Below are 47,007 nucleotides of genomic sequence, written 5' to 3'. Positions count from 1 at the left end.
ACTGTATATACAGTTCATTATCTTGTTTTGCTTGTGTGCAATTACGTCATAACCCATTATCAGGTGGTTATTGCGGTGAGGTCCCACCTCTTCCCATTCCGAACAGAGAAGTTAAGCTCACTTGCGCCGATGGTACTGCAATGCAATGCGGGAGAGTAGGTAGCCGCCTTCTTTTATCAAGAGCCTCAGATTTCGAAAGATTTCTGAGGCTTTTTTGTATTTTTGCAGCATGAATTGGACAGATAGGATACGACAGGTGAAGATTTACTGGGTGATAGCAGCGGTTTTGATTGCTGTCGCCTCTTTGCTCGTGTCTCATTTCCTGGTGCGGGATCTGGCACTGGAGGAACGGAATAGGATGGAGGTGTGGGCGGAAGCTATGCGCACTCTCAATAAGGCTGATGAAAATACGGATCTGAGTCTGGTGCTCAAGGTGATTAATGAAAATCATAGTATCCCTGTCATCGTGCTCGATGACCAGAATCGGGCGCAAACCTTCAGAAATGTGGAGATCGAGGGAAAGGATGAACAGGATTCCTTGCGTCAGGCTTCTCTTATCGGACAGCGACTGCTGGCTCAGGGCAAAAATATCAAGATAGAACTCGATGACTCTGCCCATGACTATCTGCAGGTTTGCTATGATGAATCGGTGATGATACGCAGGCTTTCTGTTTATCCCTATATACAATTAGGGGTAGTGCTGCTCTTTGTGGTCATCGCCATCTTTGCTTTGCTTATTTCCAAAAAGGCGGAACAGAATAAGGTATGGGTGGGACTGTCGAAGGAAACTGCTCACCAGTTGGGTACCCCTATCTCCAGTCTGATGGCATGGATTGAAATCCTCCGTATGAATTATCCCGATGATGAACTGATTCCCGAGATGAACCAGGATGTCAAGCGGCTCCAGTTGATAGCCGACCGATTCTCCAAGATTGGTTCGCTGCCGGAGCCGGTACCAGCCAGTCTGAACGAGGTGCTGGATCATGTCATAGCGTATATGGACCGTCGAACCTCCCGGAAGGTGCAGCTGGTGAAGGAAATGCCTTCACATGAAGTCATCGTCAGGATGAATGCTTCCCTCTTTGAATGGGTGATCGAAAACCTCTGCAAGAATGCCGTTGATGCGATGGGAGCAGAAGGCGGACGGATTACCCTCCGTTTGATGGAAGCTTCTCATCGTGCCATCATTGAAGTAGAAGATACAGGTAAGGGAATCAGGAAGAAGGATATGAAGCACGTATTCCGTCCCGGTTTTACCACAAAGCAGCGTGGCTGGGGATTGGGACTGTCGCTGGCGAAGCGAATCGTAGAAGAATACCATCATGGCAAGATATGGATAAAAAGCAGTGAACCAGGCAAGGGTACAACCTTCAGAATCGAACTCAAGATGGAATCCTGAGCCTGAAAAAACCAGAAAACGGCAAATTATCCGAGAATAATCAGTTAATAATGAGAGATTTTAGTGATTTTTACATAAAAAATTATTTTATCTCAAAAATTATTTGTAACTTTGCAGCCCGAAACCAATATGGTATATATTGAATTATGTGTAATATAGAGTCTTTTAAGATTGATTTGAAAGCTTTGCCTCAAGGGGTAACAAACTTGGAGTTTAAGCTAGATGATGAATACTTTCAGGCAATAGACGCTCCTGATATTCAGAGAGGCGAGTTGCAGAGTAGTCTGTCCATTAACAGGACGGACGACTTCTTCGAGCTCAATTTTCACACAGAGGGAGTGGTACACATACCATGTGACATCTGTCTGGATGATATGGACCAGTCCATTGAGACCGATGACAGACTCATGGTCAAGTTCGGAGACGACTACTCAGAAGAAGATGACCTCGTGATTGTGGCCGAGAACGAAGGAATGCTCGATATCTCGTGGTTCATCTATGAATTTATAGATCTTAACATTCCCATCAAGCATGTGCATGCACCTGGAAAATGCAATCCTGCTATGATTGAAATGCTCCAACAGCATTCTGCCGCCCGAAGCGGTGAGGAAGACGAAGAATCTGTAGATCCACGATGGGCAGCTCTTTTAAAATTAAAAAAGTAAAATTCAAAAATTAAAACATTTAAAAAATTATGGCACATCCTAAAAGAAGACAGTCAAAGACACGTACACTTAAGAGAAGAACTCATGATAAGGCAGTAGCTCCTACATTGGCAGTTTGCCCTAACTGTGGTGCATATTATGTTTACCACACTGTTTGCCCAACTTGCGGATACTATAGAGGCAAGGTAGCTATCGTTAAGGAAGCAGCTGAATAATGGGTAAAATCAATGCTGTAATTACAGGTGTGGGTGGATACGTGCCTGACTACATCCTCAACAACGAGGAGTTGTCTCGCATGGTTGATACTACTGACGAGTGGATTACCACCCGTGTGGGTATCAAAGAGCGCCACATCCTTACAGAGGAAGGTCTCGGAACCAGCTACTTGGCACGTAAAGCTGCTAAGCAGTTGATTCAGAAGACTGGCGTGGATCCAGACACAATCGATGCCTTGATTGTGACAACCACAACACCTGACTACAAGTTCCCTTCTACAGCATCTATCGTCCTCGGTAAGCTCGGATTGAAGAACGCTTTCGCATTCGACTTCTCTGCAGCTTGCTGTGGATTCCTCTACACTCTCGATGTTGCGGCAAGCATGATCCAGAGTGGAAGATACAAGAAGATCATCGTCATCGGTGCAGACAAGATGTCTTCACTGGTTGACTATACCGACCGTGCTACCTGTGTGCTCTTCGGCGACGGTGCCGGCGCAGTTCTTGTAGAGGCTACAGAAGAAGAGAATGTAGGTGTTCAGAACTCATACCTTCGTACCGATGGACAAGGCTTGCCTTTCCTCCACATGAAGGCTGGTGGTTCTGTTTGCCCTCCTTCACACTTCACCGTAGATCATCGTCTGCATTATCTTTATCAGGAAGGTCGTACCGTATTCCGTTACGCAGTAACCGATATGAGCAACGACGTGATGAAGATCCTGGAGATGAACAATCTGAAGGCTGATGATGTGAACTGGGTGATTCCTCACGAGGCGAACCTCCGAATCATCGAGGCAGTGACCAAGCGTGCAGGAATTCCACTTGACAAGGTGGTAGTAAACATCGAACGTTACGGAAATACCAGTGCTGCTACAATTCCATTGGCACTCTGGGATGCTGAAAGCCAGTTGAAGAAGGGTGACAACATCATCTTCACAGCCTTCGGTGCAGGTTTCGTACACGGTGCCTCTTTCTATAAGTGGGCATACGATGGTGCTGCTTGCGGCAAGTAAGACATATCAAAAATAGGATAGAATAATTATCTATATAAGGAAACGCATCTTTCTTACTTCATCTATAATATAATGAATAAGCAAGGATGCGTTTCTTTAGCTTAAAATCAATTTTTATCGTATGCATAAAGCAGGTTTTGTAAATATCGTGGGTAACCCTAATGTGGGTAAGAGTACGCTGATGAATCAACTGGTGGGCGAGCGTATCAGCATCGCTACCTTCAAGGCGCAGACCACTCGTCATCGTATCATGGGTATCGTGAATACCGATGATATGCAAATCGTGTTTTCGGATACCCCTGGCGTCTTGAAGCCAAACTACAAGATGCAGGAGATGATGCTTGCCTTCTCGGAGAGTGCATTGGCTGATGCCGATGTGCTGCTTTATGTTACTGATGTGATAGAGAATCCTGAGAAGAACATCGAATTCCTGGAGAAGGTGAAGAAGATGAAGATTCCGGTGCTCCTGCTCATCAACAAGATTGACCAGAGCGACCCGAAGAAGTTGGGAGATATCGTGGAAAAATGGCACTCTCTGTTGCCGAATGCCGAGATTCTTCCTATTTCTGCGAAAAACAAGTTTGGCGTGGATATGCTCCTGAAGCGTATCAAGGAGCTGTTGCCTGAGTCGCCTGCGTTCTTTGACAAGGACCAGTTGACCGACAAGCCAGCCCGTTTCTTCGTATCGGAGATTATCCGTGAGAAGATTCTCCTCTACTACGACAAGGAGATTCCTTACGCTGTAGAGGTGAGAGTGGAGCGGTTCAAGGAGGATGATACCCGCATCCACATCAATGCCGTGATCTACGTAGAGCGTGACTCTCAGAAGGGAATCATCATCGGACATCAGGGCGTGGCTCTGAAGAAGGTGAACACCGAGAGTAGAAAGGCTTTGGAAAAGTTCTTCGGCAAGAAGATATTCCTGGAAACCTTCGTAAAGGTTGATAAGGATTGGCGCAGTTCTCAGCGAGAACTCGATGCCTTCGGATATAATCCGGAATAACAACTTTCTCCTCCCTGAATGTAATCGAGGGAGTGACTCTCGCCAGAGGAGCGAGGGCCGGAGCAAGGTCAGCTTCGGCAAATTATTAACTTGGATGCAGAGACCACATCCATGATACCTCCTGAAAGGAAGGAGGCGAATGACTATTTATGGCAAATTTAGTAGCAATCGTAGGTCGCCCTAACGTGGGTAAATCTACTTTATTCAATCGTTTGACTCAATCTCGTCGCGCTATCGTTAGTGATACGGCTGGTACTACCCGCGACCGTCAGTATGGTAAATGCAGCTGGAACGGCAGAGAATTCTCTGTGGTGGATACCGGTGGTTGGGTCGTTAAATCAGATGACATTTTCGAGGATGCTATCCGCAAGCAGGTGTTGGTAGCTACAGAAGAGGCCGACCTGGTGCTCTTCCTGGTAGATGTAAACACCGGTTTGACCGACTGGGATGAGGATGTTGCTCTCATCTTGCGTCGTGCCAAACTGCCTGTAATCCTTGTTGCCAACAAGGTGGATAACAGTGCTGAGTATTATGAGGCTGCCGAGTTCTACAAGCTGGGCTTGGGTGATCCTCAGTGTATCAGTGCTGCAACAGGTGGTGGTACGGGTGACTTGCTCGACATCATATTGGACAAGCTTCAGGATAATCCTGAGGAAGATATCGAGGAGGATATTCCTCGTTTCGCTGTGGTAGGTCGTCCTAACGCAGGTAAGAGCAGTATCATCAATGCCTTCATCGGTGAGGATAGAAACATCGTTACCGAGATTGCCGGTACTACCCGTGACAGTATCTATACCCGTTACGATAAGTTCGGCTTCGACTTCTACCTGGTAGATACTGCCGGTATCCGCAGAAAGAACAAGGTGAGCGAGGACCTGGAATTCTATTCCGTGATGCGCTCCATCCGTGCCATCGAGAACAGTGATGTCTGCATCCTGATGCTGGATGCCACCCGTGGTATCGAGACCCAGGATATGAATATCTTCCAGCTGATCCAGAAGAACAACAAGAGTCTGGTGGTGGTAGTAAACAAGTGGGATCTGGTAGAGGAGAAGAACCAGAAGGTGATCGATACCTTCGAGAATGCCATCCGCAACCGAATGGCTCCATTCGTGGATTTCCCTATCATCTTTGCTTCTGCATTGACCAAGCAGCGTATCTTCCGTGTGCTGGAGACTGCCAAGGAGGTTTACCAGAACCGCAAGGCTCATATCGGTACTTCCAAGCTCAATGAGGTGATGCTGCCTATCATCGAGGCTTATCCACCACAGAGCGTGAAGGGTAAGTATATCAAGATCAAGTACTGTACACAGTTGCCTAACACTACGATTCCATCGTTTGTGTTCTATGCCAACCTGCCACAGTATGTAAAGGAGAACTATCGCCGCTTCCTGGAGAACAAGATCCGTGAGAACTGGTCATTGCATGGTTGTCCAATCAATGTCTTCATCCGTCAGAAGTAATTGAAGCGTAATGGATAGGACGCCCTGAAAGGGCAAAAGCATCTATAAAATGAAGAAACTTTTGTTTTTTATGATATTCAGCATAGGGTTGGGACTTTCTTCCTGCAAGGAGGAGAGTCCTGACCCTGGCTATTTGGCAGGTATCGCAGCCAAGGGATATTACGACCTGCTCCTGGAAGGAAAGTATAAGGAGTATGTGGCTGGTTTCAACCAACCTTACCGTATTCCGAAAGGATATCACGAGCAGCTGGTGCTCAATGCGGAAATGTATGTGGAGCAGCAGCAAAAAGAACATGCAGGCATGAAGAAGATTGATGTGCTGAATGCCAAGGCAGATACCGCCCGCCATGTGGCTGATGTCTTCCTGCAGGTGGCTTATGGTGACAGTACCAAGGAACAGATCGTGGTTCCGATGGTAGAGGTGAAAGGTGAATGGAAAATGAGATAAGTAGAGGGGTGTCATAAGTTTAGATGATGGCAGCCGAAGTCGGGCTGAAAGCCCAAAAGCTCCTAGCCCAGGGCATCGCCCTGGGTAATGTTGGCAAAAAGTAAAGTCGCCCTGAAAGGGCAAAAGCTTTGAAATTGAAAGCTTTTGCCCTTTCAGGGCGACTTTTTTGTATTTGTTCTAAAACCCAGGGTGATGCCCTGGGCTAGGAGCTTCTGCCCTTTCAGGGCGTATTGGCTGTGACTAATGACACCCCCTCTTTATTTCTTCCCTTTCATTTCCACTTCCTTCACCTTTCTGAAGAGGTCGGAAGCGAAGACGAGGTCGTTGAGCTGCTCGTTGGTAGAAGACATTACCTGGTCCTTGTTGCCCTGCCATTCCTTGTGACCCTTGCAGATGAAGCAGATGTTCTCACCGATACCCATCACAGAGTTCATATCGTGGGTATTGATGATGGTTGTCATATTGTAATCCTTGGTGATGCCCGAGAGGAGTTCGTCGATGACGAGCGAAGTCTTTGGGTCGAGACCAGAGTTCGGTTCATCGCAGAAGAGGTATTTCGGATTCATCACGATGGCACGGGCGATGGCAACACGTTTCTGCATACCACCCGAGATTTCGCCAGGGTATTTCTGTTGGGCGTCAATCAGGTTGACACGGTCGAGACATTCCTGTGCTCTCTTCACACGTTCCTTGTAATTCATATTCGAGAACATATCGAGGGGGAACATCACGTTCTCCAGCACATTGAGCGAGTCGAAGAGGGCTGCGCTCTGGAAAATCATACCCATCTCGCGTCGCATCATCACCTTCTCCTTCTTGCTCATCTGTACGAAGTCGCGGCCGTCGTAGAGTACCTTTCCGCTGGTAGGTTCGAGGAGTCCGACAAGGTTCTTCATCAACACCGTCTTTCCCGAACCACTCTGTCCGATGATGAGGTTGGTCTTTCCCGTTTCAAATTTCACACTGATATTATCGAGTACGGTCTTGTCGCCGAATGCTTTTGTAAGATTTTGAACTTCTATCATAGCCAGAGTCTTTAAGAGAGTAATTGAGTAAGGAACACATCCGAGAAGAGGATGAGAACGCTGGAGCAAACCACGGCATCGGTGGAAGCTTTACCTACCTCTACCGAACCACCTTCCACGGTGTATCCAAAGTAGGAGGAAACACTGGAGATGATGAATGCGAAGAAGAGACTCTTGATGATACTCATCCACACAAACCACTGGTTGAAGGAATGCTGGAGTCCCAGGGTAAGGTCGTCCGGCGGGAGAATATGTCCGATGAATGCCGTACCGTATGCACCGATGATACCCATCAGAGATGAGAAGATGACGAGGAAAGGCATGATGGTGACCAGACCGAGAATCTTTGGCAGCACCAGATAGCATGCAGAGTTGACACCCATGATGTCGAGTGCATCGATCTGCTGGGTTACTCGCATGGTACCCAGCTCGGAAGCGATGTTGGAACCCACCTTTCCGGCGAGGATGAGACACATGATACTGGAAGAGAACTCCAGCAGCATGATTTCTCGGGTGGTATAACCCGAAACCCATCGAGGCATCCATGGACTCTGGATGTTCAGTTTCATCTGGATACAGATAACTGCACCGATGAAGAATGAGATGAGGAGTACGATGCCGATGGAATCGACTCCCAGCTGAGACATTTCCTTGATATATTGCTTGAGGAACATGCGCATACGTTCTGGTCGCGAGAACGAGCGGCCCATCAATATCAAATATTTACCGAAGGTGGTAAGCCATTTTTCTATTATCATGTCAATATTCTATGAATTTTGCTGCAAAATTAAGCAAAATCCTCTAAAAAACTGCAATATTATGAAGAGTTTTAGTTTTTTAAGGTGATATTTCCCCGTTTTTTATTATTTTTGCAGTCAAATTAGCTAATTATGGACGAAATAATGAATTCAGAGCAGCAGTCTTCTGACGGCAGATTAGTACTGCGAACAGAAGGACTGGTAAAGCGCTATGGCAAGCGAACCGTTGCCAATGGCGTAACCATCAATGTAAAGCAAGGTGAGATTGTGGGCTTGCTCGGACCGAATGGTGCGGGTAAGACTACTTCATTCTATATGACCACTGGACTGGTGGTACCTAATGAGGGACATGTATATCTGGGTGATCAGGAAATAACCAAGTTTCCTGTGTATAAGCGTGCCCGTGCCGGAATCGGCTATCTGCCACAGGAGGCGAGCGTATTCCGCAAGATGAGTGTGGAAGACAATATCATGTCGGTGCTTGAGATGACCGGCAAGCCAAGAGCCTATCAGCTTGAGAAACTGGAGAGCCTGATCAAGGACTTCGACCTGCAGAAGGTGCGCAAGAACCTGGGCGACCAGCTTTCCGGAGGTGAGCGCCGAAGAGTGGAAATCGCACGTTGTCTTGCCAACGATCCTAAGTTCATCATGCTCGATGAGCCATTTGCCGGAGTCGATCCTATCCAGGTAGAGGAAATCCAGCATATCGTATGGAAACTGAAGTACCGCAACATCGGAATCCTCATCACCGACCACAATGTGGATGAGACACTTACCATCACCGACAGAGCCTATCTGCTCTTCGAAGGCCGTATCCTTTTCCAGGGAACTCCGGAGGAGCTGGCAGAAAACAAGACAGTGAAGGAGAAGTACCTTACAACCAGCTTTGTGCTTAGAAAGAAGGACTTCCAGCTGCTGGATGAGCAGAAAAAAGCAAGAGATAAGGAGTAATTAGGTTAAAAAAACAAATTTTTCTCTTATATATTAGGTATATCGGCTAAAAATGCGTAATTTTGCAAGCCGATTGTGTAAAAGGCTTATCCTGGAACGTCAGGGAGAGCCTGAACCGATTGAACAAGATAATAAATTAATTAATAAAAATAAAAAATCAAGATGAAAGTTTCATTTGAAAATCCTGACAAGATTAATGGTCTTATGACTCTCGTTGTAGAGGAGGCAGACTATAAGAACGAAGTCGAGAAGACATTGAAAGATTACCGTAAGAAGGCTAATGTTCCAGGTTTCCGTCCTGGTCAGGCTCCTATGGGTATGATTAAGCGCCAGTTCGGTGCATCTGTAAAGATGGAGGCCATCAACAAGCTCGTTGGCCAGGAGATTTACAAGTATGTACAGGACAACAATATCCAGATGCTCGGCGAGCCTCTCCCATCAGAGAAGCAGGAGCCAGCTGACCTGGAGAAGGACACAACCTTCACATTCATGTTCGACATCGCTGTTGCACCTGAGTTCAAGGTTACTCTCAACGGTCGCGACAAGGTTGATTACTATAACATCAAGGTTGACGACAAGATCCTCGACCAGCAGGTAGAGATGTACGCTCAGCGTGCAGGTAGCTACGAGAAGGGTGAGAAGTATGAGGAGAACGACCTTTTGAAGGGTGATATCCGTGAGCTCGACGAGAACGGTAACACCAAGGAAGGTGGTATCACTGTTGAGGGTGCTATCCTGATGCCTAGCTACATCAAGGTAGAGGAGCAGAAGAATCTCTTCAATGACGCTAAGGTGGGTGATGTAATCACTTTCAACCCTAAGAAGGCTTACCCAGAGAACGATACAGAGGTTTCTTCTCTCTTGAAGATCGAGCGTGAGGCTGTTGCTGACCTGGAGTCTGAGTTCAGCTTCCAGATCACAGAGATCCAGCGCTTCAAGAAGCACGAGATTAACGAGGAGCTCTTCAAGCAGGTATTCGGTGAGGATACTGACGTGAAGGACGAGGCTGCTTTCCGTGCTAAGATCGCTGAGGGCTTGCAGGAGCAGTTGGTTAACGACTCTGACTACAAGTTCATCCTCGATGTACGCGAGCACTGCGAGAAGAAGGTTGGTGAGTTGACATTCCCAGATGCACTCTTGAAGCGCATCATGTTGGCTAACAACAAGGATAAGGGTGAGGAGTTCGTAGAGAAGAACTACGAGCAGAGCATCAAGGAGTTGACATGGCACCTCATCAAGGAGCAGCTCATCAAGGCTCAGGATATCAAGGTGAACGACGAGGATATCAAGGAGACCGCTAAGGAGGCAGCTCGTGCACAGTTCGCTCAGTATGGTATGACAAACATCCCAGAGGAGTATATCGAGAACTATGCTAACGAGATTCTCAAGAAGGGTGACTCTGTTGACGCATTGGTAGATCGCTCTATCGACCGCAAGTTGGCTGCAGCCCTCAAGGGTGCTGTTAAGCTCAACGAAAAGGAGATTTCTGTAGAGGATTTCAACAAGATGATGCAGGAATAACACTTTTTTGAAAAAAAACTTCAAATAATTACGAGGTTATCGACTTTTTTTATTATCTTTGTTCCACCGAATGAGATAATGAGGTCGATAACCTCGTTTTTTGTTCCTTATTTTGAAGAAAAAAGTAATATAGATATGAACGATTTTAGAAAATATGCTACCAAGCATCTTGGTATGAATGGGATGGTGCTTGACGACGTGATGAAGTCGCAGGCTAAGTATTTGAACCCTTATATCTTGGAGGAGCGTCAGTTGAACGTTACCCAGATGGACGTGTTCTCTCGCTTGATGATGGACCGCATCATCTTCCTGGGTACAGAAATTGATGATTATACTGCCAACACCTTGCAGGCACAGCTGCTCTATCTCGACTCTGTAGATAGCGGCAAGGATATTTCCATCTATCTGAACAGTCCTGGCGGTAGCGTTACTGCCGGTCTGGGTATCTATGATACTATGCAGTTTATTACCAGTGATGTAGCTACCATCTGTACAGGTATGGCTGCTTCCATGGCTGCCGTATTGCTCGTTTCAGGTCAGGAAGGCAAGCGTTCTGCCTTGCCACATAGCCGTGTGATGATTCACCAGCCATTGGGTGGTGTTCAGGGTCAGGCTTCTGATATCGAGATTGAGGCTCGTGAGATCCTGAAGATGAAGAAGGAACTCTATACCATCATCTCTGAGCATTCTCATACTCCATACGACAAGGTTTATGCTGATAGCGACCGTAACTACTGGATGACTGCCGAGGAAGCAAAGGAGTATGGTATGATTGATAATATCCTGGTACGTAAGTAACGGGACGGTATATCAAGATTGCTATATATAATATAAGGTATATATATAATAAGGTATAAAGAAGAAAAAGGAAAAGACATTATGCCAAAGAAAGCATGTAGCTTCTGTGGAAGAAGCGAGAATGAAGTGAAGTTGTTGATCACGGGTATCAATGGCTTTATCTGTGAGGAGTGCGCCAAGCAGGCATTTGAGATAGTGCAGCAGACTGGCGTATTGAATCCAAAGGGCGATGACGCGAAGTTTGCCTTGAAGCAGGTGCCAAAGCCTATGGAGATCAAGGAATATCTCGATGAATATATCATCGGACAGGAACAAGCCAAGCGTCATCTTGCCGTTGCTGTCTATAATCACTATAAGCGTCTGCAACAGCCTGAGGATAAGGAAGGCGTGGAAATCGAAAAGAGCAACATCATCATGGTGGGTAGTACCGGTACCGGTAAGACATTGCTGGCACGTACCATTGCCAAGTTGCTCGATGTACCTTTCACCATCGTGGATGCTACGGTATTTACCGAGGCTGGTTATGTAGGTGAGGATGTGGAGAGTATCCTCTCCCGTCTGCTCCAGGTAGCCGACTATAATGTGGAGGCTGCCCAGCGTGGTATCGTCTTTATCGACGAGATTGACAAGATTGCCCGCAAGAGCGACAACCCATCTATCACCCGCGACGTAAGTGGAGAGGGTGTACAGCAGGGACTTTTGAAACTCCTGGAGGGAACTATGGTGAACGTACCGCCAAAGGGTGGACGCAAACATCCTGATCAGGATTACATCCATGTGGATACCAAGAATATCCTCTTTATCTGCGGTGGTGCCTTCGACGGTATCGAGCGCAAGATTGCTCAGCGCCTGAACACCCACGTGGTAGGCTACAACTCAGTACAGAATGTTGCCAAGGTAGATAAGAAGGATCTGATGAAGTACATCCTGCCACAGGATTTGAAGTCATTCGGTCTGATCCCTGAAATCATCGGTCGTCTGCCTGTGCTCACCTATCTCAATCCTTTGGATAGAGATGCGCTGCGCAAGATCCTGGTAGAGCCAAAGAACTCTATCGTGAAGCAGTATATGAAGCTCTTCGAGATGGATGGCATCAAGCTCAGCTTTACAGAGGAAGCACTCGACTTCATGGTAGATAAGGCCGTGGAGTATAAGTTGGGCGCCCGTGGACTTCGTTCTATCGTAGAGGCAGTGATGACCGATGCGATGTTTGAGGTACCATCCAAGAAGATCAAGACGTTTGAAGTGACATTGGATTATGCCAAGGGACAGCTCGACAAGGCTCATCTTGGACAGCTGGAGTCTGCGTAAGGAGGATTCCGGCAAGCATCTTCTTTGTAAATATCATCAAATCAGTTGGGAGAGAATCCCGGCTGATTTCTATATACCATATAAAGACATATAAAATTAAAGTTGGATATGACGGAACAGGTAAATCTTACAGAACAGTTGAAACATTATTTCGGTTTCGATTCGTTTAAAGGCGAGCAGGAATCTATCATCAGGAACCTGATGGAAGGCAACGATACGTTTGTGTTGATGCCTACTGGTGGTGGCAAGAGCTTGTGTTATCAGCTTCCATCCTTGATTATGGATGGAACAGCTATTGTTATCTCACCACTGATTGCCCTGATGAAGAATCAGGTGGATGTGATCAATGGACTGAGCGAAGACGATGGCGTGGCTCACTATCTGAATTCATCTCTGAACAAATCGGCCATTGAGAAAGTGAAGGGCGACATATTGAGTGGCAAGACCAAGCTCCTCTATGTGGCACCGGAATCTCTGACCAAGGAAGATAATGTAGAGTTCTTGAAGACCATCAAAATCTCTTTCTATGCCGTGGATGAGGCACACTGTATCTCTGAGTGGGGACATGATTTCCGCCCAGAGTACCGACGCATACGCCCTATCATCAACGAAATAGGCAAGGCACCGGTCATTGCCCTTACGGCAACGGCTACCGACAAGGTGCGTACAGACATCAAGAAAAACCTCGGCATCGTGGATGCCAGGGAATTCAAGAGTTCCTTCAACCGTGCGAATCTCTTCTACGAGGTGCGCCAGAAAACCAACGACATCGATCGCCAGATTATCATGTTTATCCGTCAGCATCCAGGTAAGAGTGGCATCATCTATTGTCTGTCCAGAAAGAAAGTGGAAGAACTGGCTGAAGTACTCAAGGCAAACGATATCAAGGCTGCTCCTTATCATGCAGGTCTGGATTCTGCAACCCGTTCGCAGACTCAGGACGACTTCCTGATGGAGCGTATCGATGTCATCGTGGCGACTATCGCCTTCGGTATGGGTATTGACAAGCCGGATGTAAGATTTGTCATCCACTATGATATTCCAAAGAGTCTGGAAGGTTACTATCAGGAGACCGGTCGTGCCGGACGCGATGGAGGAGAAGGTATCTGCATCGCTTTCTATGCACGCAAGGATTTGAGAAAACTGGAGAAATTCATGGAGAACAAGCCTGTGGCTGAACAGGATATCGGCCGACAGCTCCTGCAGGAGACTGCCGCATACGCTGAATCATCTGTCTGCCGCCGCAAGATGCTGCTCCATTATTTCGGAGAAGAATATGATGTGGAAAACTGCCACAATTGCGACAACTGTCTGCATCCTTCCGTGAAGTTTGAGGCTAAGGATGCCCTGGTAGTGGTTTTGGAGGCTGTGGCTGCCGTGAAGGAAAACTTCCGTCAGGAGTATATCATCGATTTCGTGAAAGGCCGTGCCACCGACGACATCGTTTCCCACAAGCACGACAACCTGGAAGAGTTTGGTGCCGGTGAGGATATGGATGCTAAGGTATGGAATCCGGTAATCCGCCAGGCATTGATAGCCGGTTATCTCAAGAAGGATGTAGAGAACTACGGACTCTTGAAGTTGACTGCTGCCGGCAAGCGTTATCTGAAAAACCCGACATCTTTCATGATCGTTGCCGACAAGGAGTTTAAGGACGATTATGTAGAGAGTGCTCACGAAGGCAGTAACAACGGAGAAGCACTGGATCCAACTCTCTTTGCCATGTTGAAAGACCTGCGCAAGAGTGTGGCGAAAAAGCGCAAGTTGCCACCATACGTCATCTTCCAGGATGTATCTCTGGAGCAGATGGCTACCATGTATCCGCACGACTTGCAGGAGTTGCAGAACATCCAGGGCGTGGGAGCCGGTAAGGCAAAGCGTTATGGCAAGGAATTCTGTAAGCTGATCCAGAACTATTGTGTAGAAAATGAAATCGAGCGACCAGAGGAGTTGCGCGTGAAGACCGTTGCCAAGAAGTCATTGCTCAAGGTGAATATCATCCAGAGCATCGACCGACAGATCGACCTCGAAGATCTTGCCAGCGCCAAAGGTTTGGAGTTCGCTGATCTCTTGGACGAAATTGAGGCAATCGTGTATAGCGGAACCAAGTTGAATATCGATTATTTCATCGAAGACAGGATGGATGACGACAAGATTGACGACATCTATGACTACTTCATGGAGAGCGAAACAGACGACTTGGATGCGGCACTCGATGAGTTGGATGAAGACTACACAGAAGAGGACATTCGACTGATTAGAATCAAGTTTTTGTCCGAACAAGCCAACTAATCACGTTAAATAGCATTAATAAGGTAAGATTTTCGTAAAAAGCGAACTCTATCTGAGAAATTATTGCTAAATTTGCACGCAATAAATTTTTAAAGGTTACAATATGTCATCATTTGTTGCAGATAAAATTGTAATGGACGGTCTCACTTACGACGACGTCCTTCTGATCCCTGCTTATTCAGAGGTACTACCAAAACAGGTAGAGTTGAAAACCAAGTTCTCTCGTAACATCGAGTTGAACGTTCCATTCGTTACAGCAGCGATGGACACCGTTACCGAGGCTTCAATGGCGATTGCTATCGCCCGTGAAGGTGGTATTGGTGTCATCCACAAGAACATGACCATCGAGGAGCAAGCTCGTCAGGTGGCTATCGTGAAGCGTGCTGAGAATGGTATGATTTATGACCCTGTCACCATCCGTCGTGGCAGTACAGTGAAGGATGCGCTGGATATGATGCACGACTATCATATCGGTGGTATTCCAGTGGTGGATGACGAGAATCATCTCGTTGGTATCGTGACCAACCGTGACCTTCGTTTCGAGCGTCACATGGACAAGAAGATTGATGAGGTAATGACCAGCGAGAACCTGGTTACCACTCACATCCAGACCGACTTGGTTGCCGCAGCTGCCATCTTACAGGAGAACAAGATTGAGAAGCTCCCTGTAGTTGACAATGAGAATCACTTGGTAGGTTTGATTACTTACAAGGACATCACCAAGGCAAAGGACAAGCCAATGGCTTGCAAGGATGCCAAGGGTCGCCTTCGCGTGGCTGCCGGTGTAGGTGTTACTGTTGATACCTTGGACCGTGCCAAGGCTTTGGTTGAGGCTGGTGCTGATGCCATCGTTATTGATACTGCTCATGGTCACTCTAAGGGTGTTGTCGAGAAGCTCAAGCAGGTTAAGGCTGCCTTCCCACAGGTAGATGTAGTAGTAGGTAATGTTGCTACTGGCGAGGCTGCCAAGTATTTGGTAGAGAATGGCGCTGATGGCGTAAAGGTAGGTATCGGTCCTGGTTCTATCTGTACTACCCGTGTCGTTGCCGGTGTAGGTGTGCCTCAGTTGAGTGCTGTTTATGATGTATATTCTGCCTTGAAGGGTACAGGCGTTCCTTTGATTGCCGATGGCGGTTTGCGCTATTCTGGTGACGTAGTGAAGGCTCTGGCTGCTGGTGGTAGCTGCGTAATGATCGGTTCATTGGTAGCTGGTACTGAGGAGAGCCCTGGCGATACTATCATCTTCAACGGCCGTAAGTTCAAGAGCTACCGCGGTATGGGTTCTCTCGAGGCTATGGAGCAGAAGAATGGTTCTAAGGACCGTTACTTCCAGGGTGATACCAAGGATGCCAAGAAGCTTGTACCAGAGGGTATCGCAGGTCGTGTTCCTTACAAGGGAACTGTACAGGAGGTTATCTACCAGTTGATTGGTGGTTTGCGTTCTGGTATGGGTTACTGTGGTGCTGCTACTATCGAGAACTTGCACAACGCTAAGTTTGCCCGCATTACAAATGCCGGTGTATTGGAGAGCCACCCACATGATATCACTATCACCAGTGAGGCTCCTAATTACAGCCGCCCAGAATAATTATTTGAAAAGTAATATGAGATTTTATGCGCTTTTTGCAGCTATGCTCCTTTCGGGGAGCATAGCTTTTGCTCAAAACGACGACCCTACTATCATGACTATCAATGGTCAGCCTGTCAGTCGTTCGGAATTTGAATATTCTTATAACAAAAACAATTCCGAGGGCGTGATTGACAAGAAGACAGTCAATGAGTATGTTGACCTATTTGTTAATTACAAACTTAAGGTTTTGGCGGCATTGGATGCCCATATCGATACTACGGCTTCTTTCAAACAGGAGTTCCTGCAGTATCGTGACCAACAGGTACGTCCGGCGATGATCAGTTCGGGAGATGTGGAGGCGGAAGCGCAGAAAATTTACGAAGAAGCGAAACAACGTGTCTGTAGGTCGGGCGGAATGGTTCATCCTGCCCACATATTGATCCGTTTGGGACAGAAGGCCTCTGCTGCTGACCAGGAAACGGCGCGACAGAAGGCTCAATCTATCTATCAGGCTCTATGCAAAGGGGGCGATTTCGCCGGATATGCCAGAAAGTATTCTGATGACCAGGGTTCTGCCGTCAAGGGTGGAGACATCTCCTGGATATCAAGAGGGCAGACGGTGAAGACTTTTGAGGATGCTGCGTTCTCACTCAAGGTGGGAGAAATCAGCAAGCCAATCCTCTCGGAGTTTGGCTATCACATCATCAAGCTGATGGGAAAGCAGGACTTCTATCCTTATGATTCGGTGAAGAACGATATCCTTCGTTTCATCGATGCCAAGGGAATCAGAGAAAGAATCATCAACGAAAAGTTGGATTCCATTGCCAGGACGTTGCCTGCGGGAAGTGACCGTGAAACCGTCTTGGATCAGAAAGCTTCAGAATTGTCGGCTCACGACAAGAATCTGAAATATCTCATGCAGGAGTATCACGACGGATTGCTGCTCTATGAAATCAGCAACCGGATGGTATGGGAGAAAGCGGCGAATGATGAACAGGCACAAGCTGCTTATTTTGCCAAGAACAAGAAGAAATACAGATGGGAGCATCCCCGTTTCAAGGGTATTGCTTACCATACAAAGGATGCTGCCGATGTGGCAGCGGTCAAGAAATGCGTAAAGGGTAAGCCTTTCAGCCAATGGGCAGAGTTGCTTCGAAGGAAGTTTAATGCCGATTCGGTGGTGCGTGTCCAGGTGGAGGAAGGTATCTTCAAGAAGGGAGATCATCCTGTAGTGGATTCACTGGTGTTCAAGACAAGCGCCAAGGTAGAGAGGGTTAAAGGATATCCTTACGATGCTACATTCGGAAAAATTCTCAAGAAGGGACCTAAGGAATACACGGATGTGAAAGCCTGGGTGATAGCCGACTATCAGGACCAGCTGGAGAAGGAATGGGTGGCAACATTAAGAAAGAAATATCAGTTTGTGGTGTACCCTGAGGTATTAGCCACGGTAAACAAACATTAAACATAAAATTCAAGCAGAATACAGATCTATGAAGACTGGATATAAAATGAGTCTGGCGTTTATCGCATTGCTCCTTATCATGGGCATGAGCGCAAGCGCCTCACGTATGGGCATGAGTCGCCATGCTTCGGTTGCCGACAGTGATTCGGCAAAGTTGGAAGCGGTGAACGACTCGCAGTCAATCGACCCGGGAAGTATTGTTGACGAGGTGATCTGGGTAGTTGGAGATGAGGCTATCCTCAAGTCTGACGTCGAGGTTACCCGCTTGCAGTCGGAGGCTGATGGCATCAAGTTCGTCGGCGATCCAGACTGTTCTATTCCTGAGCAGATTGCCGTGCAGAAACTTTTCCTGCACCAGGCTGCCATCGACAGTATCGAGGTGTCTGAGTCGGAAGTCATGCAGGGCATCGACGACCAGATCAACTACTGGGTTTCCATGATTGGATCCCGTGAGAAGCTGGAGGAATACCGTAAGCAGAGCATCACCCAGATGCGCCAGCAGATGCATGATGATTTCAAGAACCGCCAGCTCATCCAGAAGATGAAGCAGGAACTGGTGAAGGATATCAAGGTATCACCTGCACAGGTGCGTAAGTATTTCAATGACTTGCCTACAGACAGTATTCCATTCGTTCCTACAGAGGTGGAGGTAGAGATTCTTACCATGCAGCCTCGTATTCCTATGGAAGAAATCAGCCGTGTGAAGAACCAGTTGCGTGACTTCACCGACCGTGTGAATAAGGGTGAGACTACTTTCGCTACTTTGGCTCGTTTGTACAGTGAAGACCCGGGTTCAGCCCGAATGGGTGGTGAGATGGATTATATCGGACGTGGTATGTTGGATCCTGCATTTGCCAATGTGGCATTCAACCTGACTGACCCAAAGAAGATTTCCAAGATTGTGGAGTCTGAGTTCGGTTATCACATCATCCAGTTGATTGATAAGCGAGGTGACAAAATCAAGTGCCGTCATATCCTGCTCAAGCCAAAGGTTTCACAGGAGGCTATCGACAAGTCTATCGGTCGTCTGGATTCCATCGGTAATGATATCCGTGCCAAGAAGTTTACCTTCGAGGCAGCCGTAGAGGCATTGTCTGATGATAAGGATACCCGCAACAACAAGGGATTGATGGCAAATACAGCCCAGGCAGACAACCGTACCTCTAAGTTCCAGATGAAGGATCTTCCTACAGAGGTGGCACGTGTGGTAGATACCATGAAGGTAGGACAGATTTCTGCACCTTTTACCATGGTCAACAGCAAGGGCAAGACTACTTGCGCCCTGATCAAGTTGGTGAGTAGGGTAGAGGGCCATAGAGCTACCATTACTGAAGATTTCCAGGTAATGAAGGATGTCGTCCTTGCCAAGGAAAGAGAAAAAACGTTGCATGACTGGGTGGTTGACAAGATTAAGAAGACCTACGTTCGTATGAACGATCGCTACAAGAATTGCAATTTTGAATATCAAGGTTGGGTTAAATGATCAATAACAAGCAACATAATATTAACAAGAACGGGCATAGAATCTTTTTCATATTGATTCTATGCCTATTTGGGTTTTGTCTGGTGCAGGCTATGCAGGCACCTAGGAAGAAACACAAGAAGCGCCCGGTGGGTGAGAGAGTCTATCTTCTTCATGCCGATGAGCTGCGCTACGATATGTTTGGCAGAAACCCTGATGCCCAGATTGTAAAGGGCAAGGTTTCGTTCATGCACCAGGGAGGTCATCTCACCTGCGACAGTGCCTATTTCTATCAGGGTACCAACTCTGTGAAGGCTTTCGGTCATGTGCATTACCGTCAGGGTGATACCTTGTCGCTTACCTGCGAGAGGGCTGAATATGATGGTATGATGCAGATGATGCATGCCCGCAGAAATGTGGTGCTGCACCATCGCAGACAGACCCTGAAGACGGACAGTCTGGATTTTGACCGTCTGTATAACATGGCGAACTTCTTTGACGGAGGTACGCTCATCGACGGTAAGGACCGACTGGTTTCCGACTGGGGAGAATATCATACCGAGACCCGAGAGGCAAAGTTCGTCTTCAATGTGAAGTTGCGCAGTGGTAAGGATGTGGTTACCACCGATACCTTGTATTATGACGTTCCAACCTCTACCGCCCACATGGTGGGACCTTCCAAGATTGTTTCCGGTTCCAGCGTGGTGCATACGGCAGATGGTTATTATGATACCAAGACCGATAAGGCTAAGCTCTTCGGCCGTTCTACCTTGGTGGATAAGGATAAGTCGATTACCGGTGACAGTCTCTACTATGTGAAGAATGGCGAGAGTACGGGTTATGGCAATGTAGTGTATGTGGATAAGAAGAACAAGAATACTCTTACCTGCAACTATCTCCGTTATAATGAGAAGACGGGAATGGGATTCGCTACCAAGCGACCTGTAGCCATCGACTATTCTCAAAAAGATACGTTGTGGATGCATTCAGATACCATGCGCATCTATACTTTCAATATCAATACTGATTCGGTATATCGCAAGGTGCATGCCTATCCGCATGTCCGTGCTTTCCGCAACGACATGCAGGCTATCTGCGATTCCCTGGTTTTCAATTCCAAGGATTCATGTATGACAATGTATAAGGATCCTGTTATCTGGAATGCCAACCGGCAGATGCTCGGTGAGGAAATCAGAGCTTATATGGCAGACTCCACCATCCGCTTTGCCCATGTCATCGGTCAGGCTCTCTCTATCGAGCAGATGCCAGACAGCGTACATTATAATCAGATTACTTCTTCTGAAATGAAATCCTATTTCGAAAAAGGAGAAATGAAGATGACGGAAGCAATCGGCAATGTGCAGACGGTCTATTATATGACCAACGACAAGGACAGTTCCCTGGTAGGACTCAACTATCTGGAGACCGATACCATGCGTATGTATCTGGGAGCAGCCAGAAAGTTGGATAAAATCTGGACCAATAAGTTTACCAGTACCATGTATCCGATTACCCAGGTTCCGCCTGCCAAGTATAAGTTACCTAACTTTGCGTGGTTTGAGGACCTCCGACCAATGGATAAGAATGATATTTTTGTATGGCGTGGCAAGTCGAGTGGCACGGAGTTGAAATCCTTCAAGCGCCATGAGGCACCTTTGCAATCCCTGAAGAAGGAACCTCTCAAGGAGGACGAGGAGAAGGCTGAAGCTGAGACAGCCTCAGGGAAAACTGACAAGGAGGCATCCAAGAGTGCATCCAAGACAGCTCCTAAGAAAGCAGTTCGTGCAGCTTCCAGAAAAACCTCAAAGGTAGCGCCAAAAGTTACCAAGAAAAACAAACGTAAATAAAAAAAGAAACGACGATGAGTGATGTCATCCAACTTTTACCAGATTCTGTTGCCAATCAGATAGCAGCAGGAGAAGTGATACAGCGACCAGCTTCTGTCATCAAGGAGCTGGTGGAGAATGCTGTTGATGCCGGCGCCAGGAATATTCAGGTGGTCGTGGTGGATGCGGGTCGCACCAACATCCAGGTCATTGATGATGGCAAGGGAATGTCGGAGACGGATGCCCGCCTTGCCTTTGAGCGCCATTCCACCTCTAAGATCCGTAAGGCAGACGATCTCTTTGCCCTCCGTACGATGGGATTCCGAGGAGAGGCTTTGGCTTCTATCGCTGCCGTGGCACAGGTGGAACTCAAGACCCGTCAGGAGTCTGACGAGATAGGTACCCTCGTAGCCATATCGGGTTCCCGGTATGAGCGTCAGGAACCTTGTGCCTGTCCTGTGGGAACCAACTTTTCTGTGAGCAATATCTTCTACAATGTTCCTGCCCGCCGTAAATTCCTGAAATCGAATTCTACCGAGCTCAATAACATCCTTACCGCTTTTGAGCGCATTGCCTTGGTGAATCCGCAGATTTCGTTTACTCTGCACAGCAATGGCACAGAAGTGTTCAATCTTCGTGCTGCCAATCTGCGCCAGCGTATCCTGGATGTGTTTGGCAAGAAGTTCAATCATGATCTCTTGCCCGTCAATGTAGAGACAACCATGTGCAAGGTTTCCGGATTTGCCGGCAAACCGGAGGCTGCCCGTAAGAAAGGAGTGCATCAGTTCTTCTTTGTGAACGGCAGATACATGAAGCATCCTTATTTCAACAAGGCGGTGATGGCGGCTTACGACCGTTTAATTCCGGTAGGAGAGCAGGTGCCTTACTTCCTCTATTTCGAGGTGGATCCTAAGGACATCGACGTGAACATTCATCCTACCAAGACCGAAATCAAGTTTGAGAATGAGCAGGCTATCTGGCAGATTCTCTCGGCTGCCGTGAAGGAGAGCATCGGTATGTTTAATGATGTACCTACCATCGACTTCGATACCGAGGATAAGCCGGAAATCCCGATGTTCAATCCGGAAGAGATTCCTTCGGCATCGGCTCCGAAGATCAGCGTCAATCCGGGATATAATCCTTTCAAGACTCGTTCTACTACTATGGCGAAGCCTGTAGGAGCCGGTTTTCCTGGTCCTTCCAGTACCAAACCGGAGATAGACCAGAACTGGGAACAGCTTTACGAGGGGTTGAAAGACCAGGATGAACAGCAGCATACGATGGAACTCTTTGATGAGCCCGAACAGGCTACTACTGCAGGTACTACGGCTAACAGTATTATAGCCGAGAAGTCGCCATCCCATTATCAGTATAAAGGCAAGTATATCATGACCGCCGTGAAATCGGGATTGATGATCATCGACCAGCATCGTGCCCATGTGCGTATCCTGTTCGAACAGTATCTCAAGCAGCTTGCCGAGCGCACCTTCCATTCCCAGAAGGTTCTCTTCCCGGAAGTAGTGCAGTTCCCGATGTCGGAGAAGGTAATCTTCGAAAAGATCTTGCCGGAAATGAACGGGATGGGATTTGAATTGGAAGATCTGGGAGGTGGCAGCTATGCCGTCAACTCCGTACCTGCCGGTCTGGAAGGTATGAATCCGGTAAGACTGGTACAGGATATGGTATCCAGTGCTGTGGAGAAAGGAGTCTCTGCCATGGATGAAATCAACCAAGCCCTGGCTCTTTCGCTTGCCCGTCAAGCAGCGATACCGCACGGACAGGTGTTGAGCAATGAGGAGATGGAAGGATTGGTCAATGGACTTTTCGCCTGCGAGAATGTGAACTATACTCCTGATGGCAAGTCGGTGCTCTGCATCCTCCAGCAGCAGGAGATAGAGCATCTTCTAGGGTAGAGGCTTCCATCATCAAAGAATGCTATATATAATAAGGTGTAGTTAAACTGAAAGTTAAAAATAGATAGGTATGAAAAAGATATTAGCTTTGCTGGCTTTGGCTAGTGTTTCTATGGGTAGTTTTGCTCAGGATGTGGTTCCTGAAGAAAAATATAGTATTGCCACCAATTCTTTTTTCAGTAATTGGTTCGTGCAGGCTGGTTTGGACTGGAATGCATGGTATTCTGCCGAAGAGAGAGGACACGATCTGTCGAAAAGTCCTTTCAAAAAGTTCCGCAGCAATCCGGGCATCTCCCTGGCTTTCGGTAAATGGTTTACGCCAGGTATCGGTCTTCGTACCAAGATTCAGGGATTTTGGGGAAAGAAGGTGGATGCCGACTGGAACGAGGATACCAACGAGGGCAATGGCAATAAGTATTGGGTAGCCAATGAGCAGGTGATGTTCAACCTTACCAACCTTTTCAAGGGTTATAAGGAAGAGCGCGTCTGGAACATGATGGCATTTGCCGGTGCCGGTGTGGGCCGCTCGATGACTCACGGCAACTATGCCATGAATTACAGTCTGGGTCTTCATTCGGCATGGAAGGTGGCAGAAAAGGTTCAGCTTTTTGCTGAGGCTGGTCTGAATACCTTCGATCATAACATTGATAATTGTGCAGGAAGTGCCTCCCAGTCTTGGACCCGCCGATGCAAGAATTACTATTTCGAACTAGGTGTTACCTACAATCTGGGCTCTTCCCGTTGGAGAAAGGCTCCAGATATGGATATTGTTGATACGCTTCACCAGTCGGAACTGGATGCCCTGAATGCTGCTTTGGAAGATGCCAATGCAGAAAACGAGCGTTTGAGAGGACTTTTGGAGAAAAAGCAGGCTGGAGAGAAGGAGACAGAGCATGCTACCGACGTAGCTCCTGCAGATTCTGGAGATGCTCCAGCAGATTCAGTAGAATAGTAAGTTTTGGCTAAAATGGCCAAAAGAGTCTATATAAAAGGCATTTTCCCCCGTGGAAAATGCCTTTTTTCATGTTTTTTCAACGAAAATGAAAAAAAAGTCGGAAAAAGTTTGGTGGAATCAAATATTTGTAGTACCTTTGCAACCGCTTACGAAAAGTAAGGGCGCTTAGCTCAGCTGGTTTAGAGCATCTGCCTTACAAGCAGAGGGTCGGCGGTTCGAGTCCGTCAGCGCCCACAGGGGTGTTCCCTGTGATTCACATTTGTGGTTGCAGGGATTTTTTAGGGCGCTTAGCTCAGCTGGTTTAGAGCATCTGCCTTACAAGCAGAGGGTCGGCGGTTCGAATCCGTCAGCGCCCACGGAACTCAATTCCGTGGAAAAAAGACATCATGATTTATATTATACTTGGGCGCTTAGCTCAGCTGGTTTAGAGCATCTGCCTTACAAGCAGAGGGTCGGCGGTTCGAATCCGTCAGCGCCCACCAAGTTAAAAGGTCTTTCAACAATCGTTGAAAGACCTTTTTTGTTTTAATTAAAGCTAAATAATCCTCAGTTTTTCTGTTTTTTCGTAGGAATTCATTAACTTTGCACCCTATATTAATAATACGTATTGTTATGAATTTAGATTTATTGACTGCCATATCACCTATAGATGGTCGTTACAGGGGAAAAACAGAGCAACTCGCTAACTATTTTTCAGAGTATGCTCTCATTCGTTATCGTGTTCGAGTAGAGATAGAGTATTTCATTACTTTATGTGAGTTACCATTGCCGCAGCTGGCTTCTTTCGATCAGTCGCTGTTTGAGCGTTTGCGTGACATCTATCGTAATTTCAACGAAAACGATGCTCAGCGTGTGAAAGACATTGAGAAGGTTACCAACCACGATGTGAAAGCTGTTGAGTATTTTATCAAGGAAGAGTTTGACAAGATTGGTGGCTTGGATGCCTACAAGGAGTTTATCCACTTCGGTTTGACATCTCAGGACATCAACAACACAAGTGTGCCTCTTTCAGTGAAGGAAGCTCTGGAGGAGTGCTTCTACCCTCAGGTTGAAGAGCTGATTGCCCAGCTTCAGACTTATGCTGATGAGTGGAAGGATGTACCTATGCTGGCTAAGACTCATGGTCAGCCTGCTTCTCCTACCCGTTTGGGCAAGGAAATCATGGTTTATGTATATCGTCTTACCGAGCAGCTCGATTCATTGAAGGCTTGCAAGTTTACAGCTAAGTTTGGTGGTGCTACCGGTAATTACAATGCTCATCATGTAGCTTATCCTGAATATGACTGGAAGGCTTTCGGCAACAAGTTCGTCAGCGAGAAGCTGGGCTTGGAGCGTGAGCAATATACTACTCAGATCAGCAACTATGATCATCTGGGTTCCATCTTTGATGCCATCCGCAGAATCAACACCATCATCATTGACTTGGACCGTGACTTCTGGATGTACATCTCTATGGATTACTTCAAGCAGAAAATCAAGGCTGGTGAGGTAGGTTCCAGTGCTATGCCACACAAGGTGAACCCTATCGATTACGAGAACAGTGAGGGTAACCTCGGTATTGCCAATGCTATCCTCCAGTTCCTGGCACAGAAGCTCCCGGTTAGCCGCTTGCAGCGTGACCTTACCGATAGTACCGTACTCCGTAACATCGGTGTGCCTCTCGGTCATAGCGTCATCGCCATCCAGAGCACATTGAAGGGCTTGCGTAAGCTCATCCTCCATGAGGAGAAGTTGCAGGAAGATTTGAATAATACCTGGGCTGTAGTAGCTGAGGCTATCCAGACCATCCTTCGCCGTGAGGCTTATCCACATCCATACGAGGCTTTGAAGGCGCTCACCCGCACCAATACCCATATGACCGAGGAGACCATTCATGAGTTTATCAAGGGATTGAATGTAAGCGATAGCGTGAAGGCCGAATTGATGGCTATCACTCCTAGCAATTACACCGGTATTTAATCAAAAAGCAGTTTCCCTAACGGGCACCAAGGATATATTAAGACATATCATATATAACATAATTAATAATAATAGATTTATTAACCCGGCCGTGAGGCTTTTATATTGAATAAATTATGGATTCAGAGTTCGAGAACAAACCACAGAGTCAATCGTCTGAGAGCGAGAACACCCGAGAGGGCTTCAACGCAGGCGGTTATCAGAAGAGTTATCGTAGTGTAGGTCGCACACAGCGTCCACGTATTAACAGTCATCGCCCATCATTCAACAGCGATAGAAGTAGCAGCAGTAGCGAGGGTGGCTTCCGTCCGGAAGGCTTCGGTGCTGGCTTGCAGAGCAGTTCTACCAGCTCTAGCAGCGAGCGTCCACAGCGCAGCTATGGTAGCAGCCGTGGCAGCTATGGCAGCCGTCCACAGCAGGGTGGCTACAACAGCCGTGGTGGCTATAACAGCAACCGTGGTGGTTACAATGGCCGTCCTCAGCAGGGTGGCTATGGCAGCCGTCCGCAGCAGGGTGGCTACAACAGCCGTCCTCGTTTCAATAATAACGCAGAAGGTGACGATCAGCATCCATCAACTGGTGGCTATCAGCCACGTCAGCAGGGTGGTTACAATGGTCGTCCTCAGCAGGGTGGCTACGGCAGCCGTCCTCAGCATGGCGGTTACAACAGCCGTCCTCAGCATGGTGGCTACAACAGCAACCGTGGTGGTGGTTATGGCCGTCCTCAGCAGGGTGGTTACAATAGCAACCGTGGCGGCTATGGTCGTCCACAGGGTGGTGGCTATGGTAACAACCGTGGTGGTGGCTTCCGTCAGCACACTCCAGGATACGATCCAAATGCTAAGTATAGCATGAAGAAGCGTATCGAATACAAGGAGGAGAATATCGACCCAACAGAGCCATTGCGCTTGAATAAGTTCCTTGCCAATGCTGGTGTCTGCTCTCGCCGTGAGGCTGATGAGTTCATCCAGGCTGGTCTGGTAACTGTCAATGGTCAGGTAGTTACCGAGTTGGGTACCAAGATTCTTCGCACCGACGAGGTGAAGTTCCATGATGCAGTAGTATCTTTGGAGAAGAAGGTATATGTATTGCTCAACAAGCCAAAGGATTACGTGACAACCAGCGACGATCCTCAGCAGCGCAAGACTGTGATGGACCTCGTAAAGGATGTATGCCCTGAGCGTATCTATCCTGTAGGTCGTCTCGACCGTAACACAACAGGTGTACTCCTGCTGACCAACGATGGTGACCTGGCTTCTAAGCTGACTCACCCTAAGTTCTTGAAGAAGAAGGTATATCACGTACACCTCGACAAGAACCTCACTGCTCACGATATGCAGCAGATCAGCGAGGGTATCACTTTGGAAGATGGCGAGATCAAGGCAGATGCAGTAGCTTATGCTGACGATCATGACAAGTCACAGGTAGGTATCGAGATCCACAGCGGTAAGAACCGTATCGTTCGCCGTATCTTCGAGAGCCTCGGCTATCGTGTAACCAAGCTCGACCGTGTACAGTTTGCAGGTTTGACCAAGAAGAATCTCCGTCGCGGTGACTGGCGCTTCCTTACTGAGAAGGAAGTAGATATGCTCCGCATGGGTGCTTTTGAATAAGGATAATAAGATATAATAAGAAAGGAGACTATCTGTTTAGTCTCCTTTTTAACCTATTAATTAACAATGGAAAAAGTAAAAAGAACTAAAGTCGTAGATTTACTCAAGAGTACTGCCTACGACTCAATCGTGAATGTTAAGGGATGGGTTCGTACCCATCGTAGTAGCAAAGCAGTCGATTTTATCGCTCTTAACGATGGTTCTACTATTAATAATATTCAGATAGTAGTCGACCCATCAAAGGTCGATGAGAATCAGCTCCGCCAGATTACCACTGGTGCCTGCATCAGCGTAGTAGGTACCTTGGTAGAGAGCCAGGGTGCCGGTCAGAGCGTTGAGATTCAGTGCGAAAGCATCGAAATCTACGGTCTTTGCGGCAACGACTATCCAATGCAGAAGAAGGGACAGAGCTTCGAGTACATGCGTCAGTATGCTCACCTCCGTCTCCGTACCAATACCTTTGGTGCTGTGATGCGTATCCGCCACAACATGGCGATGGCTATCCACACTTACTTCCACGAGCATGGATATTTCTACTTCAACACTCCTCTCATCACTGCCAGCGACTGTGAGGGTGCAGGTCAGATGTTCCAGGTAACAACCAAGAACCTCTACAACCTGAAGAAGACAGAGGATGGCAAGATCGATTATTCTGATGATTTCTTCGGTAAGCAGACTTCATTGACTGTTTCTGGTCAGTTGGAGGGTGAGCTGGGTGCTACAGCACTCGGTGCCATCTATACCTTCGGTCCTACCTTCCGTGCAGAGAACAGTAACACACCTCGCCACCTGGCTGAGTTCTGGATGGTTGAGCCAGAGGTTGCTTTCCTGGATATGGACGGTTTGATGGAGTTGGAGGAAGACTTCATCAAGTATTGTATCCGTTGGGCACTGGAGCACTGCAAGGACGACCTTGCTTTCTTGAACAAGATGATCGACAAGGGCTTGATTGCTCGTTTGGAGGGCGTTTTGAATTCAGACTTCGTTCATCTTCCATATACAGAGGGTATCCGCATCCTGCAGGAGGCTATCGCCAACGGCAAGAAGTTTGAGTTCCCATGTGAGTGGGGTGATGACCTGGCTTCAGAGCACGAGCGCTTCCTCGTAGAGGAGCACTTCAAGCGCCCAGTCATCATGACCAACTATCCAAAGGCTATCAAGGCATTCTATATGAAGATAGACGAGGAGGAGAGCGGCTTCGGCGGCAAGAGCGGTCAGACCGTTCAGGGTACCGACGTACTGTTCCCACAGATTGGTGAGATTATCGGTGGTTCTGTCCGTGAGGAGAGCTACGATAAGCTGATGGGTGAGATTGAGGCCCGCAACATCCCTATGAAGGATATGAGCTGGTATCTCGATACCCGTAAGTATGGTTCATGCCCACACGCAGGTTTCGGTCTCGGTTTCGAGCGTCTGATCCTCTTCGTAACCGGTATGCAGAACATCCGCGACGTGATTCCATTCCCACGTACACCAAAGAATGCAGAGTTCTAATTTTCGTTGATATCAACGAAAACAGAATATAGGATAAGCGAGGCTTCTTTTTCGGAGGTCTCGCTTTTATTTTGCCAACTAAGCTCTGGGTTTTGCTTATTTTTACATCTTTTCTTCCTCATTCTCATTATTTTATTGTACCTTTGCACCTAAAAATATAAAATCGTAAGAAAAATGGGAAAGATTATATTGACGGGCGACCGTCCAACAGGTAAACTTCACCTGGGTCACTACATCGGTTCCTTGCAGCGCCGAGTACAGCTTCAGAATGCTGGTGACTTTGACAGAATGTTCGTATTTATGGCAGACGTTCAGGCTTTGACAGATAACGCTGACAATCCTGAGAAGATTCGCCAGAACATTACAGAGGTAGCACTCGATTATCTTTCTGCGGGTCTCGATCCACAGAAGTGTACACTCTATATCCAGAGTATGATTCCAGAGTTGGCTGAGTTGACTACCTATTTGATGAACCTCATCTCTGTATCTCGTGTTCAGCGTAACCCAACTGTGAAGACTGAGATCAAGATGCGTAACTTCGAGGCAAACATTCCTCTCGGTTTCTTCTGCTATCCTGTGAGCCAGGCTGCCGACATCACCGCTTTCAAGGCTACAACCGTGCCTGCCGGTGAGGACCAGGAGCCTATGCTGGAGGTAACCCGTGAGTTGGTTCGCCGCTTCAACCAGACTTATGCGCCTGTATTGGTAGAGCCAGAGATCCTGCTTCCAGAGATTGCCTGCTGCCGTCGCCTTCCTGGAACAGATGGTAAGGAGAAGATGAGCAAGAGTCTCGGCAACTGCATCTATATGAGCGATGACGAGAAGACTGTCTGGAAGAAGGTGAAGAAGATGTCTAACGGTGAGCCACGCATGAGCATGGAAGAGCCAGGACATCTGGAGGGCAATGCCGTGTTCACTTATCTGGAAGCATTCTCTACTCCTGAGGATTTCGCTGAGTTCTGGCCAGAGTTCAAGACTTTGGATGAGTTGAAGGAGCAGTATGTGAAGGGTGGTATCGGTGATGGCACCTGCAAGAAGTTCCTGAACAGCGTCATCAACAAGATGCTCGACCCAATCCGTGCCCGCCGTCATGAGTTTGAGCAGGATATTCCTGAGGTATTCAATATCCTGAAGAAGGGTAGCGAGGATGCCCGCGAGTTTGCAGCCCAGACCATGGACGAGGTTCGCAAGGCTATGCGCATCGACTACTTCAGCGATGCTGCCTATATTGAGGAGCAGGCTGCGAAGTATAGAATTTAATACTTGTCACTTAAACACTGGAATAAGTGAATAAACGAATATTGCAATTAGCGGTACCGTCGATAATATCCAATATCACGGTACCGCTTTTGGGTTTGGTAGATGTCGCCATCGTCGGACATATCGGCGATGCAGCGTATATCGGAGCCATTGCCGTGGGCTCGATGCTCTTCAATGTCATCTACTGGCTGTTCGGCTTTCTGCGGATGGGAACCAGCGGAATGACTTCGCAGGCATTGGGCAGGAGAGACTTTGCCGAGGTGGTGAGACTCCTGATTCGCTCCCTGGGCATTGGCGTGGGGATAGGACTGCTGTTCTTTATCCTTCAGAGATGGCTCATCGGATGTGGATTGTGGGCTATGTCGCCGGAAGCGGATGTCGTGGAACTGGCTCGCAGATACTGCTATGTCTGCATCTGGGGAGCTCCCGCCGTGCTCGGACTCTATGGATTCACGGGCTGGTATATCGGTATGCAGAACACGCGTATTCCGATGGTGGTATCGCTCTCTCAGAATGTGGTGAACATCGTAGCCTCTCTGGTGCTCGTCTTCGTCTGCAGGATGACGGTAGAAGGTGTGGCGCTCGGAACGGTCATCGCCCAATGGTGGGGATTTCTGATGGCCTGCGTGCTCTATCGGCTCTACTATCGCCGGTTGGGCAAATATGATTATCGCCAGCATCTCTTTGCCTCAGAACCGCTGAAGCGATTCTTCTCTCTGAACAGAGACATTTTTCTCCGGACTGTATGTCTGGTGGCTGTAAACCTCTTCTTTACAGCAGCCGGTTCCAGAGAGAGTACGCTGGTGCTGGCAGTGAATACCCTGCTGATGACGCTCTTTACCATCTTCTCTTATTTCATGGATGGTTTTGCGTATGCGGCAGAGGCTTTGAGCGGCAAGTATTATGGAGCCGGGAATAGGGAGGCGTTCCGGGAAGTGGTGAAGCGGACGATGGGCTTCGGGGTCGTGGTGGCGATTCTTTTCACCTTATTATATATAGTGGGTGGAGAAAACTTTCTCTCTTTGTTGACCAGCGACAGGCAGGTGGTGGCGGCAGCGGGATCGTATCTGGGATGGGCGGTGCTTATTCCGCTGGCAGGTATGTCGGCATTTGTCTTCGATGGCATTTTTGTGGGCATCACCCAGTCGAAGTCGATGCTTTGTTCTACCGCTGTAGCTTCTGCTTCATTCTTCGGAATGTATTTTGCCCTTCATCCTTTGTTGGGCAATCACGCCCTGTGGCTTGCCTTTATTCTCTACCTCGTTTTGAGGGGTATCGTATTATTCGTCATTTACCGTAGAAAATTGCGGTAAATGGCGAATTGTGTTTTAATAGAATATAATAATAGAAATAACGCACATTCTTCTTGAAAAATTGCACACTTGAAATATAGTGTGCGCATTTTATGGAAAAACTACATTAATTTAGTTTAAAACTTACGCTTTTATTCTTTTTCTTAGCATAATTTTCGTACTTTCGCAGAATAAAACTTTAAAATATATAGAGTAAAATGACAGCAGAAGAGTATTATCAGGAAGGAAATGCCTGGCGAAAGCAAGGCGACTTCAAGCGTGCCCTCGACAGCTATATGGAGGCGATAGCTCTCGATCCGGAGAGTCCTGCCGTGGCAGCCAAGGAGATGCTGGATGATATCATGAGCTTTTATTGCAAAGACTACTACAATCCATAGCAATCTGTTGTGGACAGCAGCAGTTTTGGTTACTCCAGTGAAGAATGATAATATAAGAAAAAGAAAATATATAGAATATGAGCAAAATTAAAGGGGCCATTGTGGTCGATACGGAGCGTTGCAAAGGATGCGCACTCTGTGTAGAAGCTTGTCCTCAAGATGTCATCGCATTGGCTCTGAAGAAGGTCAATGTGCATGGCTATCGCTATGTTGAGGCTGTCAATGCCGATGCGTGTGTGGGGTGTACCTCGTGCGCCATCGTCTGCCCTGACGGCTGCATCACTGTTTATCGTAAGAAGGAGGACTAAACAATGGCAAATCAAGAAGTAACATTAATGAAAGGCAATGAGGCGATAGCCCATGCCTGTATCAGATGTGGTGCGGATGGCTTCTTCGGCTATCCTATCACACCTCAGAGTGAGATTATAGAGACGCTGGCTCTGCTCAAGCCTTGGGAGACATCGGGTATGGTGGTTCTCCAGGCAGAGAGTGAGGTGGCGGCTATCAATATGGTATATGGTGGTGCCGGCGCCGGTAAGCGTGTCATCACTACCTCATCCAGTCCGGGTGTGGCTTTGATGCAGGAGGGTATCTCCTATATGGCAGGTGCTGAGATTCCTGGAGTCATCGTCAACGTGCAGCGTGGCGGTCCGGGACTGGGTACCATCCAGCCATCTCAGAGTGACTATTTCCAGGCTACCCGTGGTGGTGGTAACGGCGACTACAACGTCATCGTGCTGGCTCCTGCTTCTGTTCAGGAGATGGCAGACTTTGTGGATCTTGCCTTCACCCTCGCCTTCAAGTATCGCAATCCGGCGATGATTCTGAGCGATGGCGTAATCGGACAGATGATGGAGAAGGTGGTGCTGCCACCGGTAAAGCCTCGCCGTACCGAGGAAGAGATTGCCAAGGAGTGTCCTTGGGCTACCATCGGTCGTCCAAAGAGTCGCCCGGTCAACATCATGACCTCTCTGGAACTCAAACCGGAGGTGATGGAGGCACGCAACATCGCCCTTCAGGAGAAATATCAGAAGATTCGTGATACCGAAGTAAGATATGAGATGGAGCAGATGGAGGATGCCGACTATGTAATCGTAGCCTTCGGTAGTGCGGCACGTATCGCCGAGAAGAGCATCGAGAATGCCCGAGAGCAGGGCATCAAGGTGGGTCTCTTCCGTCCTATCACCCTCTGGCCTTTCCCTGAGAAGGAACTCCATGAGCTGGCAAAGACCAAGAAGGGCATTCTGGTTGCCGAGATCAATGCCGGTCAGATGGTTCAGGATGTACGCCTGGCTGTGAATGGACAGGCTCCAGTAGAGCACTTCGGGCGTCTGGGCGGTATCGTACCAGAGCCAGAGGAAATCGTTGAAGCATTAAAGAAGTTAATAAAATGAATGATATAATTTCACCAGAGAATCTGGTATATAAGAAGCCTACGCTGATGAACGATACCCCGATGCACTACTGCCCGGGCTGTTCGCATGGCGTAGTTCATAAGCTCGTTGCCGAGGTCATCGAGGAGATGGGTATGGAGGATAAGACAGTGGGCGTTTGTCCGGTGGGCTGTGCCGTCTTCGCTTACCGCTATTTGGATATCGACTGGCAGGAAGCCGCGCATGGTCGTGCACCTGCTGTGGCTACGGGCATCAAGCGTCTGTGGCCAGACCGTCTCGTCTTCACCTATCAGGGCGATGGCGACCTGGCGTGTATCGGTACCTGCGAGACCATCCACGCCCTGAACCGTGGCGAGCACATCGCCATCATCTTCATCAACAATGCCATCTATGGTATGACCGGTGGACAGATGGCTCCAACCACCCTGTTGGGTCAGAAGACCGCTACCTGTCCTTACGGACGAGAGGCTGATCTTCATGGTTATCCACTGAACATCACCGAACTTGCCAGCCATCTGCAGGGCACCTGCTACGTAACCCGCCAGAGCGTGGAGACCGTGGCAAGCATCAAGAAGGCAAAGAAGGCAATCCGCAAGGCTTTCGAGGCAAGTATGCAGGGCAAGGGTTCCAGCCTGGTAGAAATTGTTTCTACCTGCAACAGCGGCTGGAAGCTCTCACCTGTTGAGGCAAACAAGTGGATGGAAGAGAATATGTTTAAGCAGTATCCTAAGGGTGACCTGAAGGATACAACAAATTTGTAAGAACAATGAAGACAGAAATCATTATATCCGGTTTTGGTGGTCAGGGCGTCCTTTCGATGGGAAAGATCCTGGCTTACTCAGGACTGATGGAGGACAAGGAGGTGACCTGGATGCCTGCTTATGGTCCGGAACAGCGTGGTGGTACAGCCAATGTAACGGTCATCGTGAGCGACAGCCGCATCTCTTCGCCTATCCTGAGCCATTACGATGTTGCCATCGTGCTCAATCAGCCATCGCTCGATAAGTTTGAGCCGAAGATCAAGCCAGGCGGCATCCTGATTTATGATGGTTATGGCATCATGAATCCACCTCAGCGCAAGGATATCACCGTTTATCGCATCGATGCGATGGACAAGGCTGCCGAGATGAAAAACTCTAAGGTGTTTAACATGATTGTTTTGGGCGGACTGCTGAAGGTTTGCCCAGTGGTGAGCACCGATGGTTTGAACAAGGCACTCTTCAAGTCGTTGCCTGAGCGCCATCATAACCTGATTCCACTGAATATGAAGGCTGTGGAAGAGGGTATGAAAATCATCGAGAAAGTAGAACGATAAGTTTTAAAATAGTACGCTAAGTTAGAGACAATAGGTCGATAGCTTAGCGGACTGATATTAATCTTTTATAGATAAGCCGTATGACTAAAAAATCCAACTATCTATTATCCCTTTTCGGGGCATTATTGCTTTCATCTCCGATTCAGGCTCAGAATCTGTTGCCAAAACCGCAGCAGGTTACGATGGGCAAGGGCGTGTTTAAAACCAGCGACGGTGTGAAAGTAGAAAATCAAGTAGGCGCTGATGCCGAGAACATCTATACCAAGGCATGGAATGCCAAGGTGAATGATGCTGCCAAGCGGGTGGTGAAGTTCACCAAGCTTGCCAACGCCTCTTCGCCGGAAGCATACAAGCTTCATGTGGCACCTGATGCCATTGAAATCAGTGCCGCCAGCAGCGAGGGTTTCCTACGTGCCTGGCAGACCATGGAGCAGCTTACCACCAAGAAGGGCATCGCATGCTGCGACATCGTGGATGCACCTGCCTACAAGTGGCGTGGTTTGATGCTCGATGTATCCCGTCATTATTTCCCTATCTCCTTCCTCAAGAAGCAGATTGATGTGATGTCGGAGTATAAGTTCAACCGTCTCCATATCCATCTGACCGATGCTGCCGGATGGCGCATTGAAATCAAGCGCTATCCTCGACTCAACAACTTTGCAGCCTGGCGTTCGGGTAAGTTATGGAAAGACTGGAATGCCAATGGCAACAAGTATCTGGAGCAGGGCAGCGAGGGTGCCGAGGGTGGTTACTATACCCAGGATGAACTCCGCGACCTGGTGAAATATGCTGCCGAGCGCGGCATCACCATCGTTCCGGAAATCGAAATGCCGGGTCATTCTGAGGAGGTGCTTACTGCCTATCCTGAGTTATCCTGTACCCATGAGCCTTACAAGCAGGCAGATTTCTGTCCGGGCAACATCGGAACCTACGATTTCCTGGAGAATGTCTTGAAAGAGGTGATGGATATCTTCCCTTCTCATTACATCCATGTGGGTGGCGATGAGGCTGCGAAGAAGTCATGGGGCAGTTGTGCCCTCTGCCAGAAGAAGATGAAGGAGCTGGGCATCAACAACGTGGATGGATTGCAGGCTCATCTCATTTCCCACATGGGCAAGTTCCTGAACGAGCATGGCAGACAGCTCGTGGGTTGGGACGAGGTGATTGCCGGAAATCTCTCCAAGAATACCACCGTGATGGTTTGGCGTGGCACCGAACTGGCACACGAGGCTATCAAGCATGGCTATGATGTAGTGATGTCGCCGGGAGCTTACTGCTACTTCGATATGTATCAGGATGCGCCGGGCACCCAGCCTGTGGCAAATGGCGGTTTCATTCCTACCGAGAAGGTGTACAGCTACGTGCCTGGAAGCGATCTTCCTGAGGCAGAGCGCAATATGATTACCGGTGTTCAGGCGAACCTCTGGACCGAGCATATCCCAACTCCTGAATATGCCGAGTACATGCTTTATCCTCGTGCCTTGGCTCTGGCTGAGATAGGATGGAACGGAACCAAGACCAAGAACTATCCTGAGTTCAAGACCCGTGCCCTGGCGCAGGTGGAACATCTGAAGGCTGAAGGCGTGAACCCATTCGAGCTGAAGAAGGAGATTGGTGAGCGCAAGGAGAAGATGAAGCCGGTGCAGCATAAGGCTGTGGGTGCCAAGGTAACCTATAACCATGCTTACAACCGCTATTATCCTGCAGCTGGCGAAAAGACGCTGGTGGATGGTAATATGGGCGGATGGGCTCATGGCGATGGCCGCTGGCAGGGCTTTATCGGCAAGGATTGCTTCGATGTTACCATCGATCTGGGTAATTCTACCAAGATCAGCAGTGTAGGTACCGATTTCATGCAGAGCAGCGGTCCTGAGATTTTCTATCCTTCTCAATATACGGTATCAGTTAGTGAGGATGGCAAGAACTTCACCCAGGTATTCGACAAGAAGTATGAGTCGAGCAAGGAGCCGATTCTGAATTTCAAGACGCTTACCTGGAAGGGCAGCAAGACAGCCCGCTACATCCGTGTTCAGGCAAAGCCAAGCAGCTTCGGCGGCTGGCTGTTTGTTGATGAGATTATCGTGAAATAATACGCCCTGAACCAACGGTCACCGGCCGAAGGGAAAGTCATCATGTGTGTAGGTCAGGGAACCTGGGAGGAAGAACTGCTCTACAGTACCCGTCAGATGGATGCCTTGCTCAAGGAGAAGAATGTCCCTGCCTGGGTTGACTACTGGGGACATGACGTTGACCATGACTGGGCTTGGTGGCGCAAGCAGATTGTTTATTTCATGCAGCATCTTCTGACTGATTCAGAAGTGGACTATGTTATTTAGGAAATTGATATGATTGAAATTAGACATATTGAAGAGAAGGATCAGCAACAGTTGGCTCATGTCATCCGTTCTGTTTTTGAGGAATATGGCGCTCCGCTGGTCAACACCGTGTATGATGACCCAAGAACGGAGCATATCTTTGATGCAATGGCTGGGAAGAATGCCGGCTATTGGATAGTTGCTGACGATGGGGTTGTTCTGGGAGGCTGCGGTTATTATCCCACGGAGGGATTACCGGATGGATATGCAGAACTGGTGAAGTTCTATCTGTCTCCTTTAGTTCGTGGGCAAGGCAATGGGGCTATTTTGTTCTCGCAGGCTATTGAAGAAGCCCGCAGGGCTGGTTATAGTCATCTGTATATCGAGTCATTCCCACAGTTCTCTGATGCTGTAGCCATGTATGAACGTCATGGCTTCAGGCATATTCCTCAGCGCCTTGGTGACTCAGGACATACCGCCACCACTATATTTATGGTCAAGGAGTTGTAGGACAACGTCTACGAATGTTGCCTCTGTAAATCACAACTGCAAAATAGAATCTCCAGAGAGAAATCGAGTAGCTTATGCTCCTTGGTTTCTCTCTTTTTTTGTTTTGTTTGATCAGTTAAGTGACGTTTGGGATTTCAAATTAACCGTTATTGTGATGCCTTGCGATGATGGGAAGCAACAGATGAGTGGAAAAACTGGGATATAGAAAATGGTGATGATTACTTTATTCACTGAGATCTGCAGGATATTTGGATATAGCGAAATATGACCCTGACCATAAATTGTATATTCAAGAAATCTTTGACAGGATTCCTGCTGAGCTTGATGCCAAGAACAAGCGTTTCATATTGAAGAACCTGAATGAAAACATCAAGTTTTCACGTTATCAGAACAGTTTCTTGTGGTTGAAGGATGCCGGTGTAGCATTGCCGGTATATAATGTGGAGGAGCCTACTATGCCTTTGATTTTGTCAAGCAGCCGAAACTTATTCAAGCTGTTTATGGCAGATATTGGTCTTTTGGCAAGTCTTTATGCAGATGGCATCCAGCAGAAGATTTTGGATAACGAACCGTCCATCAACTTTGGTTCGATATATGAGAATGCGGTGGCACAAGAACTCCAGGCGCATGGCTTCCAGTTGTATTATTATAACAACAAGCGGCAGGGTGAACTGGATTTTGTGATAGAGCAAAATGGTGAGGCGTTGCCTTTAGAGGTTAAATCGGGCAAGGATTATGAGCGTCACAAAGCGCTTACGAATGTGATGAACTCTACAACCTATCAGATTTCAAAAGCCTATGTGTTGTGTAACGATAATGTGAAGAAGGTGGGAAAAATCACTTATCTCCCTATTTATATGCTGATGTTTATCAAGAATGAACAGAAACTTCCTACCCAATACACCCTTGATTTAAGCGGACTGGTTTAAGGAGTTGGTGTAACTAACTTTTAAATTTTGGAGTACCTTTTGATTATGAGAATTGGTACGAAAGAAACAACTGAAGAATGGATGAGTAGGGATGATGTAGATGGGGAAGGTGACAACAAACTAAAAGCGTAAACCTGATTTTACTTAGGCTTACGCTTTTAATCATTATCTTTATCTTCTGTTTTTCCAAGGAGATTGTTCTGTCCAATTAGGGGTGAAATCTCCGTTGGCAATTCTTAAGCCGATACCATACCATAGGTTGATGTCATCCAAAGTTCCAGATACATCCCATGATGGAGAGTATTCATCTTGCGGCATATGGTAGGTACGGGGACCTTTGTAGCGGTTGGCATCTTCTGGGTTGATGTAATCTCTGCCTCCTTCTGCAAGGATGACAGGAATTCCAACCTTGGCAAAGCTGAAGTGATCGCTTCGGAAATATCCACCGCTACTTTGATTTCTAGCCTGTTCCACTGTTCTTCCTTGTGCCGCTGCAGTTTCCTCCACCAGTTGGTCTGTATTGGTATCTCCATAGCCACTGATGATGACGTTGTTGACCTTGCTTTGAGGGGCACAGCCATCAATATTGATATTTGCCACCGTATTCTTTATTGGTACCAATGGGTGCTGGGTATAGTATTCGCTACCCAGAAGTACTGCCTCTTCTGCTGTGACAGAGAGGAAAAGAATGGAACGCTTAGGCTGCTGCTTTTGATGGGAAAACTTCCTTGCGAGTACCAGCAGGGCCGCTACGCCTGAGGCATTGTCACTTGCTCCGTTATAGATGCTGTCTCCATTTACCGGTTTCTGTATGCCGAAATGATCCCAGTGGGCAGAATAGACGAGATACTCATCTTTCTTGTCACTGCCAGGAAGAATGGCTGCTACATTATGGGAATTGGAGATATATACGTCATTTTTAAGTTTGACATTGCTTTCTGCCTTGAGGTCAATTGCCTTGAATCCTGATTGCTTGGCTGCAGCAAATGCCTTCTCGAAATCCACGCCTGCTGATTTGAACAGACGTTGGGTGGCAGGAAGGCTGATCCAACCTTGAAGTGCCACTTTGTCTGCATTTCCCTTGTCGGATACTAAACTAAGGTTCTTGCTTCCCCAAGATGCCTGTACTACGTTCCATCCGTAGGAAGCAGGTTGGGTGTCGTGGATAACCAGAACGCCTGCAGCACCCTGTCGGCTTGCCTCTTCAAACTTGTAGATCCATCTGCCGTAGTAGGTCATGTCCTTTCCCTTAAACAGACTTGGATTGTAATATCCTGGGTCATTTACCAGGACCAGAACGATTTTTCCCTTTACATCGAGGTCTTTATAGTCGTTCCATCCGTATTCTGGAGCATTGATTCCAAAGCCGGCAAATACGAAATCAGCTTTGGGAATATTGACGGTCTTCTTTCCTCTCACAGAAGTGATGATAATGTCATCCCAGTTTTTGAGGGACACCTTTCCGTTTTTCGTCTTAACCTTGATACTTCCGCCTGCTGGCTGGGTAGCTACTTTCAAGAGTGGCACCTTTTGGAAGTAGCTGTCGCCATTAGCTGGTTTCAAGCCGATTTCCTTGAATTGGCTGGCGATGTAGTTGATGGTCTTGGTTTCGTAGGAGGTGAGCGGAGCACGACCTCCAAAAGAGTCCGATGCTATGACCTCTTCCCATTTACGGAAATCCTTTTCATCCTGGGTTACCTGAGCCTGGGCTGTGAATATTGAAACTGCCAAGGTTACGATGAATGTTATACTTTGTTTCTTCATATCAATCTCTTTTTTTGATGGGTATTTAAAACGATAGCTATTTCAAGGTTGTTTTTCTATTCCTCGATCAGCTTGTTTGCGGAACTTTCAATGGTTGGGATTGGCCAAATATAGCCATTTGTTGCTGGTGTAATGTGGATTTCCTTCACTGTACCACCTTGCTTGATGAAGTCTTCACCTCTTCGGTGAATATCAAGGCTACGGATACCTTCACCAATGAACTCTGCTCTTCTCTCATTATAGATAGCAGTCTTGAGTGCTTCTCTTGTAAGTGAGCTGATATCAATCACATCATCACTCTCTTTTACTGAACGGCGCCTTACCTCGTTGAGGTATTTCCTAGCTGATGGTTCGTCGCCATTCTGATAGTAGCTTTCAGCCAGATTCAACAATACTTCTGCATATCTGAATACAGGTGTCCAGTCGAGATAGTTCTGAGAGTCCTTGAACTTGGTGGAGATTGGCTGTGTGCCTACCTTGCCTGTGAGTTCTTTTACACGGGCATCGTTTGTTATAGAATACCCTGCCTTGCTAAGGATACCGGATGTATAGTCAATGACAAAACGGGTTCCATCATAGAAGTAGTAGGCTGGTGCACTCTGGCGGCTTCCCCTGTTGGTTTCACTCATAGGGAAAGAGAATATAGTTTCATTGGTAATGAAAGGAGATTTAAATAAGTTGGATATGTCACCCTCCAGGCTGTATCCTTTCACTGCCAATCCTTCCTCGATGGCTTTGTCCCATTGTCCCTGTTCCATATAGATGCGTTGACGAAGTACATGGGCTGCACCTTGGGTGGTACGTGTGACGGCATCATATGTTCCTGCTGCAGCAGGAAGGTTGTTGATGTTTTCATCACTGAGATCTTCCAGTATCTGTGCATCTATCTCCGCCACAGTAGAACGTTTCAGGTTGTTGTTGCCTGTATTGTCTTCACTTTTAAGGCGTAGGGGAACAGACTTTGCATCCTTATTCAACAGATAAGGCTGGGCATATAGGCTATTGAGATAATAATAGCTCAATGCTCTTACAAACTTGGCTTCTGCTACCCATTTTCCGTAGTTGTCTCCAGCAATCTCCTTGGCATCGTTTATCTTCTCCAGGAACGTGTTGGCATTGTTGATGGTTTGATAAAGTTTGGTCCAGGTTTCGGTATTGTCCGATGTGGTTTGTCCCACGGTCATCTCATATGAAGCGATAGCCTCATTAGCGTTGACGCTTTGGTTGATGAACTCATCACCTCTGGCTACGTTGAAGTTGAAGAGACGCAGACCGATGATACTCTTTGCTGAACCATATATGCCAAGGAGGTTTGATTCTATGTGTTGGGAATCTGCAAATATCTCCTTGTCGGTGAGGTTGAGTTTGGGTTCCTTATCCAAGTCATCAGCGCAGCTTGAAAATAAAGCCAGTCCAATGAATCCAATTGCCAATATCTTATTATAGTTCATATTCATTTCTCCTATTTAATTTAGTACTTGTCTCTATCTCTAGATGACAAGATTAGAATGTAACGTTAACACCAAAAGTAAATGTACGGGCCTGAGGCGCAGTATTATGATCTGTTCCGCCATTTAAGTTGGCTGAGTTTGTATTGGAAAGCACTTCTGGGTCAAGACCCTCGTATCCTGTAAGGACAAAGAGATTCTGTGCCTGAGCATATACTCTGAGCTTGGAGATACCCGCTTTTTCCAGGAATGGCAGCTTGCCGAATGTATAGCCTAAGGAAATGTTCTTCAGGCGCAGATAATCTCCATCTTCTACCCAGTCAGTGATAGGCATTGCACTACCGTTGGAATAGTTGTCACCCCAAACTGGCTTGGCGTATTTGGCGTTTGTTCTGTCTTCTCTCCAATAGTTGTTCCATACATCCTTGGAGTTGTTCCACCAGCGTACATCACTCATGGTAGCCTTGGTTCCATTATAAATCTTGTTGCCACCTGAGAACTGGAAGAGAATTGAGAGGTCAAAGTTCCTGTAGGTGATATTGTTGTTCCAGCCGCCATAAAATGTTGGCAGGGTATTGCCTGCTATGACTCGCTTGATCTTACTCTCAGGATATGACTTTCCATCTTCCGTGAAGAACTTTCCTTCCTTCTCGAACTCCAGGAGTACCTTGGTGCCGTCTTCACCATAGAAGATACGGCGTCCAGTCTTCTCATCGATTCCACCTGTAGGATAGAGGTAGAGTTGACCGATGCTCTTGCCAGGAACAGTAATGTTCGTGGTTTCAGACAAGCCTGTGGATATGATTTCCTGCACATTATCACTCAGCTTTTCCACTCGGTTGCGGTTGGTGGTGAGATTGAAGGAAGTGCTCCATGAGAAATCCTTCGTACTGATGACAAGGGCGTTGATGCCGAGTTCGATACCACGGTTGCTCATCTTTCCGGCATTTGATATGATACTGTTGCCAGGAACACCCTTTGATGGTGCAACAGGAACGGCAAGAATCAGATCGGAGGATGTGGTAGTATAGTATTCCAGGCTCACATTTACCTTATTGAACAGATCTGTTGAAAAGCCAACATTCCATTTCTCACTTGATTCCCACTTGAGGTTTTCCGTATCTCCAATCTGACCGATTACATACGAACCGTTTTTACCATAGTAGGATGAAGAGTAATACGACTTGGAGGCGTATTCATCAATGTTGGTATTGCCCACGATTCCCCAGCTAGCCTTCAGACGCAGATTGGCCAGGATATTCTTCAATGGAGAGAAGGACTTCTCTCGGCTTACATCCCAGGCTGCAGATACACCGCCGAAGTTACCCCAGCGGTTGTTCTTGCTCAGAGCCGAGAATCCGTCACGACGGAAGTTAACAGAGAAGATGTAGCGGGAATCATAATCGTAGTTGATACGTCCCAGATAAGAGAGAAGCTCACTTTCCGTAATCTTGCTGTCGCTGGCTACAATGTTTGAGAAGGGACCTTCGAAGAAGTTGAACTTGGCTTCGTTCAGACCGCTTTTCTCTGCTCCCCACTGGTCATAGGATTTGCTATAGCTCTCCACTCCTGCCAGGATGTCAAAGTTGTGGCTGCCCAGAGAGAACTTGTAGTTGGCTGTATTGGTCCAGGTGTACTGGCGGCTACGGATGCTATAGTTTTCTGCCGTACCGTTCTGTTCTACGCCCTCCACTGTTGTGGCTGCAAAGAAGTTACGGTCTTCAATCTTCATGTAATCCACTCCATACTGTGTTCTCAATGTGAGTCCTTTGAATGGGGTCAGTTCTGCGAATGCGTTACCGATGAGTCGGGTGTCTTCTGTCTTGATGACACTTCCGCTTTCAAGGACTCCGATAGGGTTGGTAAGAGGGAACTGGATGGTATTCGGACCATATCCCAATCTACCGCCCTCCTGGTATGGAGTTCCATCTGAGGCATAGGCAGGAATGTTCGGTGCATCACTCAGTGCCAGGCGGGTGAAGCCTGAATAGGAAACCAGTTCTCCCTTTCTGGAACGGTCACCGGTTTGCTGCTTCGATACAGAGCCGGTTCCCGAGAAGCCTACCTTGAGCCATTTGTTGGTTTGTGCTGAAACATTGGCGGTGAGACCTGTTTTCCTATATTCATCTCCCTTCAGGATACCGCTTTGCTTGTTGAAGTTGCCGGAGGCATAGTAGAGCACCTTGTCATTACCTCCACTGATTGACACTGTATGGTTCTGCTGAAGTCCCGTGCGAAGTACATAATCCTTCCATTGGGTATCCACATAGCTACCGTCTGCATTTTTCATCAGGTTGAAAGCCTTGTTTCCATATTGTGATTTATAACCATTGGTGAGCGAGATTTCATCTGTTCCATAGCGGTTCTTTACAGCCAGGTTCTTGAAATCTACATACTGCTGTGCATTCATGACATCAAAGAACTTGGATGCGTTGGCAATACCTACCCAGCCATTGTATGAAACCTTAGCATTGCCTTGCTGTCCTTTCTTGGTGGTGATGAGCACTACGCCATTGGCTGCTCTGGAACCATATACAGCAGCTGCTGCAGCATCCTTCAACACGTCGATGGAGAGAATGTCGTCAGCATTGATGTCTGCCAGAGCGTTTACATCACCCAGCTGGGCATTGCTTCCGGTCTGTACCGGTACGCCATCCACGATATAAAGAGGTTGGGTGCCGGAGGTGATGGAAGCCACACCTCTGATTTTCACGATAGGTGCCTGGCCTACATTACCGGATGGAGTGGTGAGACTCACGCCGGATGCTCTTCCTTGAAGGACCTGGTCAATGGAGGTGACAGGTACATCCTTGAAGGTCTTGTTGTTGATGGATGAGATGGAAGATGCAACATTCTCTCTTTTCTGGGTTCCATAGCCAATGACGACTACTTCATTCAGGAATCTTTGATTTTCTCTCAGCTTTACCTCCACAGGAGTTTCTGTATCATAAACTTCCAGGTCGATTGGGCGATATCCTATATACTCTACCTTCAGTTTAAGAGGAGCTTCTACCTGAGTGTTGAGCGTGAAGTTTCCGTCTGTATCTGTGACCACACCTTCCTTCTTGTCTCCTTTCACTACTACAGATGCACCGATGAGCGGTTCGCCGGTTGTGGCATCTGTGATATGACCTGTTATCTCTGATTGGGCGAATGATATGCTTGGAATGGTGGCGACAGCTATCCCTAAAACAATTTTATTAAATATTTCCATAACGTGCTAACTTTTGATGGTTCTGATTTTTGTGATTCTCTCTTTCTCTCTGTTTCCTATTTCTGTTCAGCAAGGAGATTTGGTAAGTATTTGGCCTGTTGCGCTAGAAGTTTTCTGCCCAGGCGCAAGATTCCATACTGGTGGTTATACTGTTCTCCTGTCGAAAGTATCCATACCAGGAATTTTGTTACTTCAATATCGTTATCGTCGTATGTAAAGCCGATCTTTTCCGTTGGAATCTGACTGGCCTTGTTGCTTTCAAGTACATCGAGAAGCTGATCGATATTGCTCTCTTCTGACAGTGCAGCTTTCTCTTCCTTGTTATAGCTGATGTTCAAGATACTGATGTTATCCTTTACCTTGCGAGAAGAGAGATCATAGATATTGCCAAGAGTGTTGAAGCTTACTCCTTGCGGATCTTTTGAAATGGCGCTGATGAGGAACAGATCATCTCCAACAATTCGTTTTCCACGGAAGCTGGTGTTGTCTTTTCCGTAGAATTCTGCAAATTCTCTTGAAACAGACCCTTTGTCATTACCGGTGTAGATGACGATGTTGCTGAACTTGTTCTTCTTGTCCTGTTCGTCCAATTCTTCATTTTCAAAGTAAAGAGCCTTGATCTTCTTGGTAGTGAGCTCCTGTTTTTCCAAGCTCTTGGCAGCATCTGAATCCTTGGATGTTATGGGAAGAATTGCGTATGAGCCGAAGAATACAGTTTTCTTATCTGTTTTTTCCGATGGATTTACATCAGAAAGCAGTATATTGAGTAAACTGCTGTTCTTGGCAGCCTGAGTCTTTGCAATAGCAAAATTGGCCTCTGGCTTTAATTTCTTGTATTCAGCAATCCATTTTTCAATGAGTGGACGTACAAATCTTGGCGCGTTGATATATACTATGCTGTTACCAGAAGTGGTTGACTGCGCATAATCTGCAACATTGCCAGCTGATATGGCTAATGTCTGCAAACTTAATATGGATGTGATGATAGCTGTATAAATCTTCTTCATAATGATGGAACTTTTATGCTGTTAATGACCTTTTAAATAATTATATACCTGAATGAGATTCTTACAGTTATGTAAGGTAACTCGCTCTAAATTGGACTTTGATTGAAAATCAAGAAGTTGGGCGTTTGCCTATATTATATAGGTAACAATATGGAAACGAGCGGACTTCTGCTCGTTTCTGTATTTTGCAATATGCAAAGAACGCCTTAATTCGGGGACAAAGATACGATATTTTTCTAAATCTCGCATAGCTTACAAGGAGAAAAACTTGGAAATTAGAACTTTTTACGTTAAAATCCATATTTGACAAGCAGATTTTGAAGAAAATATTTGGAGTTTCCAATAAAAAAGAGTATTGTTTGCAGCAACAAATCCCACCACGCCTCTCAACGATGCGTACCACGGTGGGACTTCGCTTTTTATAAAGGGTATATGGATTACGACAAACAACCGATAAACGTAGATGAACAGGTTGCCTTGCTCCAGAACAGAGGGCTGGTGATAGAAGAGAGAGCCTGCGTAATAGGCAAACTGGAGAACGAATGCGTAAAGGCATTCCTCGACCACGAGGAAGAGATTCTTGCCGGCACCTTCGAGGGAGCCCTCATCGACCACATCTCGGAGCACGAGCGCAATGCCTACATCACCTGCACCCAGGTTTCGAGAAAGAAGATTTATGCCAGCAAGCCCGTTCTCGACATCGAGCTTTCGGGTTACAAGATCATGGCTACGCTGATGGAGGTATTCATCGATGCCGCCGTCAACCCGTCCCGTTTCTACTCCAAGCAGCTTCTGCGCCGGGTAAGCAGCCAGTACGATATCGAGAACGAAAGTCTGGAAGAGCGAATCATGGCAGTATTGGATTACATCAGCGGCATGACGGATATCTATGCCTTAGATATTTATCAGAAGATCAACGGAATAAGTCTGCCGATAGTATAGAAACAAAACAGGCGTTTCTTATATTTTTGCGTAAAAGAGTGTTAAATAAAGAAAGATAATAGGAAGAAGAATGCAATAATGGGGGGAGAATAATGTTTAA

The 47,007-nt window shown here is 47.3% G+C and carries 38 protein-coding genes, 3 tRNA genes, 1 rRNA gene and 1 pseudogene; 37 read left to right on the top strand and 6 right to left on the bottom strand.

Features of this window, described 5'->3' with window-relative positions; genetic code table 11:
* The first annotated feature begins 59 nt into the window (after window positions 1-59).
* From rrf to CFT61_RS13835, 8 genes are all read left to right on the top strand, one after another.
* Window positions 60-172: ribosomal RNA gene (rrf, locus tag CFT61_RS13870) — 5S ribosomal RNA — on the top strand.
* Between the two features lie 57 nt (window positions 173-229).
* A complete protein-coding gene (locus CFT61_RS13865; protein ID WP_089544998.1) occupies window positions 230-1,399 on the top strand; it encodes a sensor histidine kinase in 1,170 nt (389 codons plus the stop codon).
* Window positions 1,400-1,545: 146 nt separating this feature from the next.
* Window positions 1,546-2,064 (top strand): YceD family protein, encoded by a 519-nt coding sequence (locus CFT61_RS13860; protein ID WP_089544997.1) that lies wholly within the window; start codon window positions 1,546-1,548, stop codon window positions 2,062-2,064.
* Between the two features lie 29 nt (window positions 2,065-2,093).
* Window positions 2,094-2,279: a 50S ribosomal protein L32 gene (rpmF, locus tag CFT61_RS13855; RefSeq protein WP_006848356.1), complete on the top strand. Its 186-nt coding sequence runs from the start codon at window positions 2,094-2,096 to the stop codon at window positions 2,277-2,279.
* Complete coding sequence (locus CFT61_RS13850) at window positions 2,279-3,292, top strand: beta-ketoacyl-ACP synthase III (protein WP_089544996.1); 1,014 nt, start codon at window positions 2,279-2,281, stop codon at window positions 3,290-3,292. Before rpmF ends, CFT61_RS13850 begins: the two co-directional genes overlap by 1 nt.
* 121 nt (window positions 3,293-3,413) lie before the next feature.
* Entirely contained in the window at window positions 3,414-4,295 is an 882-nt protein-coding gene (gene era / locus CFT61_RS13845; protein ID WP_089544995.1) for a GTPase Era, read from the top strand.
* A 149-nt stretch (window positions 4,296-4,444) separates the two neighbouring features.
* Window positions 4,445-5,758: a ribosome biogenesis GTPase Der gene (gene der, locus CFT61_RS13840; protein WP_089544994.1), complete on the top strand. Its 1,314-nt coding sequence runs from the start codon at window positions 4,445-4,447 to the stop codon at window positions 5,756-5,758.
* Between the two features lie 49 nt (window positions 5,759-5,807).
* Window positions 5,808-6,206 (top strand): hypothetical protein, encoded by a 399-nt coding sequence (locus CFT61_RS13835; protein WP_089544993.1) that lies wholly within the window; start codon window positions 5,808-5,810, stop codon window positions 6,204-6,206.
* A 257-nt stretch (window positions 6,207-6,463) separates the two neighbouring features.
* Here CFT61_RS13835 and CFT61_RS13830 read toward each other — a convergent pair whose 3' ends face one another.
* Together CFT61_RS13830 and CFT61_RS13825 are read right to left on the bottom strand one after the other, a co-directional pair.
* Window positions 6,464-7,231, bottom strand: a complete 768-nt coding sequence (locus CFT61_RS13830; protein WP_089544992.1) for an ABC transporter ATP-binding protein — start codon at window positions 7,229-7,231, stop codon at window positions 6,464-6,466.
* An 11-nt stretch (window positions 7,232-7,242) separates the two neighbouring features.
* The gene (locus tag CFT61_RS13825; RefSeq protein ID WP_089544991.1) at window positions 7,243-7,989 is read right to left on the bottom strand and encodes an MlaE family ABC transporter permease; all 747 of its coding nucleotides are present in this window, start codon (window positions 7,987-7,989) and stop codon (window positions 7,243-7,245) included.
* A 132-nt stretch (window positions 7,990-8,121) separates the two neighbouring features.
* On the opposite strand from CFT61_RS13825, the gene lptB reads away from it, so the two are divergent.
* The 28 genes from lptB (at window position 8,122) to CFT61_RS13685 (ending at window position 38,532) form a co-directional block, all read left to right on the top strand.
* Window positions 8,122-8,940, top strand: coding sequence for an LPS export ABC transporter ATP-binding protein (lptB, locus tag CFT61_RS13820; RefSeq protein ID WP_089544990.1), 819 nt, complete (start codon window positions 8,122-8,124; stop codon window positions 8,938-8,940).
* 162 nt (window positions 8,941-9,102) lie between these two features.
* Window positions 9,103-10,461, top strand: a complete 1,359-nt coding sequence (gene tig, locus CFT61_RS13815) for a trigger factor (RefSeq protein ID WP_089544989.1) — start codon at window positions 9,103-9,105, stop codon at window positions 10,459-10,461.
* A 135-nt stretch (window positions 10,462-10,596) separates the two neighbouring features.
* Window positions 10,597-11,259, top strand: a complete 663-nt coding sequence (clpP, locus tag CFT61_RS13810; protein WP_089544988.1) for an ATP-dependent Clp endopeptidase proteolytic subunit ClpP — start codon at window positions 10,597-10,599, stop codon at window positions 11,257-11,259.
* 81 nt (window positions 11,260-11,340) lie between these two features.
* The gene (gene clpX / locus CFT61_RS13805; protein ID WP_089544987.1) at window positions 11,341-12,570 is read left to right on the top strand and encodes an ATP-dependent Clp protease ATP-binding subunit ClpX; all 1,230 of its coding nucleotides are present in this window, start codon (window positions 11,341-11,343) and stop codon (window positions 12,568-12,570) included.
* A gap of 108 nt (window positions 12,571-12,678) precedes the next feature.
* Window positions 12,679-14,862, top strand: a complete 2,184-nt coding sequence (gene recQ / locus CFT61_RS13800) for a DNA helicase RecQ (protein WP_089544986.1) — start codon at window positions 12,679-12,681, stop codon at window positions 14,860-14,862.
* A gap of 103 nt (window positions 14,863-14,965) precedes the next feature.
* Window positions 14,966-16,450: an IMP dehydrogenase gene (guaB, locus tag CFT61_RS13795; RefSeq protein WP_089544985.1), complete on the top strand. Its 1,485-nt coding sequence runs from the start codon at window positions 14,966-14,968 to the stop codon at window positions 16,448-16,450.
* A 16-nt stretch (window positions 16,451-16,466) separates the two neighbouring features.
* A complete protein-coding gene (locus CFT61_RS13790) occupies window positions 16,467-17,897 on the top strand; it encodes a peptidylprolyl isomerase (protein ID WP_089544984.1) in 1,431 nt (476 codons plus the stop codon).
* Between the two features lie 28 nt (window positions 17,898-17,925).
* Entirely contained in the window at window positions 17,926-19,380 is a 1,455-nt protein-coding gene (locus tag CFT61_RS13785) for a peptidylprolyl isomerase (RefSeq protein ID WP_089544983.1), read from the top strand.
* Complete coding sequence (locus CFT61_RS13780) at window positions 19,377-21,206, top strand: OstA-like protein (protein ID WP_089544982.1); 1,830 nt, start codon at window positions 19,377-19,379, stop codon at window positions 21,204-21,206. The genes CFT61_RS13785 and CFT61_RS13780 overlap by 4 nt, the downstream gene beginning before the upstream one ends.
* A gap of 14 nt (window positions 21,207-21,220) precedes the next feature.
* Window positions 21,221-23,098 carry a DNA mismatch repair endonuclease MutL gene (mutL, locus tag CFT61_RS13775; protein ID WP_089544981.1) on the top strand — a complete coding sequence of 626 codons (1,878 nt, stop codon included), beginning with the start codon at window positions 21,221-21,223 and terminating at the stop codon, window positions 23,096-23,098.
* A gap of 70 nt (window positions 23,099-23,168) precedes the next feature.
* Window positions 23,169-24,050, top strand: a complete 882-nt coding sequence (locus tag CFT61_RS13770) for an OmpA family protein (RefSeq protein ID WP_142990643.1) — start codon at window positions 23,169-23,171, stop codon at window positions 24,048-24,050.
* A gap of 162 nt (window positions 24,051-24,212) precedes the next feature.
* Window positions 24,213-24,287 (top strand) — tRNA-Val (locus CFT61_RS13765).
* A 47-nt stretch (window positions 24,288-24,334) separates the two neighbouring features.
* A tRNA-Val gene (locus tag CFT61_RS13760) sits at window positions 24,335-24,409 on the top strand.
* Between the two features lie 48 nt (window positions 24,410-24,457).
* Window positions 24,458-24,535, top strand: a tRNA-Val gene (locus CFT61_RS13755).
* A gap of 130 nt (window positions 24,536-24,665) precedes the next feature.
* The gene (purB, locus tag CFT61_RS13750; protein ID WP_089544979.1) at window positions 24,666-26,012 is read left to right on the top strand and encodes an adenylosuccinate lyase; all 1,347 of its coding nucleotides are present in this window, start codon (window positions 24,666-24,668) and stop codon (window positions 26,010-26,012) included.
* A 116-nt stretch (window positions 26,013-26,128) separates the two neighbouring features.
* Window positions 26,129-27,625 (top strand): pseudouridine synthase, encoded by a 1,497-nt coding sequence (locus tag CFT61_RS13745; RefSeq protein WP_089544978.1) that lies wholly within the window; start codon window positions 26,129-26,131, stop codon window positions 27,623-27,625.
* 66 nt (window positions 27,626-27,691) lie between these two features.
* Complete coding sequence (gene asnS, locus CFT61_RS13740; RefSeq protein WP_089544977.1) at window positions 27,692-29,119, top strand: asparagine--tRNA ligase; 1,428 nt, start codon at window positions 27,692-27,694, stop codon at window positions 29,117-29,119.
* Between the two features lie 174 nt (window positions 29,120-29,293).
* Window positions 29,294-30,379, top strand: coding sequence for a tryptophan--tRNA ligase (trpS, locus tag CFT61_RS13735; protein WP_089544976.1), 1,086 nt, complete (start codon window positions 29,294-29,296; stop codon window positions 30,377-30,379).
* Window positions 30,380-30,405: 26 nt separating this feature from the next.
* Window positions 30,406-31,692, top strand: a complete 1,287-nt coding sequence (locus CFT61_RS13730) for an MATE family efflux transporter (protein WP_089544975.1) — start codon at window positions 30,406-30,408, stop codon at window positions 31,690-31,692.
* 197 nt (window positions 31,693-31,889) lie between these two features.
* A complete protein-coding gene (locus CFT61_RS13725) occupies window positions 31,890-32,069 on the top strand; it encodes a tetratricopeptide repeat protein (RefSeq protein WP_089544974.1) in 180 nt (59 codons plus the stop codon).
* Between the two features lie 77 nt (window positions 32,070-32,146).
* Window positions 32,147-32,377, top strand: a complete 231-nt coding sequence (locus tag CFT61_RS13720; protein ID WP_089544973.1) for a 4Fe-4S binding protein — start codon at window positions 32,147-32,149, stop codon at window positions 32,375-32,377.
* Window positions 32,378-32,380: 3 nt separating this feature from the next.
* The gene (locus tag CFT61_RS13715) at window positions 32,381-33,463 is read left to right on the top strand and encodes a 3-methyl-2-oxobutanoate dehydrogenase subunit VorB (RefSeq protein WP_089544972.1); all 1,083 of its coding nucleotides are present in this window, start codon (window positions 32,381-32,383) and stop codon (window positions 33,461-33,463) included.
* Window positions 33,460-34,224, top strand: a complete 765-nt coding sequence (locus tag CFT61_RS13710; protein ID WP_089544971.1) for a thiamine pyrophosphate-dependent enzyme — start codon at window positions 33,460-33,462, stop codon at window positions 34,222-34,224. Before CFT61_RS13715 ends, CFT61_RS13710 begins: the two co-directional genes overlap by 4 nt.
* A 5-nt stretch (window positions 34,225-34,229) precedes the next feature.
* A complete protein-coding gene (locus CFT61_RS13705) occupies window positions 34,230-34,778 on the top strand; it encodes a 2-oxoacid:acceptor oxidoreductase family protein (RefSeq protein ID WP_089544970.1) in 549 nt (182 codons plus the stop codon).
* An 80-nt stretch (window positions 34,779-34,858) separates the two neighbouring features.
* Window positions 34,859-36,868, top strand: a complete 2,010-nt coding sequence (locus CFT61_RS13700) for a glycoside hydrolase family 20 protein (protein ID WP_089544969.1) — start codon at window positions 34,859-34,861, stop codon at window positions 36,866-36,868.
* Between the two features lie 42 nt (window positions 36,869-36,910).
* Window positions 36,911-37,114 carry a hypothetical protein gene (locus tag CFT61_RS13695; protein ID WP_089544968.1) on the top strand — a complete coding sequence of 68 codons (204 nt, stop codon included), beginning with the start codon at window positions 36,911-36,913 and terminating at the stop codon, window positions 37,112-37,114.
* Between the two features lie 9 nt (window positions 37,115-37,123).
* The gene (locus CFT61_RS13690; protein ID WP_089544967.1) at window positions 37,124-37,603 is read left to right on the top strand and encodes a GNAT family N-acetyltransferase; all 480 of its coding nucleotides are present in this window, start codon (window positions 37,124-37,126) and stop codon (window positions 37,601-37,603) included.
* Between the two features lie 248 nt (window positions 37,604-37,851).
* Window positions 37,852-38,532, top strand: a complete 681-nt coding sequence (locus CFT61_RS13685; protein ID WP_254918986.1) for a DUF4143 domain-containing protein — start codon at window positions 37,852-37,854, stop codon at window positions 38,530-38,532.
* A gap of 171 nt (window positions 38,533-38,703) precedes the next feature.
* Here the strand turns inward: CFT61_RS13685 and CFT61_RS13680 are convergent, their stop codons facing one another.
* From CFT61_RS13680 to CFT61_RS13665, 4 genes are read right to left on the bottom strand one after another with little or no spacing between them, the layout of a single operon-like run.
* Window positions 38,704-40,296, bottom strand: coding sequence for a M28 family metallopeptidase (locus CFT61_RS13680; RefSeq protein WP_089544966.1), 1,593 nt, complete (start codon window positions 40,294-40,296; stop codon window positions 38,704-38,706).
* 56 nt (window positions 40,297-40,352) lie between these two features.
* Window positions 40,353-41,747: a RagB/SusD family nutrient uptake outer membrane protein gene (locus CFT61_RS13675; protein ID WP_176425615.1), complete on the bottom strand. Its 1,395-nt coding sequence runs from the start codon at window positions 41,745-41,747 to the stop codon at window positions 40,353-40,355.
* Window positions 41,748-41,799: 52 nt separating this feature from the next.
* Complete coding sequence (locus CFT61_RS13670) at window positions 41,800-44,958, bottom strand: SusC/RagA family TonB-linked outer membrane protein (protein WP_089544964.1); 3,159 nt, start codon at window positions 44,956-44,958, stop codon at window positions 41,800-41,802.
* A gap of 56 nt (window positions 44,959-45,014) precedes the next feature.
* Window positions 45,015-45,965, bottom strand: a complete 951-nt coding sequence (locus tag CFT61_RS13665) for a hypothetical protein (protein ID WP_089544963.1) — start codon at window positions 45,963-45,965, stop codon at window positions 45,015-45,017.
* Window positions 45,966-46,463: 498 nt separating this feature from the next.
* On the opposite strand from CFT61_RS13665, the pseudogene CFT61_RS13660 reads away from it, so the two are divergent.
* Window positions 46,464-46,907: pseudogene (locus CFT61_RS13660) on the top strand (dehydrogenase); the annotation flags it as partial.
* Window positions 46,908-47,007 lie beyond the last annotated feature (100 nt).

It is taken from the genome of Segatella copri, from assembly GCF_002224675.1.
GTDB classification, from domain to species: domain Bacteria; phylum Bacteroidota; class Bacteroidia; order Bacteroidales; family Bacteroidaceae; genus Prevotella; species Prevotella copri_U.
This window is presented reverse-complemented; position numbering and strand designations above follow the sequence as displayed.

Excerpts from the sequence above, each read along its gene's own strand:
- CFT61_RS13785 (WP_089544983.1), top strand. The coding sequence starts at position 17,926 with ATGAAGACTGGATATAAAATGAGTCTGGCGTTTATCGCATTGCTCCTT.
- mutL (WP_089544981.1), top strand. The coding sequence starts at position 21,221 with ATGAGTGATGTCATCCAACTTTTACCAGATTCTGTTGCCAATCAGATA.
- lptB (WP_089544990.1), top strand. The coding sequence starts at position 8,122 with ATGGACGAAATAATGAATTCAGAGCAGCAGTCTTCTGACGGCAGATTA.
- clpP (WP_089544988.1), top strand. The coding sequence starts at position 10,597 with ATGAACGATTTTAGAAAATATGCTACCAAGCATCTTGGTATGAATGGG.
- CFT61_RS13825 (WP_089544991.1), bottom strand. The coding sequence starts at position 7,989 with ATGATAATAGAAAAATGGCTTACCACCTTCGGTAAATATTTGATATTG.
- CFT61_RS13725 (WP_089544974.1), top strand. The coding sequence starts at position 31,890 with ATGACAGCAGAAGAGTATTATCAGGAAGGAAATGCCTGGCGAAAGCAA.
- purB (WP_089544979.1), top strand. The coding sequence starts at position 24,666 with ATGAATTTAGATTTATTGACTGCCATATCACCTATAGATGGTCGTTAC.
- CFT61_RS13710 (WP_089544971.1), top strand. The coding sequence starts at position 33,460 with ATGAATGATATAATTTCACCAGAGAATCTGGTATATAAGAAGCCTACG.
- der (WP_089544994.1), top strand. The coding sequence starts at position 4,445 with ATGGCAAATTTAGTAGCAATCGTAGGTCGCCCTAACGTGGGTAAATCT.
- CFT61_RS13675 (WP_176425615.1), bottom strand. The coding sequence starts at position 41,747 with ATGAACTATAATAAGATATTGGCAATTGGATTCATTGGACTGGCTTTA.
- CFT61_RS13695 (WP_089544968.1), top strand. The coding sequence starts at position 36,911 with ATGTGTGTAGGTCAGGGAACCTGGGAGGAAGAACTGCTCTACAGTACC.
- CFT61_RS13705 (WP_089544970.1), top strand. The coding sequence starts at position 34,230 with ATGAAGACAGAAATCATTATATCCGGTTTTGGTGGTCAGGGCGTCCTT.
- era (WP_089544995.1), top strand. The coding sequence starts at position 3,414 with ATGCATAAAGCAGGTTTTGTAAATATCGTGGGTAACCCTAATGTGGGT.
- CFT61_RS13850 (WP_089544996.1), top strand. The coding sequence starts at position 2,279 with ATGGGTAAAATCAATGCTGTAATTACAGGTGTGGGTGGATACGTGCCT.
- CFT61_RS13745 (WP_089544978.1), top strand. The coding sequence starts at position 26,129 with ATGGATTCAGAGTTCGAGAACAAACCACAGAGTCAATCGTCTGAGAGC.
- CFT61_RS13790 (WP_089544984.1), top strand. The coding sequence starts at position 16,467 with ATGAGATTTTATGCGCTTTTTGCAGCTATGCTCCTTTCGGGGAGCATA.
- CFT61_RS13680 (WP_089544966.1), bottom strand. The coding sequence starts at position 40,296 with ATGAAGAAACAAAGTATAACATTCATCGTAACCTTGGCAGTTTCAATA.
- guaB (WP_089544985.1), top strand. The coding sequence starts at position 14,966 with ATGTCATCATTTGTTGCAGATAAAATTGTAATGGACGGTCTCACTTAC.
- CFT61_RS13830 (WP_089544992.1), bottom strand. The coding sequence starts at position 7,231 with ATGATAGAAGTTCAAAATCTTACAAAAGCATTCGGCGACAAGACCGTA.
- CFT61_RS13835 (WP_089544993.1), top strand. The coding sequence starts at position 5,808 with ATGAAGAAACTTTTGTTTTTTATGATATTCAGCATAGGGTTGGGACTT.
- CFT61_RS13865 (WP_089544998.1), top strand. The coding sequence starts at position 230 with ATGAATTGGACAGATAGGATACGACAGGTGAAGATTTACTGGGTGATA.
- recQ (WP_089544986.1), top strand. The coding sequence starts at position 12,679 with ATGACGGAACAGGTAAATCTTACAGAACAGTTGAAACATTATTTCGGT.
- CFT61_RS13860 (WP_089544997.1), top strand. The coding sequence starts at position 1,546 with ATGTGTAATATAGAGTCTTTTAAGATTGATTTGAAAGCTTTGCCTCAA.
- CFT61_RS13690 (WP_089544967.1), top strand. The coding sequence starts at position 37,124 with ATGATTGAAATTAGACATATTGAAGAGAAGGATCAGCAACAGTTGGCT.
- CFT61_RS13770 (WP_142990643.1), top strand. The coding sequence starts at position 23,169 with ATGAAAAAGATATTAGCTTTGCTGGCTTTGGCTAGTGTTTCTATGGGT.
- CFT61_RS13670 (WP_089544964.1), bottom strand. The coding sequence starts at position 44,958 with ATGGAAATATTTAATAAAATTGTTTTAGGGATAGCTGTCGCCACCATT.
- clpX (WP_089544987.1), top strand. The coding sequence starts at position 11,341 with ATGCCAAAGAAAGCATGTAGCTTCTGTGGAAGAAGCGAGAATGAAGTG.
- CFT61_RS13780 (WP_089544982.1), top strand. The coding sequence starts at position 19,377 with ATGATCAATAACAAGCAACATAATATTAACAAGAACGGGCATAGAATC.
- CFT61_RS13700 (WP_089544969.1), top strand. The coding sequence starts at position 34,859 with ATGACTAAAAAATCCAACTATCTATTATCCCTTTTCGGGGCATTATTG.
- tig (WP_089544989.1), top strand. The coding sequence starts at position 9,103 with ATGAAAGTTTCATTTGAAAATCCTGACAAGATTAATGGTCTTATGACT.
- CFT61_RS13665 (WP_089544963.1), bottom strand. The coding sequence starts at position 45,965 with ATGAAGAAGATTTATACAGCTATCATCACATCCATATTAAGTTTGCAG.
- CFT61_RS13720 (WP_089544973.1), top strand. The coding sequence starts at position 32,147 with ATGAGCAAAATTAAAGGGGCCATTGTGGTCGATACGGAGCGTTGCAAA.
- CFT61_RS13715 (WP_089544972.1), top strand. The coding sequence starts at position 32,381 with ATGGCAAATCAAGAAGTAACATTAATGAAAGGCAATGAGGCGATAGCC.
- asnS (WP_089544977.1), top strand. The coding sequence starts at position 27,692 with ATGGAAAAAGTAAAAAGAACTAAAGTCGTAGATTTACTCAAGAGTACT.
- rpmF (WP_006848356.1), top strand. The coding sequence starts at position 2,094 with ATGGCACATCCTAAAAGAAGACAGTCAAAGACACGTACACTTAAGAGA.
- trpS (WP_089544976.1), top strand. The coding sequence starts at position 29,294 with ATGGGAAAGATTATATTGACGGGCGACCGTCCAACAGGTAAACTTCAC.